The organism is Streptomyces africanus (genome assembly GCF_002150735.1).
GTDB classification, from domain to species: Bacteria; Actinomycetota; Actinomycetes; order Streptomycetales; family Streptomycetaceae; genus Streptomyces; species Streptomyces africanus.
In genome coordinates, this window is the sequence record NZ_MUKA01000069.1 from 1 (window position 1) to 41711 (window position 41711).

General features: G+C 71.4%; 37 protein-coding genes. 20 read left to right on the plus strand and 17 right to left on the minus strand.

Annotation, left to right across the window (positions count from 1 at the left end; all coding sequences use genetic code 11):
• The coding region (locus tag CCL05_RS10430; RefSeq protein ID WP_107400446.1) for an NAD(P)/FAD-dependent oxidoreductase at positions 1-1883 on the minus strand (1883 nt) is incomplete at its 3' end.
• Positions 1884-2046: 163 nt separating this feature from the next.
• Between CCL05_RS10430 and CCL05_RS10435 the strand changes: the two genes are divergently transcribed.
• Entirely contained in the window at positions 2047-3009 is a 963-nt protein-coding gene (locus CCL05_RS10435) for an LLM class F420-dependent oxidoreductase (protein ID WP_086560231.1), read from the plus strand.
• Between the two features lie 18 nt (positions 3010-3027).
• The gene (locus CCL05_RS10440; protein ID WP_086560232.1) at positions 3028-4119 is read left to right on the plus strand and encodes an enolase C-terminal domain-like protein; all 1092 of its coding nucleotides are present in this window, start codon (positions 3028-3030) and stop codon (positions 4117-4119) included.
• Positions 4120-4155: 36 nt separating this feature from the next.
• Here CCL05_RS10440 and CCL05_RS10445 read toward each other — a convergent pair whose 3' ends face one another.
• Together CCL05_RS10445 and CCL05_RS10450 are read right to left on the minus strand one after the other, a co-directional pair.
• Positions 4156-5190, minus strand: a complete 1035-nt coding sequence (locus tag CCL05_RS10445) for an SDR family oxidoreductase (RefSeq protein WP_086560233.1) — start codon at positions 5188-5190, stop codon at positions 4156-4158.
• A 6-nt stretch (positions 5191-5196) separates the two neighbouring features.
• A complete protein-coding gene (locus CCL05_RS10450) occupies positions 5197-5697 on the minus strand; it encodes a phage holin family protein (RefSeq protein ID WP_086560234.1) in 501 nt (166 codons plus the stop codon).
• Positions 5698-5745: 48 nt separating this feature from the next.
• On the opposite strand from CCL05_RS10450, the gene CCL05_RS10455 reads away from it, so the two are divergent.
• Positions 5746-6093: a VOC family protein gene (locus CCL05_RS10455; protein WP_086560235.1), complete on the plus strand. Its 348-nt coding sequence runs from the start codon at positions 5746-5748 to the stop codon at positions 6091-6093.
• An 18-nt stretch (positions 6094-6111) separates the two neighbouring features.
• Here CCL05_RS10455 and CCL05_RS10460 read toward each other — a convergent pair whose 3' ends face one another.
• The 11 genes from CCL05_RS10460 to CCL05_RS10510 all read right to left on the minus strand — a co-directional run bounded on the left by CCL05_RS10460 (position 6112) and on the right by CCL05_RS10510 (position 18728).
• Positions 6112-6672, minus strand: a complete 561-nt coding sequence (locus CCL05_RS10460; RefSeq protein WP_086560236.1) for a GNAT family N-acetyltransferase — start codon at positions 6670-6672, stop codon at positions 6112-6114.
• A 48-nt stretch (positions 6673-6720) separates the two neighbouring features.
• The gene (locus CCL05_RS10465; RefSeq protein ID WP_425275905.1) at positions 6721-8553 is read right to left on the minus strand and encodes a CocE/NonD family hydrolase; all 1833 of its coding nucleotides are present in this window, start codon (positions 8551-8553) and stop codon (positions 6721-6723) included.
• A 115-nt stretch (positions 8554-8668) separates the two neighbouring features.
• Complete coding sequence (locus tag CCL05_RS10470; protein WP_086560238.1) at positions 8669-9601, minus strand: S66 peptidase family protein; 933 nt, start codon at positions 9599-9601, stop codon at positions 8669-8671.
• Positions 9598-11562 (minus strand): prolyl oligopeptidase family serine peptidase, encoded by a 1965-nt coding sequence (locus tag CCL05_RS10475; protein ID WP_086560239.1) that lies wholly within the window; start codon positions 11560-11562, stop codon positions 9598-9600. Before CCL05_RS10475 ends, CCL05_RS10470 begins: the two co-directional genes overlap by 4 nt.
• A gap of 4 nt (positions 11563-11566) precedes the next feature.
• Complete coding sequence (locus tag CCL05_RS10480; protein ID WP_086560240.1) at positions 11567-12880, minus strand: M20/M25/M40 family metallo-hydrolase; 1314 nt, start codon at positions 12878-12880, stop codon at positions 11567-11569.
• A complete protein-coding gene (locus CCL05_RS10485; RefSeq protein WP_086560241.1) occupies positions 12873-13706 on the minus strand; it encodes a M55 family metallopeptidase in 834 nt (277 codons plus the stop codon). The genes CCL05_RS10480 and CCL05_RS10485 overlap by 8 nt, the downstream gene beginning before the upstream one ends.
• A gap of 76 nt (positions 13707-13782) precedes the next feature.
• Positions 13783-14874 (minus strand): SGNH/GDSL hydrolase family protein, encoded by a 1092-nt coding sequence (locus CCL05_RS10490; protein ID WP_244204234.1) that lies wholly within the window; start codon positions 14872-14874, stop codon positions 13783-13785.
• A 95-nt stretch (positions 14875-14969) separates the two neighbouring features.
• Positions 14970-16244: an NAD(P)/FAD-dependent oxidoreductase gene (locus CCL05_RS10495; RefSeq protein ID WP_244204235.1), complete on the minus strand. Its 1275-nt coding sequence runs from the start codon at positions 16242-16244 to the stop codon at positions 14970-14972.
• Entirely contained in the window at positions 16241-17035 is a 795-nt protein-coding gene (locus CCL05_RS10500; RefSeq protein WP_086560243.1) for an amino acid ABC transporter ATP-binding protein, read from the minus strand. Before CCL05_RS10500 ends, CCL05_RS10495 begins: the two co-directional genes overlap by 4 nt.
• The gene (locus tag CCL05_RS10505; RefSeq protein WP_086560244.1) at positions 17032-17787 is read right to left on the minus strand and encodes an amino acid ABC transporter permease; all 756 of its coding nucleotides are present in this window, start codon (positions 17785-17787) and stop codon (positions 17032-17034) included. The genes CCL05_RS10500 and CCL05_RS10505 overlap by 4 nt, the downstream gene beginning before the upstream one ends.
• 11 nt (positions 17788-17798) lie before the next feature.
• Positions 17799-18728 carry a substrate-binding periplasmic protein gene (locus CCL05_RS10510; protein WP_086560245.1) on the minus strand — a complete coding sequence of 310 codons (930 nt, stop codon included), beginning with the start codon at positions 18726-18728 and terminating at the stop codon, positions 17799-17801.
• Positions 18729-18932: 204 nt separating this feature from the next.
• Between CCL05_RS10510 and CCL05_RS10515 the strand changes: the two genes are divergently transcribed.
• Positions 18933-20114 carry a CdaR family transcriptional regulator gene (locus CCL05_RS10515; protein ID WP_086560246.1) on the plus strand — a complete coding sequence of 394 codons (1182 nt, stop codon included), beginning with the start codon at positions 18933-18935 and terminating at the stop codon, positions 20112-20114.
• Between the two features lie 13 nt (positions 20115-20127).
• Here the strand turns inward: CCL05_RS10515 and CCL05_RS10520 are convergent, their stop codons facing one another.
• Both CCL05_RS10520 and CCL05_RS10525 read right to left on the minus strand, forming a co-directional pair.
• Complete coding sequence (locus CCL05_RS10520) at positions 20128-22518, minus strand: MFS transporter (RefSeq protein WP_086560247.1); 2391 nt, start codon at positions 22516-22518, stop codon at positions 20128-20130.
• A gap of 154 nt (positions 22519-22672) precedes the next feature.
• Positions 22673-23116 carry an SRPBCC family protein gene (locus CCL05_RS10525; protein WP_020276619.1) on the minus strand — a complete coding sequence of 148 codons (444 nt, stop codon included), beginning with the start codon at positions 23114-23116 and terminating at the stop codon, positions 22673-22675.
• Positions 23117-23287: 171 nt separating this feature from the next.
• Between CCL05_RS10525 and CCL05_RS10530 the strand changes: the two genes are divergently transcribed.
• The 6 genes from CCL05_RS10530 (at position 23288) to CCL05_RS10555 (ending at position 29330) form a co-directional block, all read left to right on the plus strand.
• Positions 23288-24325 (plus strand): Rv2578c family radical SAM protein, encoded by a 1038-nt coding sequence (locus CCL05_RS10530; protein ID WP_086560248.1) that lies wholly within the window; start codon positions 23288-23290, stop codon positions 24323-24325.
• 134 nt (positions 24326-24459) lie between these two features.
• The gene (locus CCL05_RS10535; RefSeq protein ID WP_086560249.1) at positions 24460-26037 is read left to right on the plus strand and encodes an alpha/beta hydrolase; all 1578 of its coding nucleotides are present in this window, start codon (positions 24460-24462) and stop codon (positions 26035-26037) included.
• Between the two features lie 169 nt (positions 26038-26206).
• Complete coding sequence (locus CCL05_RS10540) at positions 26207-27304, plus strand: 4Fe-4S binding protein (protein ID WP_086560250.1); 1098 nt, start codon at positions 26207-26209, stop codon at positions 27302-27304.
• Positions 27305-27382: 78 nt separating this feature from the next.
• A complete protein-coding gene (locus tag CCL05_RS10545; RefSeq protein WP_086560251.1) occupies positions 27383-27952 on the plus strand; it encodes a TetR/AcrR family transcriptional regulator in 570 nt (189 codons plus the stop codon).
• Positions 27953-28010: 58 nt separating this feature from the next.
• Positions 28011-28739 (plus strand): oxidoreductase, encoded by a 729-nt coding sequence (locus CCL05_RS10550; RefSeq protein WP_086560252.1) that lies wholly within the window; start codon positions 28011-28013, stop codon positions 28737-28739.
• 87 nt (positions 28740-28826) lie between these two features.
• A complete protein-coding gene (locus tag CCL05_RS10555; protein ID WP_086560253.1) occupies positions 28827-29330 on the plus strand; it encodes a GNAT family N-acetyltransferase in 504 nt (167 codons plus the stop codon).
• Position 29331: 1 nt separating this feature from the next.
• Here the strand turns inward: CCL05_RS10555 and CCL05_RS10560 are convergent, their stop codons facing one another.
• Positions 29332-29907 carry an adenylosuccinate lyase gene (locus tag CCL05_RS10560; RefSeq protein WP_086560254.1) on the minus strand — a complete coding sequence of 192 codons (576 nt, stop codon included), beginning with the start codon at positions 29905-29907 and terminating at the stop codon, positions 29332-29334.
• 391 nt (positions 29908-30298) lie between these two features.
• On the opposite strand from CCL05_RS10560, the gene CCL05_RS10565 reads away from it, so the two are divergent.
• From CCL05_RS10565 to CCL05_RS46055, 10 genes are all read left to right on the plus strand, one after another.
• Complete coding sequence (locus CCL05_RS10565; RefSeq protein WP_086560255.1) at positions 30299-32104, plus strand: 3-hydroxyacyl-CoA dehydrogenase family protein; 1806 nt, start codon at positions 30299-30301, stop codon at positions 32102-32104.
• A 115-nt stretch (positions 32105-32219) separates the two neighbouring features.
• A complete protein-coding gene (locus CCL05_RS10570) occupies positions 32220-33029 on the plus strand; it encodes a TetR family transcriptional regulator (RefSeq protein WP_208641447.1) in 810 nt (269 codons plus the stop codon).
• 379 nt (positions 33030-33408) lie between these two features.
• Positions 33409-34752: a crotonyl-CoA carboxylase/reductase gene (gene ccrA / locus CCL05_RS10575; protein ID WP_086560257.1), complete on the plus strand. Its 1344-nt coding sequence runs from the start codon at positions 33409-33411 to the stop codon at positions 34750-34752.
• Between the two features lie 10 nt (positions 34753-34762).
• The gene (locus CCL05_RS10580) at positions 34763-36790 is read left to right on the plus strand and encodes a protein meaA (RefSeq protein WP_086560258.1); all 2028 of its coding nucleotides are present in this window, start codon (positions 34763-34765) and stop codon (positions 36788-36790) included.
• On the plus strand, positions 36787-37749 hold the full coding sequence (locus tag CCL05_RS10585; RefSeq protein ID WP_086560259.1) for an HpcH/HpaI aldolase/citrate lyase family protein: 963 nt from the start codon (positions 36787-36789) through the stop codon (positions 37747-37749). The genes CCL05_RS10580 and CCL05_RS10585 overlap by 4 nt, the downstream gene beginning before the upstream one ends.
• 5 nt (positions 37750-37754) lie before the next feature.
• The gene (locus tag CCL05_RS10590; protein WP_086560262.1) at positions 37755-38267 is read left to right on the plus strand and encodes a MaoC family dehydratase; all 513 of its coding nucleotides are present in this window, start codon (positions 37755-37757) and stop codon (positions 38265-38267) included.
• Positions 38268-38269: 2 nt separating this feature from the next.
• Positions 38270-39475, plus strand: coding sequence for an acyl-CoA dehydrogenase family protein (locus CCL05_RS10595; protein ID WP_086560260.1), 1206 nt, complete (start codon positions 38270-38272; stop codon positions 39473-39475).
• 170 nt (positions 39476-39645) lie between these two features.
• Positions 39646-40302, plus strand: coding sequence for a phosphatidylserine decarboxylase (locus tag CCL05_RS10600; RefSeq protein WP_010038789.1), 657 nt, complete (start codon positions 39646-39648; stop codon positions 40300-40302).
• A gap of 58 nt (positions 40303-40360) precedes the next feature.
• Positions 40361-41143 (plus strand): CDP-diacylglycerol--serine O-phosphatidyltransferase, encoded by a 783-nt coding sequence (pssA, locus tag CCL05_RS10605; protein WP_037832427.1) that lies wholly within the window; start codon positions 40361-40363, stop codon positions 41141-41143.
• A 205-nt stretch (positions 41144-41348) separates the two neighbouring features.
• Positions 41349-41711, plus strand: a 363-nt coding sequence (locus CCL05_RS46055; protein WP_244204237.1) for an alpha/beta hydrolase, incomplete at its 3' end; no start/stop codon positions are given.

A 41711-nucleotide genomic window follows, 5' to 3' on the forward strand; every position in this document is an offset into this window, starting at 1 on the left:
GGCTCACCGCCGGGCTGGCTCTTGGCGGGCTCACCGCCGGGCTGGGCCTTGGCAGGCTCACCGCCGGGCTGGCTCTTGGCAGGCTCACCACCAGACTGGCTCCCGGCAGGCTCACCACCCCGCTGCCCCTTCGTCGGCTCGCCCCCGAGCGGTCCCTTCGCAGGCTCGTCCGCCGGCCAGTTCCCGGACGGCTCACCCCGCGGCTGCCCCTTCACGGGCTCACCCGCGGCCTGGCCCATGGCTGGCTCACCGCCGGGCTGGTTGCCGGCGGATGCGCCGCGCTGCCGCACTTCCGACGGCTCGCCACCCAGCTGCCCCTTCCCTGACCCGCCCCCGAGCGGTCCCTTCGCCGGCTCGTCGGCCGGCCAGTTCCTGGTCGGTTCGGTGCTGGGGCGGCCCTTGGCCAGTTGCTCCTCCGAGCGGCGCTGCGCGGGCCCGGATCCGGGGTGCCCCTTCGCGGGTTCGTCTCCGGCACCGCCCTGCAAGGAGCCGGCGCCGGTCCCCCCGTCGTGCGTGTCGGCCTCGATCGCCGCCCCCGGCCCCGACCGGGCGCTCGCCTCCTGCCGCTGCTCCGGCCCGCCCGGCACCCGGGCCAGCTCCGGCGAGGACGTGTCCAGCGGCACGGACCAGGACCGGACGAGCCCCAACTGCACGGCCTGGCGCGGAAGCGCCGCGTCCAGCAGCCAGTCGGCGGCGACCCGGACGCGGTTGCCGGGCATCGCGGCGAGGTGGTAGCCCCGCGCCACCGCACCGGCCGGCACCCCGGACAGGGGCACGCCGAGCGGATTGGCGGCGGCCTTCGCACCGCCCAGGTCGACGACGAAGCCCAGGTCGCGATGGCGGTAGGGCTTGCGCGAGCCGCCCAGGCCGAGCGAGGCCGCGACGTTCTGAGCCGCGACCTTGCCGTGCCGCCAGGCGTGCTGCGCGGTCATCGTCGTGTAGCTCCCCGGCTTCTCCAGATCCGGCACCGCGGCCACGTCGCCGCAGGCGAACAGCTCGGGCCGGCCCGGCACCTGGAGGTGCGGGTCGACGAGCAGCCGCCCCTTCTCCAACGGCAGCCCGAGGGACTCGACCAGCGGGTCGGGCCGTACGCCCACGCACCACACCAGCGTCCGGCTCTCGACGAACTCGCCGTCGGTCAGCACGACGCCCTCGTGCGTGGCCTCCTTCACGGAGGTGCCCATCCGCACGTCCACGCCCCGCTGCCGCAGCACCCGGTCGGCGGTGGCGGAGAGCCTCTCGTCCATCTCGGGCAGCACCCGCGGCGCCACGTCCAGCAGCATCCAGCGCGGTCGTATGCCCTGCCGCAGCGGGTGCTTGCGGACCTGCGCGTCGGTGAACATCTGCCCGTGCGCGGCGACCTCCGTACCGGTGTATCCGGCGCCGACCACGACGAAGGTGCACCGGGCGGCGCACGTCTTCGGATCGTCGTCGGCGGCTGCCAGCTCCACCTGCCGGGTCACGTGGTCGCGCAGGTACAGCGCCTCCGGCAGCCCCCGGAAGCCGTGCGCGTGCTCGGCGACACCGGGGATCGGCAGCAGCTTGTTGACGCTGCCGGCGGCGAGCACCAGCCGGTCGTAGGCGAGCGTGCCTTCGTCGCCCTCGGGCCCGGTGTAGTGCAGGGTCCGTCCGTCGAGGTCGACCCGGTCGGCCTCGCCCAGCACCAGCCGTACGTCCGGCAGCGTGTCCGAGAGGGAGACCGTGACCCGGCGCGGTTCCAGGACACCGGCGGCGACCTGGGGAAGCAGGGGCAGATACAGGAAGTAGTCGGTCGGGTTCAGCAGGGTGATGTGCGCCCGGCCCCGGGTCTCCCGGGACAGGGTGCGGGCCGTGCGGTACCCGGCGAAACCGGCACCGACGATCACGATGCGGGGTCGACTCACGGTTCGCTCGCCTCCGGCGCTGTCGCGTGGCTCGGGAGCCTTCCGCGTCCCCCTGGCCAGGGCACCCAAACGTCCGCCGGGGTCGGACGCCGCCGGTTTCCGGTCCCGCGCCCGGGTACCCGGTGCGGGATACGGACCGCCGATGTCGCGGAGGCACTCCCCCATGCCCGAGTACGGTTATTTCCTCTCGTGCGAGCAGTACGGACCCGCCGAGCTGATCGAGCAGGCGCGGATGGCCGAGCAGGCCGGATTCCAGGCGCTGTGGATCTCGGACCACTACCACCCGTGGAACGACGAGCAGGGCCAGAGCCCGTTCGTGTGGTCGGTGATCGGCGCGCTGTCGGAGGCGGTGTCCCTGCCGGTCGAGACGGCGGTGACCTGCCCGACCGTGCGGATGCACCCGGCGGTGGTGGCGCAGGCGGCGGCGACCAGCGCGGTGATGACGGAGAACCGCTTCCGGCTGGGTGTCGGCTCCGGCGAGGCGCTCAACGAGCACATCCTGGGTGATCACTGGCCGCCGGCGCACGTCCGGCTGGACATGCTGGAGGAGGCCATCCAGGTGATGCGCCGGCTGTTCACCGGCGAGGAGGTCAATCACCACGGCCCGCACTACACGGTGGAGAACGCCCGCCTGTACACGGTCCCGGACGAGCCGATCCCGATCGACATCTCCGGCTTCGGCCCGGCGGCCACCCAGCTCGCCTCCCGCGTCGGCGACGGCTACATCACCATCGAGCCGGACGAGGCGATGGTGGAGCAGTACCGCAAGGGCGGGGGCGGCGGAAAGCTCGTCAGCGGCGGCACCAAGGTCTGCTACGACACCGACAAGGACGAAGCCGTGCGGACCGTCCACCGGCTCTGGGCGAACGAGCAGCTGCCCGGCGAGCTGGGCCAGGTGCTGCCTTCCCCGAAGCACTTCGAGCAGGCGCAGCAGCTGGTCACCGAGGACATGGTGCGGGAGAACCGGGTGTGCGGCGACGACGTGGACGAGCACGTGGCCGAGCTGAAGCAGTTCGCCGACGCGGGCTTCGACCGGGTCTACGTCAACCAGATCGGCCCGGACCTGCGCGGCTTCTTCGACTTCTATCGCACGAAGGTGCTGCCGCAGCTCCAGCAGGCCGTCTGAGGCAGGCGGGGCGATCCGATGGAACTCCACCGTCCCGCCGTGTCCGTGTACACGGTGCCGACCGACGCTCCCGAGGCGGACGGCACGCTGGCCTGGGACTCGACGACCGTGGTGATCTGCGAGGTGTCGGCGGGCGACGCGACCGGCACGGGCTGGACGTACGGCCCGGCGGCGGTCGGTGACTTCCTCTGCGCCGAACTCGCCCCGCTGGTCGAGGGCAGGAGCGCCCTGGACATCCCCGCGGTGCACGACGCGATGTGCCGGTCGGTGCGCAACGCGGGCCGCCCGGGCATCGCGTCGTGCGCGATCTCGGCCCTGGACATCGCCCTGTGGGACCTCAAGGCCCGGCTGCTGGAACTCCCCCTGGCCCGGCTGCTGGGGGTGCGGCGCGAGCAGGTGCCGGTGTACGGCAGCGGGGGCTTCACGACGTACCACGACACGCATCTGGCCGCGCAGCTGAACGGCTGGGTGCACGGGCAGCACATCCCGCGCGTGAAGATCAAGATCGGTGAGGGGTGGGGCCGCGAGGTGGCCCGCGACCTGCACCGTGTCCGGGCGGCACGCCAGGTCATCGGCCCGGACGCGGAGTTGTACGTCGACGCCAACGGCGCCTACACCCGCAAGCAGGCGGTGCGCGTCGGACACGCCCTCGCCGAGCACGGCGTGGGCTGGTTCGAGGAGCCGGTGTCCTCGGACGACCTGACGGGCCTGAGGCTGGTCCGGGACGCGGTGGTGTGCGACGTGACGGCCGGGGAGTACGGCTTCGACCTGCCCTACTTCGCCCGGATGATCACGGCCGGTGCGGTCGACTGCCTCCAGATCGACGCGACCCGCTGCGGCGGACTGACCGAGTTCCTGCGCGCGGCCGCCCTGGCCCACGCCCACGGCCTGGAGGTCTCCGCGCACTGCGCCCCGCACGTCCACGCGGCGGCAGCCGCCTCGCTCCCCAACTTCCGGCACATCGAGTGGTTCCACGACCACGTCCGCATCGAGGACATGTTCTTCGACGGCGCCCTGGACCCCACGGGCGGCACGGTCCGCCCGACCCAGGGCGTGGGTCACGGACTCACCCTGCGGACGCAGGAGGTCGCGGAGTACCGGGTCGCCTGAAGCCGGTAGGCCGACTGAGGTGTGCCCCCGGGGTGCCTACCGGCCCCGGCCGGCGTGCCCCGTCAGCTTGCGGGCGGCCAGGACACCCGCCGCCCCCACGGTCAGGGCGGCGCCCATCCGCCGCCGGTTCCGCGAGACCCACTGCTGCGGGCTGTCGTGCACGGCCTCGTCGTCGAACCGCCCGTGCGCGCCGAAGTCGTGGCCCTGCCGCCCGTCCGCCGGGGCCCACAGGTTGGCCGGCCCGTCGTGCCGGTCCTCGTCCTGCTGTGACGCGAAGCCCGTGCGCGCCAGATAGCGGTCGAGCAGCCCGGGGGCGACGGCGTTGGCGAGGAGCGTGGCGGCCGTGGAGGCGCCCACCCAGTACTCCCGGCGCCCGGCGTGCGAGGCCGCGTACACGATCGCCCGGGCCGCGACCTCCGGCTGGTACACGGGCGCGACCGGCCGGGCCCGGCCCCGCATGCGGTTCAGCACCCAGTCGAACTGCGGGGTGTTGAGGCCGGGCATCTGCACCATCGTCGTCCGCACCCCACTGCGCTCGTGGAGCAGTTCGCAGCGCAGGGACTCGTTGAACCCCTGGATCGCGTGCTTGGCCCCGCAGTACGCCGACTGGAGCGGGATGCCCCGGTAGGCCAGTGCGGAGCCGACCTGCACGATCGTGCCGCGGTCGCGCGGCAGCATGTGGCGCAGGGCCGCCCGGGTGCCGAACACATAGCCCAGATAGGTCACTTCGGTCACGCGGCGGAACTCGTCGGGGCCGATCTCCGTGAACGGGGCGAAGACCCCGGTGAAGGCGTTGTTGACCCAGACGTCGATGGGGCCGAAGGTGTCGACGACCTGCTGGGCGGCGTCGTCGACGGCCTTGGCGTCGGAGACGTCGGCGCTGATGACGAGGGCCTCACCTCCGGCGCGCCGCACGTCGTCGGCCGCGGCGGCGAGCCCTTCCGTGCCCCGGGCCAGCAGGGCGACCCGGTCGCCTCCGGCGGCGAAGGCGCGGGCCGTGGCCCGTCCCACGCCGCCGCTGGCTCCGGTCACCACGACGACGCGGCCGTTCGGGGTCTGTGTCGTGCGCATGTCGTATCACGCCCTACGGGGAGGCACATCGGGGTCGTCCGCCGGCCGCGGGGGCACCACGCCCGGGGCGGGCCCGCCGGCGGCGCCGGCGACGGGGCCGGCGGCGGGCGGGGCCGGCGGCACGGGCGGCACACCGCCGGGCATCCCGGCGCCCGGGCCGGTGCTCTCGTGTCCCGGCGTCATCCCGGCCGCGTGCGCCGGGCCCGGGCGGGACGCGGACGGGCGGGCCATGCCGCGCAACACGTATGCCAGGGCGCCCAGGATCACGGCGGTGATCAGCGCGGCGGCCCAGTCGGGCAGGCCGAGGGCGAGGGCCAGTCCCACGGCGAGCGCGAGGGCCGCGCCCGCGTACAGGGCGAGGGCGCCGGACGCGGCGTACAGCATCGCCTTGCGGCGCTGCCTGCGCGTCTGCTCCCGCAGTTCGTCCCGGACGGTCTCGCGCGCCACCTGTGCCAGCTCGTCGACCAGATGCTTGTCCAGATGCTCCAGGTGATCCAGCGGCTTCATACCCGGCCGGGTACCCTCGCCCCCTGGTGCGTAACTAGGCTCGTCGTCATGGAGATTCTGGGTGCCACACTGCGCGTCTGCGTCGACGACCTCGAGACCGCGATTCCCTTCTACGAGCGGCTGGCGGGCGGCAGAGCCCAGCGCTTCGAACGGGGCGGTGTCCAGGTGGCGGCGATCGGCTGCTTCCTGCTGATGAGCGCTCCCCCGGCCGAACTGGAGCTGCTGCGCAAGGTGGCCGCGACGATCGCCGTGACGGACGTCGAGGAGACGCACAAGGTGCTGACCGAGCTGGGCGCCCACATCGTCGCGGGCCCCATCGCCTCACCGGCGGGCCGCAACCTGATCGCCCTGCATCCGGACGGGTCGGTCTACGAGTACGTGGACCGCCAGGCGTGATCCCGGCCGGGGCCCGGTTCAACGCCGCCCCGGCTCCTGGATCATCTCGGCGGTGATCGCCCAGCGCTGGTGGTCGCGCCAGGCTCCGTCGACGAAGAGCATGTTCGGCGAGAAGCCCTCCAGGCGGAATCCGCTGCCGCGGGCCAGGGCGATCGACGCGGCGTTCGCGGGCTGGACGTTGATCTCCAGCCGGTGCAGCCGCATCCGCCCGAACGCGTACCGCACCACGAGGTCCAGCCCTTCGCGCATCAGCCCCCGCCCGGCGGCGTGCGCGAAGGCGCCGTAGCCCAGCGCCCCGGACTGGAAGCCGCCCTCGACGATGTTGTTGATGTTGATGAACCCGGCGATGGACCCGTCGCCCTTCTCGCAGACCAGGAAGCCTGCCTTCGACGGGTCCTCGATCAGCCGGGCCGCGTACGCGCGGTACGCCGGTACGCTGTCGGGCGGGAAGAGCCAGGGTTGGTGCAGGTCCTTGCTCTGACGGGCGCGGGCGGTGAACTCGGCACCGTCCGCGTGGGTGAAGGGGCGTATGCCCACCCGGGGGCCTTCGGCGAGGTAGCGGGATGCGTTGTGCGGCACCCCGCCACAGTAACCGCGCCGGCGGTGTCCCTTCAGAACCCGGCGGCCTCAGGACCCGGCGACCGGCAGGTGGAGCACGCCGGGCTCGCGGGGTCCGCTGACCACGGTCACCGGCTTGATCCCCCGGTTGCCGAAGTAGGCGTCGTCGCTCGCCGCGATCACGAACCGCAGCCGGTGCCCGGTCTCGTACCGGTGCACGACCCCGGGGAGGGTGACGGTGAAGCTCTTCGTCACGTCCGGTACCCGGACCGGTGCGACCAGACGGCGCACGAGGGTGCGGGTGCCGTCGGGGGCGACGTCGTAGATCTTGGCGAAGAGGACGAGCTTGTCGGCCGCGTCGCCGGAGTGCTGCGTGCGCTCGGCCTTCGGGGAGTGCACCCTGAGTGTGGCCCGGGGCGCGCCGACGACGTCGAGGGGGCGTTCCAGCGGCTTGCTGGTCCAGTCGAGGTAGGTGCCCTTCGTGTCGTGCGGGGGTGGGTCCTGCAGCCCGATGAGTCCGGCCAGTGAGCTCTCCGAATGGCTCGTGGGGATCAGCCGGTTGGTGTAACCACGAGTGCCGCGGGCCACCTTGTTGCGGTTGTCGACGAGCTTGCCGTCCCCGGAGAGGTACAGCGTGCGGTTGAGCCTGGGGAGGCGGTCGGCGGTGGCGTAGGTGCGGTGCGGGTCGGTCACCCAGTCGCGGTAGTAGGCGAAGGCCGGTCCCGTGTCGACGTGCGTCTGCTTTCGCAGGTGGCGGTCGAACCAGGCGAGGATGCGCCGGCCGACGTAGCTGGTGTCCAGGTTGCCCCGGGACAGGTCGAGTTCTCCGGTGGCCGGGCCGGTGAGGCCGGCGCTGTGGCCCCAGGACTGCCAGATCATCTTCACGGGGGTGCCCTGGGCCCGGAGCGTCCGGTAGGTCGCCGTGGCCTCGTTGAGGTTGAAGAGGGTGTCGGCCTGCCCTTGGACCAGCAGGGTGGGCGCCTTGACGCGGTGCAGGTACGACACCGGGGAGACGCGGCGGGCGAAGGCGAGCAGCTCGGCGGTCCGGTCGGCGGGGTAGCTGCCGGAGTTGAGGGTGTGGATGGTCCGGCAGGCCTGGGTGACGAAGTGCAGGCAGGCCAGGGAATTGACGCGGGAGGGGTCGAGGCTGGGCTGGAGCAGCGGCTGGCCTTCGCCGATGAGGTAGAAGCCGTTGGTCCACTGCCATTTGAAGACGCCGGGGACGCCGGCGCTGCCGACGGCGTTGTTGGGGTCCAGCGCGTAGGCGAGGTCGTGCCAGGTGATCATGGGGACGAGCGCGTCGAGGCGGTGGTCGACGGAGGCCGTGGCGAGCTGGACGGCGCCGCCGTAGGAGCCGCCGATCATGCCGACGCTCGGGTCGCCGGGGGCGTCGAGGGTGACGAAGTCGGCGGTGGTGCCGTCGTCGGCGGCGCGTTTGCCGCCCAGGAAGTCGACGAGCCGTGAGGCGGCGGCGCCGTCGATGTCCGGGTCGTCGAGGGAGACGAGGCAGCCGCTGCGGCCGAAGCCGAGCCCGGAGTAGACGAGGGAGACGTAGCCCCGCCGGGCGAAGGCCTTGCCGATGGCGTCCGTCGAGCCGTCGGACTTGCTGCCGCCGAAGCCGTTCGTGCCGAGCACGGCGGGCGCCGGGTGGTCCCGGTCCACGCCCGCGGGGCGGTACAGGTCGGCGTCGACGGTGCAGGAGCGGCCGCCGGCCTGGACGGTGAACTTCAGCGGGGTGACGCTGTAGGGGTCGGCCGCGAAGGCCGGTGGGGTGAGGACGAGGGGGGCGGCCAGCGCGGCGCCCAGAGCGAGAGCGAGGGGTGCGCGGGATCTGGGCACGCGTCGGGACACACGGACCTCCACGGTGAGGGGTGACGGCAACGACGACAACGGCAACAACATGGACAACCCGGATACCGACCAGTAGGTACTGGTCGGTAGTCATGGTGTGACACGTGTCAAGGGGCGTCAATCACCGAAACGGGGGTTTCTTGACAGGGTTTCAGCAGCGGAACGCTCAGCTCAGGGCCGGCGCGTCGAACGTCAATGTGCCTGCGGTGGCGTCCAGTTCGGCCGGGACGCCGAGCGGCATCGTCAGCGCGCCCTCACCGTGCCCGAACCCGAACTCCTCCACGACCGGGACGCCGAGGCCGCCGAGCCGGTCGGCGAGCACCGCGCGCAGCTCCTCGTACGGGCCGCACGCCGCCCAGGAGCCGAGCACGAGCCCGGCGACCCCGTCCAGCCAGCCGGTGCGCAGGAGTTGGGTCAGATACCGGTCGACGCGGTACGGGCTCTCGCCCACGTCCTCGATGAGCAGCAGCCCGCCCCGGGCGCCGGGGAGGGCGTGCGGGGTGCCGAGGTCGCTCGCGAGCAGGCTGAGGCAGCCGCCCAGGGTGACGCCCCGGGCCCGTCCGGGCACCAGCGCGGTGCCGCCCGGGGACACGGCGGTGACGGTCCGCACGGACTCGGGGTCGAAGAGGGTGGCCCGCAGATGCTCCTGCGCGCGGCCGTGCTTGAGGAAGTCGACGCCGGCCGCCGCCGGGCCGTACAGGGTGACCAGTCCCAGGCGGGTGGCGAACGCCTGGTGCAGGACGGTGATGTCGCTGAACCCGGCGAACACCTTCGGGCCCGCCGCTCGCATCGCCTCCCAGTCGAGCAGGTCCAGCATGCGCTGCGCCCCGTATCCGCCCCGGGCGCACAGCACGGCGGCGACGGCCGGGTCGCACCAGGCGTTCTGGAGGTCGGCGGCCCGCTGGGCATCCGTGGCGGCAAGGTAGTCGAACTCCCTGTGACGGCCGAGCACGTGCGGTGCCACCACGGGGTCGAGGTCCCAGCCGCGCAGGACGTCGAGCCCGGCCTGGAGCCGCTCCTCGGGCACGGGCCCGCTGGGCGCGACGACGGCCACGCGGGCGCCGGGGGCGAGTCGGGGCGGTCGCAACAGAGGTCTCACTTCTTGAGCTCCAGGGTCGGGACGCCGGGCGGGTTCAGTCCGAACACCTGGGCGTACAGGGAGAGTTCGGCCTCCAGGGCGCGCACCATGGTCTCCGCCCGCCGGAACCCGTGCCCCTCCCCCTCGAAGGCGAGGTAGGCGTGCGGCACCGGCCGGTCCCCCAGCTCGGCCAGGAACCGCTCGCACTGGACGGGCGGGCAGATCACGTCGTCCAGGCCCTGGAGCAGCAGGAACGGCACGTTCAGGCGGTCGGCGTGGGTGGCGGGCGAGCGCTCCGTGTAGCGCGCGGGTACGTCGGCGAGCGGCCCGATCAGGCTCTCCAGGTACCGCGACTCGAAGTCGTGGGTCTCACCCGTGCCCCAGCCGGTGAGGTCGAGGATGGGGTACTTGATCGTGCCGCAGGCGTACACGTCGGTCGTGGTGAGCGAGGCGGCCGCGGTCCAGCCGCCCGCGCTGCCGCCCCGGACGGCGAGCCGGTCGCGGTCGGCGGTGCCCTCGTCGGCGAGGGCCAGGGCGACGGCGGCGCAGTCCTCGACGTCGACCACGCCCCACTGCTCGCGCAGCCTCTCGCGGTACGCCCGGCCGTATCCGGTGGAGCCGCCGTAGTCGACCTCGGCGACGCCGATGCCGCGCGAGGTGAAGTAGGCGATCTCCAGGTCGAGCACGAGCGGAGCGCGGGCGGTGGGCCCGCCGTGCGCCCAGACGACGTACGGCGGCAGCTCGTCACCGGGGGCGACGCAGCCGGGGTGGTGCGGCGGGTAGATGTGGGCGTGGATGTCGCGTCCGTCGGGCCCGGTGAAGGTGCGGATCTGCGGCTCGGGGTAGTACGCGGGGTCGACTGCGTCGTCGTGCTCGGCGCCGATGACGCGGGCGTGGCCGGTGCGAGTGTCCAGCTCGACGACCTCGTAGGCGCTGCGCGGGCTGGCCCCGACGGCGACGACCTGCTCACCGTGGGCCGCCAGGGTGGGCGCGAACTCGGTCCAGGGCCCGGCCGCGTCGACGACCTCGCCGGTCTCCGGGTCCAGGATCCCGAGGGCGGTGGCGCCCCGGCCGTGCACGACGGCGATCAGGCCGCTGTCGAGCGGCGCGAACCATCGCATGCCCAGCGTCCACAGGGCCCCGCCGAACTCCTCCTCCCGCCCGCACAGCGGCTCCCCGTCGAGGTGGAGGTTCCACCAGCCGCTGCGGTCGCTCGCGTACAGCAGGCGGCCGTCGTGGGTGAAGTCGGCCTGCGCGATGGACTCGCCGGGCCCGCCGGCGACGGTCCGGGCACCGCGCAGGGTGCCGTCGGGGCCGACGTCGGCGAGGAGCAGTTCGGTGCCGTCCCAGGGCATGCGCGGATGGTCCCAGGCCAGCCAGGCCGCCCGCCGCCCGTCGGGCGACAGCTTCGGCCCGGTGACGAAGCGGTGCCGGTCGTCGGTGAGTTCGCGTACGGCGTCCCGGTCATCGGCGGCGGAGCCGTCCAGCGGTACGGCGGCCAGGACGCGGCGCACATCGGCGGGCCCGGGCCCGGTGAACTCCTCCAGTACGCACCACACCTCGCCCCGCTCGGGCCGCAGTCGCGGCTCGGCCCAGCGCAGGCCCGCGCCCACGTCGGACAGGGGCGTGAGCGGACGCGGCTCGCCGCCGGGCTCGTACCGGTACAGCCGCTGGTCGGCGAAGTGCACGAAGACCACCAGCGGGCCGTTCTCCCCCGGGAGGGCGGCCCAGGGATGTCCGCCGTACTCGATGACCCGGCTGCGCACGTTCCACGGCGCGGGCAGCAGCGACTCCTCCGTGCCCCCGGCGAGCCGCCGCACCAGGGTGCGCCTTCCGCCCTCGGCGGGGCGCGGCTCGGTCCACCACACCTCGTCGCCGACGAACTCCACGTACTCGGGGTGCCCGTCGTGCGCGGCGGCCAGGGCCGCGTCGATGGGCGAGGGCCACGCCCCGTACGGCAGCGTCCGCACCGTCTCCCCCACCCCCCTAGGCCGTGCGCAGGAACCGGTCGAGCACGCGGACGCCGAAGTGCAGTGCCTCGACGGGCACCTTCTCGTCGACGCCGTGGAACATGGCGTTGTAGTCGTAGCCCTCCGGCAGCTTCAGCGGTGTGAAGCCGTAGCCGGTGATGCCGAGGCGGGAGAACTGTTTGGCGTCCGTGCCGCCGGACATGCAGTACGGCACCACGTGCCCCTCCGGGGCGAACTCCTCGACGGCGGCGCGCATCCGGGCGAACGTCGCCGAGTCCACCGGCGCCTGGAGGGCCACCTCGTGGTGGTGGAACTCCCAGTCCACGTCCGGCCCGGTGAGCAGGTCGAGGGTGTCGCGGAACTCGTCCTCACCGCCGGGCAGATACCGGCCGTCCACATGCGCCACGGCCTCCCCGGGAATCACGTTGATCTTGTAACCGGCGTCCAGCATGGTCGGATTGGCGCTGTTGCGGAGGGTCGACTCGACCAGCCGGGCGGCCGGTCCGAGCTTGTCGAGCAGCCGGTCCACGTCGGTCAGGTCGGGCTCGATGCCGTACAGCGCGGCGAGTTCGGTGAGCGCGGCGCGCACGGTCGGGGTCAGCCGCAGCGGCCACTCGTGCTCGCCGATCCGGGTGATCGCGGCGGCGAGGCGGGTGACCGCGTTGTCCTTGTTCACCTTGGAGCCGTGTCCGGCCCGGCCGCGTGCGGTGAGCTTCAGCCAGGCGGTGCCCCGCTCACCGGCCGAGAGGGGGTAGATCTGCCGTCCGGCGCCGTCGTGGAAGGTGAAGGCCCCCGACTCGCTGATGCCCTCGGTGCAGCCCTCGAACAGCGCGGCGTGTTCGTCGGCGAGGAACCCGGAGCCGTCCTCGGCGCTGGCCTCCTCGTCGGCGGTGAACGCGACGACGATGTCCCGCCGGGGGCGGACGCCCTGGCGTGCCCAGCCGCGGAGCACGGCGAGGATCATCGCGTCCATGTTCTTCATGTCGACGGCGCCGCGTCCCCAGACGACCCCGTCGCGGATCTCCCCGGAGAACGGGTGCACGCTCCAGTCGGCGGCCTCGGCGGGTACGACGTCCAGATGGCCGTGGAGCAGCAGCGCGTCGGCCGAGGGGTCGGTGCCCTCGACGCGGGCGACGACGTTGGTGCGGCCCTGGGTGCGCTCCAGGAGCGTCGGCTCGATTCCGGCCTCGGCGAGCCGAGCGGCGGCGTACTCGGCGGCGGGCCGCTCCTGGCAGTCGCCCCCGCCCCGGTTGGTGGTGTCGATCCGGATCAGGTCGGACGTGAACGTCACGACCTCCTCCAGCGCCTGCCCGTCCGCCTGCTCAGCCATACTGCTCCTCCACCGCGGCCGAGACGATCGTGGTGACCGCCTTGAAGGCCCGGATGCCCTCGTACATGGTCTCGCTCGTGTACGCCACCTTCCGCTGCCCGATCCTCTCCACACCCGGCACGACGGTGGCGGCCATGGCCAGGTGCTCGGCGTCGAACTCGACGGCGACGGTGAACGGCCCGCCGTGCACGGGTTCGTGACGCACCGCCAGTGAAGCCGCCTCCTTGGCCGCCGCCCGGATGTCGGCAGCGGTCCTGGCGGGCGTACGGCACACGGCCGCGTACCGCGAGACGTGGTCCTTCACGGCGACCTTCAGCGCCTCGGGCGCGTACCCGAGCGCGTCCTCGCAGGCGACGTCGTCCCCGGTGACCAGCACCACCGGCACCCCGAACTCGGCGACGACCCGGGCGTTGAGCAGCCCCTCGCTCGCGGGGACGTCGTTCAGCCACACGCCGGTGATCTGGTTCGCGAGGTAGGTGTGCGCGAGGACGCCCTCCATGCCGGCGCCCGCGTGGTAGCCGACGAACGCGATGCCGTCCACGTCGCCGTGCTGCACACCCTCCACCATGGACAGCGCCTTGTGCCGCCCGGTGAGCAGCTGGGCCCGCTCGTCCAGCTGCTCCAGCAGCAGATTGCGCATGGTCCAGTGCGCCTCGTTGACGATCACCTCGTCGGCGCCGCCGTCGTAGAAGCCGAGGACGGCGGCGTTGACGTCGGAGGTGAAGAGCGAGCGGCAGCGTTCCCACTGCGAGGCACCCGGCAGCACGTCATCGGGCCAGGTGACGCCGGTGGCGCCCTCCATGTCGGCGCTGATGAGGATTCTCATGACGAGCCGTCCCCCCGGATGGAGATCTTCATGGTTCGTCACGTTACGCGCTGCGGGCGGAACCGGCTACGACATGTCACCACCGTATGGGCAGGTCGGTGATGAACGAGGTGAGCCGGTCGGCGATCAGGCGGTCGTCATGGGCCGAGTAGTGCCAGTGGCAGCCCGTGTAGTCCAGGCCGGTGTCGTCCAGGCGCCAGTAGCGGACCCGGCGGTCGCCCGCGCCCGTGCGTTCCTCGACCACCTGCTGGACGTGTCCGGCGAACGGGCCGGCGCCGACGGCCAGGATGGTCGTCCCGGGCCCGTAGCGCGTGCGCAGCTTCTGGAGGAAGCCGCTGTAGGCGCTCCGGTAGGCGGCGGCGAGGCTCTCCTCGGTCCAGGGCTCGCCCGGGCCCACGGGGGTCGAGAAGTCGTTGGTGCCGAGGTGGACCACCACCAACTGCGGCCGCCAGGTGCCCGGGTTGTGCCAGACGTCGCCGGGCACGTTCAGCAGCGCGCGGTCGTAGAAGGTGCGGTAGTTCACCTCCGGCGTGCCGCCGTTGTAGTTGCGGACCATCCCCAGGCCCGAGTACGCGTTGATCTGGTAGTCGGCGCGCAGCCGCCGGGCGGTGAGGGCGCCGTAGCTGACGTCGGTGTTCGTGGTGCGCGCGACCTGCTCGCCGGTGCAGTCGCGGGAGGTCGAGAGGTTGCCGTAGCCCACCGTGAGGGAGTCGCCGACGAACTCGATCTGGCGGCTGCGCGCGGCCGGCCGGGTGAGGACGGCGCCGCCGGGCGCGGCGACGAAGCCGCCGAACGAGCTGGTGCTCCAGGGGGTGTCGTTGCGCTTGACGAGCCGGACGGTGTGCACCCCGTCGCGCAGGCCGTTGATCCAGTGGGTGGTCCGGCCCGGCGTGACGAGCGTCGCGACGGTGGCTCCGTCGATCTGGACGTCGTAGTCGGCGGCCGGGTCGTCGAGCACGACGCCCACGCCGGTGCCGCGGAAGCGGCCCTCGAAGTACACGCCGGGCCAGCTGTACTGGAGCACGTCCCCGGCGTCCTTGACCCGCCCGGCGGTGTGCACGCTCGCGCGCACGCCGTCCTTGTCCGGCGGGGCGGCGGTGGCGACCGCGGGCGGGCCGGCCAGCACCAGCGCGGCCGTCGACGCGACCAGCATCCGTAACCAGGGCATCGGCATGACTGTCCTCCGGGGGACGAGGCAGGTGCACGGACCGGGCGGCATGACCGTACACCGACAAAAACCCCGTTCACCAGACCGCGTCGCGCTCAGCTCCGCAGCCGGTCGAAACCGAAGGGCACGAGGGCCTCGGGCCGCCGCCCGGTGACGACGTACTCGGCGAGCCGGTGCCCGGTGACCGGGCCCAGGGTGACCCCGAGCATGCCGTGGCCGGTCGCCGCGAAGGCGTTGTCGTGGCCCGGGACGCGGTCGATCACCGGCAGCCCGTCGGGGAGGAACGGCCGCCCGCCGACCCAGGGGTCCCGGATCAGGCCGACCAGGTCGTCCGGGTCGTCGAACCAGCGGCCCAGATAGTGCCGGCTCGCGAGGGCGACCGCGACGATACGGCGCCAGTCGAGGCGGTTGTTGTTGCCGCTGAGCTCCATCGTGCCGCCGATCCGCGTGGTGCCGCCGATCGGGGAGGCGACGGCCCGGCGCTCGCCGAAGTACAGCGTGTGCCGGGGCGCCGGATCCAGGTCCACGGAGAAGCTGTAGCCCTTGCCGGCCTGGAGCGGCAGACGGTGCCCCAGGAGCCCGAGCAGATCCGGCGAGCGCATGCCGGCGGCGACGACGACCGCCGCGCAGGGCAGTTCGCTGTCGGCGGTGCGCAGGGCGGTGACCCGGCCGCCCGCCGACCGGAACCCGGTGACCTCGGCGTTCTCGTGGATCTTCACACCCGCGGCGGCCAGCGCCTCGCCCAGGGCACGCGCGAACGCCTCCGGGTCGACCACCCCCTCCCCCGCCACGAGGTAGGCCGCGCGCACGGCCGGGGACAGCGCCTCGTCCAGCAGGTGGGCCTCGGCGCCCGTGACGACGTCGTCGGGCACGGGGTAGTGCCCGTGCGACATCTCCCGCTGGAGCGCGAGGTGGTGCCGGGCCTCGGCCGGCGACAGGAAGGCGTGCACCATCCCGGGCCGGGTCAGCGTCGTGTCCACCCCGGAATCGCGCAGCCCGTCGAACAGGCCGAAGGTCTCGCGGTTCAGCTCGGCGATCGCCGAGTAGCCGCGCCGGAAGACGGCCGGGGTGCTGCTGCGCCAGAACCGCCACAGCCACCGCACGAACGCCGGGTCCGGAAGCGGCCGCAGGTACAGCGGGGAGTCGGGACGGCCGAGTGAGCGCAGGGCGTAGCGCACCACGCCCGGGGCCGGCACCGGCGTCGAATGGCTGAGGCAGACCCAGCCGGCGTTGCCCCTCGACGCCCCGGACCCCAGCCGGCGCCGCTCGACCACCTCCACCGGCAGCCCCGCGGCGGCCAGGTAGTAGGCCGTGCACAGCCCGACCACGCCGCCGCCCACCACGACGACGGGACCCGCCACGGCGCTCACGACGCGTTCCCGTACGACGCGAGGAACTCCCTGGTGCGGGCCTCGGCGGGGGCGTCCAGGACGTCCTCGGGCCGGCCCTCCTCCACGATCCGGCCGCCGTCGACGAACACGACGTGGTCGGACACCTCCCGGGCGAAGGGCAGTTCGTGGGTGACGAGCAGCATCGTCATCCCGTCGGCGGCCAGTTCGCGCATCACGCTCAGCACCTCGCGGGTCGCCTCGGGGTCCAGGGAGGAGGTGGGCTCGTCGAAGAGCAGCACCTCGGGCCTGAGGGCGAGGGCCCGCGCGATGGCGACGCGCTGCTGTTCGCCGCCGGAGAGCTGCTCGGGCCGGGCGAGGGCGCGGTGGGCCACCCCGACGCGCCGCAGCAGCGCCACGGCCCGCTCCAGGGCCTGCGGCTCGGGCACGCCCGCCTTGCGCTGCGCGAGCACCACGTTCTCCACGGCGGTCAGGTGCGGGAACAGATGGAACCGCTGGAAGACCATGCCGACCGTGCGGCGCAGCCGGGGCAGGTCGCGGCAGACCATGCGGCCCCCCTGGTGGACGGTCTCCCCGGCGACCTCGACCATGCCTTGGTCCGGGCGTTCCAGCAGGTTCACGCAGCGCATCAAGGTCGTCTTCCCGCCCCCGCTCTGCCCGATGACGCTGACGATGCTGCCCCGGCCGACCTCCAGGTTCACCCGGTCGAGGACGAGCCGGCCGTCGAAGGACTTGCACAGCCCCTCGATCCGTATGACGGCCTGGGAGGAGGCCGGGGCGGCGGGCGTCGCCGCGGCCACTGACTCGGTCATGCGGACATCTCCTTCACGGGAACGGCGGCGGCCGGCTCGGCGGCGAGCAGGGCACGGGCCGCCCGCAGGCGCCGCCGGCGCCACGGCGACAGGGGGACTCCCGACCGGACCTTCCGCTCCAGGAGCAGCAGCAGTTGGGACAGCGGGTAGCACAGGGCGAAGTAGATCGCCGCGATGACCAGGTACACCTCCAGGGCCCGGAAGGTCGCCGAGGTGATGAGCCGCCCCTCGGACATCAGCTCGGCGGCGGAGACGGTGACCAGCAGCGAGGTGGACTTGAGCAGGTCGACGAGCATGGTGTTGGTGCCGGGCAGCGCCAGCCGGAGGGCCTGCGGGAGCACGATGTGGCCGAAGATACCGGTCCTGCCGATCCCCAGCGCCTCGCCGGCCTCGGTCTGCCCGGTGTGCACGCCGCTGATCGCGGCACGGAAGATCTCGGACAGATAGGCGGCGTAGAAGACGATCAGGCTGAGGCAGCCGGCCGTGAACACGTCCAGCCGGATCCCGGCCGAGGCGAGGCCGAAGTAGGTAAGGAAGATGATGGCGAGCAGCGGGACATTCTTGAACACCTCGGTGTAGACGGCGGCGAGGGCGCGCGCCGGCCAGGCCCTGCTGAGCCGGAGCAGCGCCACGGCGAGGCCCAGGAACACCGCTCCCGAGAAGCTGACGACCGTGTAGGACACGGTGCGCCCGAGCGCGGAGATGAGATCGGGCCGGTAGTCGGACCAGGGGACCTCGAAGAGACCGGACATGGCGGCTGCTTTCACTGGGCGAGGGACGGGGGCGTCCAGTTCTTGGGACGGTCCACGCCGCGGCGGGCCGTGGCGACATCGGCTGCGGGCACGAGGAACTGCTTCGGGTCGCCGCCGTACTTGCGGACGAGCTTGTCCAGCTCGCCGTTCCTGTACATGGCGTCGATCTGCGCGGAGATCGCCCGCTCCAGCTTGGTGGCCTTCTTCGGCAGGTAGAAGCCGGTCTGGTACGGCTGGAAGTACGCGTAGGCGGGCTTGGCCTCGACCTGCGCGGCGGTCGGCGGCGTCAGGTACTGGGTGTCGATCTTCAGCTCCGGACGCTGCTTCTGCGCCGCGATGATGATCAGCGGGTCGAGGAAGCCGACGTCGACCCGGCCCGCGCCCAGGTCGTCGAAGACACCGTTGGCGTCGGGGTAGGCGTGCAGCTTGGCTCCGGGCACGGCCTGGATGGACTTGACCCAGACGTAGCCCTCGACCGTGCCCAGGTTCAGGCCCTCCAGGTCCCCGACCGTCTTGTACGTCTTGCCGCTGCGGACGGCCATCGCCGGGGGCGAGTAGTAGGGCGGATCGGTGAACAGCCCCTGTTTCTGCCGGTCGGCGGACCAGGCGACGCCGCCGACGGTGATGTCGACCCGGCGGGACTGCACCCCGGCGAGCATGCCGGCGAAGTCCGTCACCTCCGGCTCGACCTTCAGGCCCAGCTTCTTGGCCGCGTAGGCGAGGATGTCGCCGTCGAGTCCGACGATTCTCCCGCCCTGGACGCTGGTGTACGGGGCGTAGGGCTGGACGGCGACCTTGAGGACGCCGGGCGTGAGGGTGCCGAGCGCGGCGGTCTCGGCGGACACGTTCTTCGGGGCGTCGTCCCCGCCCGAGCCGCAGGCGGCGGTGGACATCAGGAGCATCGCGGACAAAGCGAGAGCGAGCGAGCGCGCACGGATCATCGGCTCGGGCCTTCCGTCTCGGTGCTGAAGGATCCCGCCGATTCACCGGACACTGTGCTCCCGGCGGGGAGGTGATGAGGCCCATACGCTAGGCACAGGCCCGCCACGCGTCACCGTTCACTTCGTACGAACTTGTCGCCGCGATCCCTGCCTCCCCTGTACGGTGCGTCCAACCCGGACCGCCCCTGGCGGGAGGAATCGCCCATGCTGAGCCCGTCACTCGCGCAGGAGATCGCCGGGGACACCTCCGCGGTCATCGGCTTCAACGTGCTGATCACCGACGCGGAGGGCATGGTCATCGGCAGCGGCGACAGCAGCCGCGTGGGCACCTTCCACGAGGCGTCCGTCGAGGTCGTCCGCACCAAGGAACCCGCCACGCACAACGCCTCTCAGGCCCAGTCGCTGCGCGGGGTCCGGCCCGGGATCACCCTGCCCCTGGTCACGGACGGACGGGCGGTGGGGACCGTCGGGATCACCGGCACCCCGGCGCAGGTGGGCCGCTTCGGACTGCTGGTGAAGCGGCAGACGGAGATCCTGATCCGGGAGTCGGTGATGCTGCGCTCGCGGCTGCTCGCCGAGCGGGCGGCCGAGAAACTGCTCACCGACATCGCCGCGTACGACCCGCTGGTCGTGGAGGGGGACCTGCTGCTGTTCCGGGCCGCCGACCTCGGCTTCGACCTGCGGCTGCGCCGGGTCGCGGTGGCCTTCGAGGTGACCGTGCCCGACCCGGGCGCCCGTCGGGGCGGCCGGGCCCGGGACGTGGCGCTGGTCCGCTCGGAGCTGCTGCGGACGGTCCGCGACGTCTTCGCCGACCCGCAGGACATCGTCGCCGGCACGGCTCCCGGCTGGATCGGCGTCCTGCACCGGCTCCCGGCCCGGGCCCCGGCGGACGCCCCGGCCGCCGACTGCCGCCGCGTCACGGACGTCATCGCCGCCCAGGACGGGCTCACCGCCCGCGCGGGCATCGGCGAACCGGCCACGTCGGTCGGCGCTCTGCACGACTCCTACCAGGACGCCTGCGACGCGCTGCGCCTGGGCGTCCGGGTGGACGGCGGCTCCACCGTCCACGCGATCGGCGATCTGCGGGTCCACCAGCTCCTGGCGGCGGTGAGCCAGTCCGCCCGCACCCGGCTGCTCGACCTGACCGCAGCGCGGCTGCGGGAGCAGCCGGACTGGCCGGTCCTGCGCGACACGATCACCGCCTGGTGCGAGAGCGGCTTCAACCTCGTACGGGCGTCGACGGCGCTGCACATCCACCGCAACACCGTCGTCTACCGCATGAACAAGATCGAGCAGCTCACCGGCCGCCCGTTGCGCGAGCACCGGACGGCCATGGCCCTGTACCTGGCGTGCCTGGCCGACCGGCTGGGCGGCCCGGACCGCTGACCGTCCGGCCGGTTCAGTCCTCGTGCCCGAGCTGGAGGTCCCGTTCGCTGCGACCGCCTCCGGCCACCTGGAGCACGGTGGCGACGGGCGGGTAACCGGCGGCGATGACGGTGTACTCGCCGGAGGACAGGTCGATGAAGCGGAATCTGCCGTCGGGGCCGGTGGTGAGGGTGTCGACGACGTTGCCGGCGACGTCCAGCAGGGTCACGCGCGCGTCCTCCACGGGCCGGCCGCCGCCCGCCCGGACGGTGCCGCGCAGGACGGCGCCGCCGGCCAGTTCGATGTCCCGGCGGGTCTCGCGGGCGGCCTGCACGGTGACGGGCAGCGCGGCCGGGCGGAAGGCGGGGGCGCTGGCGGCGAGGGTGTACTCGCCGGCCACCAGGTCGGTGATGACGTAGCCGCCGTCGCGGCCGCTGCGGGTGGTGGCCACGACCTCGCCGTGCACATTGGTGAGGGTGACGCCGGCGTCCCGTACGGGGGTGCCGTCGGCCGTGACCACGCTGCCCACGAGGTTCCCCGCGCCGCCGAGGACGATGTCCAGTTCGACGGGGCGTTCGCCGACGGTCACGGAGACCGCCTGCGGCTGGTGGCCGCCCGCGGCGGCGATCAGCACGTACGAGCCGGGACCCGGGGTGGCCAGCGCGTAGCGCCCGTCCTCGCCGCTCGCGCCGCGTCCGGTCTGCTGCCCGGTGACGTCGATGAGCGTGAGGGCCGCGCGGGGCACGACGGTCCCGTCGTGGTGCTGCACCGAGCCGCAGACGGGGACCCCGGCGGTGTGCGGAGCGCGGGCCTGCGGAATGGAGGTGCTCCCCGGCTCCGTGTCCGGGTCGGTGACGGATGCGTGGTGGGACACCAGGGGTTTCTCCTTGAGGAAGAGGGCGATGACCAGCCCGAGGGCCAGCACCGGCACCAGGTGGAGGAAGATCCGCGGCATGGCGTCGGCGTACGCCCCGATGTAGCCGTCGCGCAGCCCCGGGGGCAGGGCGTGCACGAGCTGCGGGGTGAGGGACTCGGGGTCGGGGAGCCGGTCGCCCGCGCGCCTGGGCAGGTGGTGGGCCGGGGCGTCGGTGAGCCGGCCGGCGAGGAACGTGCCGAAGAGGGCGGCCGAGACGCTGCCGCCGATCTGCCGGAAGTAGTTGTTGGCGCTGGTGGCGGTGGACAGGTCGCCGGGACGGACGGAGTTCTGCACGGCGAGGATCAGCACCGGCATCACCATGCCGATGCCGGCGCCGAGGACGGCCGTCCAGATGCCGTAGTGCAGCCGGGGCGTGTCGGTGTCGAGGCGGGAGAGCAGCCACATGCCGATGGCGGAGAGGGCGCAGCCGAGGATCGGGTAGGCCTTGTAGCGGCCGGTGCGGCTGATGAGCTGTCCGGCGATGACCGAGGCGCCGACGATGCCGGCCGTCATGGGCAGCATGAGCAGGCCCGACTCGGTGGCGGAGACCCCGTCGACCATCTGGAGGTAGGTCGGCAGATAGCTGGCGGCGCCGAACAGCCCGGCTCCGGTCACCAGGCCGACCAGGCCGGTGACGTTGAAGACGGAGTCCCTGAACAGCCGCAGCGGGATGAGGGGTTCGGCGGCGAAGTGTTCGGCGACGAGGAAGAGGACGGTCGCCACGGCCGCTCCCGCGCCGAGGCCGAGGATCACGCGCGAGTCCCAGGCGTACTCCGTGCCGCCCCAACTGGTCAGCAGGACCAGGCAGGTGGAGGCGGCGGTCAGCAACAGCGCGCCGAGGAGGTCCAGCCGGGCCTTGCCCGCCGGTTTCGGCAGCTTCAGCGCGACGCCGACGACGGCCAGGGTGACCAGGCCGAAGGGCACGTTGACGTAGAAGCACCAGCGCCAGGAGAGATGGTCGGTGACGTAACCGCCGAGCAGGGGGCCGGCCACGGAGGCGAGTCCGAAGGCGGCGCCGATCAGGCCCAGGTAGCGGCCCCGCTGCCGGGCGGGCACGATGTCCGCGATGATCGCCTGGACACCGATCATGAGGCCGCCGGCACCGGCGCCCTGGAGGGCACGGAACGCGATCAGCTGGTCCATGGTCTGCGCCCGGCCCGCGAGCGCGGAGCCGGCGACGAAGACGACGATCGCGAACTGGAAGACGCCCTTGCGGCCGAGCAGGTCACCGAGCTTGCCGTAGACCGGCAGTCCGACGGTCGCGGTGAGCAGGTAGGCGGTGATCGCCCAGGACATCCGGTCCAGGCCATGCAGCTCACCGACGATCTTCGGGAGCGCGGTGGCGACGATCATCTGCTCCAGGGCGGCGAGGAGCAGGGCCGGCATGAGCGCGAGGAAGACCAACCGCACTCTGCGCGGGCTCAGTTCGGCGGCCGGTGCCGGTGGCGGGGAGGGGGGTTCGGGAGGTGCCACCGCCGGTTCGTCCTGCGCCAGAGTGATCCCGCCCACCTACCGCTCCCCTCGTCGCGCTGCCGCACCATTCCCGCGTAAAAGCGACAACTACGAGCAAGCGCGACGAGTTACGGCACAGGAGCGAACCGTACGGAGATCACCCGAACCGGTGAGGGGCACAACGGCCCCTGGATGTTTGGACCTTGGGGGGCTACTTCTCGACCTCGGCGGCGAGCCGGGCGAGCAGCGCGTCGTAGATCCGGCCGAGACCCTTGGGCGCGAAGGTCTTCTCGAAGAAGCCGCCGATGCCGCCGGCGCCGGTCCAGGTGGTGGTCACGACGACCCGGGACTTGCCGTCGCCGGCCGGGGTGACCCGCCAGGTGGTGACCATGGAGGAGTTGCGGTCCTTCTCCACCAGCTCGCCGTCGGTGGGCTCGCTGACCTCCAGGAGGCAGTCGCGCACGCGCTTGCTGGTGGCCTGGAGCTTCCAGTGGACGAGGGTGCCCTCGCCGTCACCGCCCTCGCGGACCTCGTACTCGCTGAACTGCTCGGGCAGCAGCTTCGCGCGCGTGCCGCTGTAGTCGGCGAGGGCGTCGAACACCGTCTCCGCGTCCGCCGCGACGATCCGCTCCGTAGTGGCCTCGACCTGCGCCATCGCTTTCCTCCAGGACATGGTTTCTCGGGGGTCGGGGGCAAGCCAACCACCCCGCTGCCCGGCCCCCCAAATCGGGGTCGCCCAACCCGGTCGCACCCGTTCGGAAAACACCCTCGCACGATCAAGGGAACATGTGTTCTATTCTGTGGTCAGTGCTACCGAGGAGGCGTCATGCGCTGGGACAACCTCACCGAGGACTCCGAACACGGCCGGGCCGACACCGCGCTGTTCGGCGCGGACGCCGTGACCACCCGTACCTTCGACACGCCGGAGTTCCGCGGGATCACCTTCCACGAGATCCGGGCCCGGTCGATCATCAACCGGGTGCCGGCGGTCTCCCGGATGTCGTTCCAGTGGACGGTCAACCCCTATCGCGGCTGCTCGCACGCGTGTGTGTACTGCTTCGCGCGCAAGACGCACAGCTACCTCGACCTCGACACGGGCCTGGGCTTCGACTCCCAGATCGTGGTCAAGACCAACGCGCCGGAGCTGCTGCGCCGGCAGCTCGGCTCGCGCCGCTGGCAGGGCGAGCACATCGCGATGGGCACGAACGTCGACTGCTACCAGCGCGCCGAGGGCCGCTACCGCCTGATGCCGGGCATCATCTCGGCCCTGCGCGACCACGCGAACCCCTTCTCGATCCTGACCAAGGGCACACTCATCCTGCGCGACCTGGATCTGATCGAGCAGGCCGCGGAGGTGACCGACGTCGGCATCTCCGTCTCGGTCGGCTTCACCGACCAGGAGCTGTGGCGCACCGTCGAACCGGGCACGCCCGCGCCCGAGCGGCGCCTGGAGGTCGTACGGACCTTCGGCGAGCACGGCATCGGCTGCGGGGTGCTGATGGCGCCGGTGATCCCGTTCCTGAGCGACCAGCCGGCCCAACTGCGGGATACCGTGCGGGCGATCGCGGCCTCCGGCGCCACGTCCGTCACCCCGCTGGTGCTGCATCTGCGGCCCGGCGCCCGCGAGTGGTTCATGGCCTGGCTGGAGCAGCACCACCCGCACCTGGTGCCCCGCTACCGGCGGCTGTACGCGGAGGGCTCCTACGCCCCGAAGTGGTACCAGCGCCGGATCACCCGTCAGGTGCACGAACTGGCCGAGGAGTACGGCATCGGGCCCACGCGCGCACAGACGCCGCGCCGGATCCGGCCGCCCGAGCCGACCGGGCCGCCGGCGTCCGAACCGACCCAACTGTCGCTCATATAGGAGCGTTCGAGCGCATCCAGCGGCCCAATCGGGTCAAGTCTTGACGGAACACGTTCTTCCAGAGCCGCTTGCCGGGACGAATCGGCGAGGACCGTGAACCCCGCGGCCCGCGCCCTCCGTCCTGGAAGGACTCCATGAGAACACGCGCAGCCGTGCTGTGCGGCGCCGCCGTCGCGCTGGCCGGGAGCCTTACGGCCGTGCCCGCCGAGGCGAGCGCACCGCACTCCGCAGAAACCTTTCGCGCTGCCAAACCCAGCTGGAAGAAGTGCGGCACCACCGACTATCCGAGGCTCCAGTGCGCGTCCCTCAAGGTGCCGCTGGACCACGCGAACCCGCACGGCCGGCAGATCACCCTCGCGCTCTCCCGCGTCCCGCACACCGCCGCGACGTTCCAGGGCCCGCTGCTGGTCAACCCCGGCGGTCCCGGCGGCGACGGTCTGACGCTCGCCGGTTTTGTCGCGCACTCGCTGCCCAAGGAGGTCGCGGCCCAGTACGACATCATCGGCTTCGACCCGCGCGGAGTGGGCGCGAGCAAGCCCGCCCTCGACTGCAAGCCCGGCCACTTCGGCCCGGTGCGCCCGGACTCCGTACCGGCCACGCCCGAGGTCGAGCGGGCCAACCTCGCCCGCGCCAAGTCCTTCGCCGCCGCCTGCAACAGGAAGTACGGTCATCTGCTGCCGTACATCAACACGGTCAGCGCCGCGCACGACATCGAATCGATCCGGCAGGCACTGGGCGCCTCGAAGGTCAACTATTTCGGTTACTCGTACGGCACCTACCTGGGCGCGGTCTACGCCAAGCTGTACCCGCAGCGGGTCCGGCGCCTGGTCCTGGACTCGATCGCCGACCCCACCGACGTGTGGTACACCGCCAACCTCAACCAGGACCACGCCTTCAACGACCGCCACCGCGCCTTCATGGCCTGGGTCGCCAAGTACGACGCGAGGTACGGGCTCGGCACCGATCCGGAGAAGATCGAAGCCACGTGGTACGCGATGCGGGCGGCCCTCGCCAAGGATCCGGCGGGCGGCAAGGTGGGTGCCGCGGAGCTGGAGGACACCTTCGTCCCGGGCAGTTACTACAACGGCTACTGGCCCTACCTGGCGGAGGCGTTCGCGGCGTACGTGAACCACAAGAACACCGGCCCGCTGGTCGAGGTGTACAAGCACTTCGGCGCGGTCGACGCCGCCGACGACAACAGCTACAGCATCTACACCTCGGTGCAGTGCCGGGACGCCTTCTGGCCGCGCGACTGGCACCAGTGGCGCAAGGACAACTGGGCGGCGTACGAGAAGGCACCGTTCATGACCTGGAACAACGCCTGGTACAACGCACCGTGCGCGTTCTGGCCGACCGACTCGGCGCAGCCGGTGGGCATCGCCAACGCCGAGCTGCCGCCGGCCCTGCTGTTCCAGGCGACGAACGACGCGGCCACCCCGTACGAGGGCGGTGTCACCGTCCACGACCTGCTGGCGCGCTCCAGCCTGGTGGTCGAGCAGGGCGGCGGCAACCACGGCATCACGCTGAGCGGGAACGCCTGCCTGGACAAGTACCTGGCGACCTACCTGTCCGACGGCACCGTGCCGCGCGGCGTCGGCACGCGGGACGCGGTGTGCGACGCCCTGCCGGACCCCAAGCCGCTGACCTCGAAGGCGGCGTCGATGTCCGCCCGCGGCTCGACCCTGCACCGCCTGCTCGGCTTCCGCGGCTGAGAGCTGCGGGCCCGGCACCTCGTACCGGCATGCACCCGGGAGGCGCTCCTGGCGGCCGTGCCGCCGACGCGACCTTGCGCGCGAAAACTGATCGGTTTACGGTGAGGCCGAAACCGATCGGCTTCTCGCCCTCGCGGGCGAGCCGGGACGAGATCAGCAGGAGTGTCGGATGACTACCGCGCGCGGCGCCGAGGGAGAGCCGGACCTCAGGCTTCCGGCGAAACTGGCCGACCATCCATCCGTGCGGGCCGTGATCGCCCGGCGCGCGGCAGGTGACGTCGCGAGCCCGCCGGCGGTGATCGACGCGGACTGGCTGCGCGACCTGTGCCTGACGGCCGGTGCGGACGACGCCGCCGCGGTCAGCCTGGACCACCCCGACCTGGCCGGCGAGCGCGAGCACGCACAGTCCGCGCTGCCCGGCACCCGCACGCTGATCGCGCTGGCGGTCCGGATGAACCGCGACAACTGCCGCTCCCCCGCCCGCAGCGTGGCCAACCAGGAGTTCCACCAGACCGACGAACTGGCCAACCACGCCGCCCGCAGCGTCACCCGGGCACTGCAGGACGCCGGCTACCGCGCACTCAATCCGTCGGTCGGCTTCCCGCAGGAGATGGACCACTTCCCCAGCGAGCGGATCTGGGTGGTGGCGCACAAGACGGTCGCCGTGGCCGCGGGGCTCGGCGTGATGGGCCTGCACCGCAACGTCATCCACCCGAAGTTCGGCAACTTCATCCTGCTGGCCACCGTCCTCGTGGACGCCGAGGTGAGCGAGTACGGGCAGGCGCTGGACTACAACCCGTGCATCGACTGCAAGCTGTGCGTCGCCGCCTGCCCGGTCGGCGCCATCAGCAAGGACGGGGCGTTCGACGCGCTGGCCTGCACCACGCACAACTACCGCGAGTTCATGAGCGGGTTCACCGACTGGGCACAGACCGTGGCCGACAGCGAGGACGCCGCCGACTACCGCTCCCGGGTCACCGACTCCGAGAGCGCCTCGATGTGGCAGAGCCTTTCCTCGCCCCCCGGCTACAAGTCCGGCTACTGCATGGCCGTCTGCCCCGGCGGCGAGGACGTCCTGGGCCCCTACCTGGAGGACCGCAAGACGTTCATGGACACCGTGCTGCGACCGCTGCAGGACAAGAAGGAGACCCTCTACGTCCTGCCGGGCTCACACGCGCAGGAGTACGCCGAGCGCCGTTTCCCCCACAAACCCGTCAAGGAAGTCACCGGCGGCTGGCAGCCCCCGGCACCCGCCGTCACGGCGTAGCGGAGACCGGCCACTCCCGGCACGCCCTGAAAAAACCGATCAGTTTTCATTTCTCGCACACGGGGTTAACCTCGCGGTATGACCACCGAAGTGAAGCCAAGCACCAGAGAGCGGCTGCTGGAGGCGGCGGCCACGCTCACCTACCGGGACGGTGTCGGTATCGGCGTCGAGGCGCTGTGCAAGGCGGCGGGGGTGTCGAAGCGCTCCCTGTACCAGCTGTTCGAGAGCAAGGACGAACTGCTGGCGGTCAGCCTGGAGGAGCGCGCCTCCGCCTTCGTGGCGAGCCTCCTGCCGCCGGCGGACGACGGCCGGTCACCCCGCGAGCGGATCCTGCACGTCTTCGAGCAGGTGGAGTCACAGGCGGGTGCGCCCGAGTTCCGGGGCTGCCGGTACCTGGCCGTGCAGATCGAACTGAAGGATCAGAGCCACCCCGCGAGCCGGGTGGCCCACCGGATCAAGGCGAACCTGACGGGGTTCTTCCGTTCCGAGGCCGAACAGGGCGGGGCGAGCGACCCCGACCTGCTGGCCCGGCAGCTCAGCCTGGTCTTCGACGGCGCCAGCGCCCGTGCGGGGATCGGAGCCGACAAGCTCACGGGACTCATCGCACCCACAGTGACCACCCTGCTCGACGCGGCCGGCGTGCGCTGACGCAGCGCCCTTCCGGCCGGTGGCCCTGCGTGCGGAAACCGATCGGTTTACGGTGGAAGTGGCCGCAACAGGTTTCGACGTGATCGGCACGAGCCGCGACACCTCGCGCGTCGCCCCGCTCGGCGGTGTGACGTTCCTCGACCTCGACGTGGCCGGTGACGCCTCGGCAGCCGCCGCGGTCCAGCAGGTGATCAAGCGGTTCGGGCGGATCGACGTCCTGGTCGACAACGCCGGCGTCGGCTCGATGGGCGCGGCCGAGGAAACCTCCGTCGCGCAGGCCCAGGGCGTCTTCGGGGTCATGCGCATGGTGAAGGAGGTCCTGCCGCACATGCGCGCCCAGGGACGCGGGCGCATCATCAACCTCTCGTCCGTGGTCGGGCTCATCCCCTCGCCCTACATGGCCGTCTACGCCGCCTCCAAGCACGCGATCGAGGGCTACACCGAGTCCCTGGACCACGAGGTCCGTGAGTACGGCGTCCGGGCGCTTCTCGTCGAACCCGCCTACACCAGGACGGGATTCGAGGCCGACAGCGCGCGGCCCGACACGCCCCTGCAGGTCTACGCGAAGCAGCGGCACACCTTCGACCGCCTGATGGCAGAGGCGATCAAGGGCGGCGACGCCCCCGCCGTCGTCGCCAAGGTGATCGTCGCGGCAGCGACCGACGCGCGGCCGAAACTGCGCTACACCGCCGGCCCCGTGGCCGGACGCGCGAGCACACTGCGCCGCTTCGTTCCCGCCCGGGCCTTCGACAAGCAGATCCGCAAGCTGAACAAGCCGGCCGGCTGAGACCCGCCCGAGAACCGAGTCCCGGACGTGGTCCACCATGGGCTCGTGAATGAGTCGACCAGGACACACAGGCTCCGGATACGGGAGATGACGCTCGCCGACTGCGACCGCGTCGCCGAGATCCGCGTCCGCGGCTGGCAGAGCGCGTACCGGGGGCTGATACCGCAGTCGTACCTGGACGGGCTCAGTGTCGCGGAGGACGCCGAGCGCCGCCGCGGGCACCTGGCCCAGGCCGGCGCCGGCGTGGTGAACCTGGTCGCCGAGGTCGTCGGCGGCGAGGTCGTCGGCTGGGCCTGCCACGGCCCGTACCGGGACGGTGAACTCCTCACCCACGACGCGGAGTTGTACGCCGTCTACGTCCATCCGGAACACCTGGGGCAGGGCACGGGGCAGGCCCTGCTCGCCGAGTCCGTCGCGCGCTGCGCCGCCGCGGGTCACGGCCGTCTGCTCCTGTGGGTCCTCAAGGGCAACGGCCGGGCCCGCCGCTTCTACGAACGGGCCGGCTTCGAGGCGGACGGCGCGGAGGAGCCCTTCGAGGTGGACGGTGTCACGGTCCCGGAAGTGCGGTACGCACGCGCACTCCCCGGCTGACTCACCTCTGCTTCGGAATCCGCCCCAGCGCCCGCACCGCCGCCTCCGCCAGCACCGGATGCGCGAGGGCCTCGTTCAGCACGGGCCTGGCCCGGGCGTCGCCCAGCCTGCCCAGCCCGTCCACGCAGGCGAGGGCCACCCGGCGGTACGGGTCGTGCGGGCGCAGCCGTCGCTGGAGGGTGGTGATCAGGGCGGGCACGGCCTCCGGGGCGCGCAGGTCGACCAGGAGCCGGACGGGGTGCAGGGCGTAGGCGACGCGCAGTTCGTTGGTGGCGAGGGCGGCGGCCGCGCGGGCGGTGCGCGGGTCACCGAGGCGGGCGAGGGCGTGGGCGGCACAGGCGCAGCGCGGCGGGTCACGGTGGTTGAGCAGCAGCACCAGGGACTCGAAGGCCCGCCGGTCACCGGCGAGTCCCAGCCGGAAGGCGGCCAGCTCCCGCGCCCACAGGGGCTGCCCGGGCTCGGTCAGCACCGCGGCCAGGGCGTCGAGGTCGTCGGTCGCCACGAGCCGCTCGAAGACGGGCGACGCCCCCGACTCCTGCCGTAAGCGCTCCGTGAGTGATCGCAACTCTTCGTCCATGCCTGAGAGATTAGAGGTGGCGTGAGCTGCGCGGGACGCACATCACAAACACGAGGGCTGGCGCGCTCGTTACCCGCCAGTTAAGCTCAGACGAGCGAGTTACCCACTCGCATCTCCTCGCGGCGGTCTGGTGACGCGGCCACCGTGAGAGCAGTCGGTTCGGTACCTCGGTACCGCAGTACGGCTCGGCCCCGGGACAGGGCCGGTCGGAACCGCCGTTCACCGGGCGTGTGCACGCCCGGCCCGACGGCACCGGGCGTGTGCGCTCAGCAGCCCGGCCAGCACCCGCACTTCTCACGCACCCGGTGCGCCCGAGACCCGGCTCCTGCCGGGCCGTACTCGGCGCACCCGGGCGTGTTTCCCGTCGTCACCCTCATCCTGGAGTCCCGCGATGGCCACTCCCCTGTCCGACCCGTCCCTGTCCCCGCTGCGCACCATCGCCGTCGTCGGCCTCGGCACGATGGGCACCGGCATCGCCGAGGTCCTCGCCCAGGCCGGCCGCGAGGTCGTCGGCATCGACATCAGTGAGGCCCAGGCCGCGAAGTGCGTCGCCGCCCTGGAGTCCTCCACCGCCCGTGGCGTCGAGCGCGGCCGGCTGACCGAGCAGGACCGCGCGCAGATCCTGGAGCGCGTCCGTACCTCCACCGACCTGCGGGCCGCGGCCGATGCCGACCTGGTCATCGAGGTGGTGCCGGAGTCGTACGAGATCAAGCAGCAGATCTTCCGGGAACTGGACGGGATCGTGCGCCCCGAGACGATCGTGGCGACGGGCACCAACGCCCTGTCGGTCACCCGGCTCGCCGCCGACTCGGCCCGTCCGGAGCGGGTGCTCGGCCTGCACTTCTTCAACCCGGCCCCGGCGATGCGGCTGGTCGAGGTCGTCTCCTCGGTGCTGACCGCGCCGGCCGCCGTCACGGCGGTCACCGATCTCGCCCTCGACCTGGGCAAGGAACCCGTCGCGGTCGGCGACCGCCCCGGGTTCGTCGCCGACGGCCTGCTGTTCGGCTACCTCAACCAGGCGGCCGCGATGTACGAGGCGAAGTACGCCTCCCGTGAGGACATCGACGCCGCGATGCGGCTGGGCTGCGGCCTGCCGATGGGCCCGCTGGCGCTGCTCGACCTCATCGGTGTCGACACAGCGCGCACGGTCCTGGAGGCGATGTACGCCGCGTCCCGCGACCGGCTGCACGCCCCGGCGCCGATCCTCAAGCAGCTGAGCGAGGCGGGCCTGACCGGCCGCAAGGCGGGGCGCGGGTTCTACACGTACGAGGCGCCGGGCAGCGGCACCGTCGTGCGGGACGCGCTGACCCCGCTGGAGGGCGGCAGCCTGGCCCCGGGCCGGGAGGTCCGCTCGGTCGGTGTCGCGGGCTCGGGCACCATGGCCTCCGGTATCGCCGAGGTGTTCGCCAAGGCCGGGTACGAGGTCGTCCTCGCCGCTCGCAGCGAGGAGAAGGCCCAGGCCGCGAAGGCCCGCATCGGCACGTCCCTGTCCCGCTCGGTCGACAAGGGCCGGATGACCGCCGAGGCCGCCGCGCGGACCCTGGACCTCATCACACCGACGGGCACCTACGACGACTTCGCCGGCGTCGACCTGGCCGTGGAGGCGGTCGCCGAGGACCTGGAGGTCAAGCGGCAGCTGTTCGCCGCGCTGGACAAGGTCTGCAAGCCGGGCGCGGTCCTGGCCACTACCACCTCGTCCCTGCCGGTCGTCGCCTGCGCCCGGGCCACGTCACGGCCGCAGGACGTGATCGGCATGCACTTCTTCAACCCGGCGCCGGCCATGAAGCTGGTCGAGGTCGTCCGTACGGTGCTCACGGCCGACGACGTCCACGCCACGGTCCGCGAGGTCTGCGGCCGGATCAGGAAGCACCCGGTCGACTGCGGGGACCGCGCGGGCTTCATCGTGAACGCGCTGCTCTTCCCGTACCTGAACAACGCGATCAAGATGGTGCAGGAGCACTACGCGTCGCTCGACGACATCGACGCGGCGATGAAGCTGGGCGGCGGTTACCCGATGGGCCCGTTCGAGCTGCTGGACGTCGTCGGGCTCGACGTCTCGCTCGCCATCGAGAAGGTCCTGCACCGCGAGTTCCGCGACCCGGGGCTCGCCCCGGCACCGCTCCTGGAGCACCTGGTGGCCGCGGGCTGCCTCGGCCGCAAGACCGGCCGTGGCTTCCGCGAATATGCCAAGCGCTGAGGGTCCCGGCGACTGGTTCCGGTCCGGCGCGGAGTGGGGCGGCCTGCTCGGCCCGGACCGGTTCCACGAACCAGGCCATGCGCAGCGAGCTGCGCACATGCAGTACGTTCAGGGCATGTCCCAGCCCGCCAAGTCCTCACGTACACCAGCTACGACCGACGCGCCGGAAAGTGCCGCAGGCTCTCGTGCCGCCGCCCAGCGGCTCAAGATGCGCCGGGAACTCGCGGCCGCCGCGATGGAGCTGTTCGCGACCAAGGGGTACGAGGCGACCACCGTCGACGAGATCGCGGCCCAGGCCGGCGTCGCCCGCCGCACCTTCTTCCGCCACTTCCGTTCCAAGGAAGAGGCGATCTTCCCCGACCACGACGACACCCTGGTCCGGGCCGAGGCGGTGCTCAACGCCGCGCCCGCGCACGAGCATCCGCTCGACACGGTGTGCCGCGGCATCAAGGAAGTCATGAAGATGTACGCGGCCCGGCCGGAGATCTCGGTCGCCCGCTACAAGCTGACGCGCGAGGTGCCGACGCTGCGCGAGGCGGAGATCGCGTCGGTGGCCCGCTACGAGCGCCTGTTCACCCGCTATCTCCTCGGCCACTTCGACGAGCGCGCGCACGCCGACGACGCCAACGACGACCCGCTGCTCGCGGAGGTCGCCGCGTCCGCCGTGGTCACCGCCCACAACCACGTCCTGCGGCGCTGGCTGCGGGCGGGCGGCCAGGGGGACGTGGAGGCGCAGCTGGACCACGCCTTCGCGATCGTGCGCAAGACGTTCGGCACGGGGATCGGGGCCGGGCGCTCCACGGAGACGCAGCCGGCCGCGGCCACGGCCTCGGCACAGGGCGAGGTGCTGGTCACGGTCGCCCGCACCGACGCCCCGCTCGACGAGGTCATGCGGACGATCGAGCAGGCGCTCAAGGAGCGCTGAGCGACTCCCGCTCCTGTGATGACGGCCACCCCACGGGGTGGCCGTTTTGGCATGTCAGGGGCCGTTTTGCAGGCCCTTGACGAGGCCGTTCGATCGATCATCGCTCATGTGTTACGTAAAGATTTCATCTGAGAGCAAGTTCTGGCACTCAGTGCCTTGCGAGGTGACACGCGGTGTCATACGTTGAAGAGGTCCGGGCGACGTCCCAGCAAGCCCAGCGCCTGCCCGCCCGGACGCCTGCGTCACAGGCAACCTCCCGCGCCACCAGCGCTGCCGAACAGCACCACCGCCGAACCGACGGCACACCCTCAACCCTCAGCAGCACCGACGTACCCATCGGCGCCCCTCCCTCAGGGCGCTCACCGCCGGAGGCAACACCGTGACCGTTAAGGACATCCTGGCCGCGATCCAGTCGCCCGACTCCACGTCGGAGGACTTCGCCGCCCTCCCGCTCCCCGAGTCGTACCGCGCGATCACCGTGCACAAGGACGAGACGGAGATGTTCGCCGGGCTCACCACGCGCGACAAGGACCCCCGCAAGTCGATCCACCTGGACGAGGTGCCGCTGCCCGAGCTGGGCCCGGGCGAGGCACTGGTGGCCGTCATGGCCTCCTCGGTCAACTACAACTCGGTGTGGACGTCGATCTTCGAGCCGCTGTCGACGTTCGGCTTCCTGGAGCGCTACGGCCGCACCAGCGAGCTGGCCAAGCGCCACGACCTGCCGTACCACATCATCGGCTCCGACCTCGCCGGCGTCGTCCTGCGCACCGGACCCGGCGTCAACGCCTGGCACCCCGGCGACGAGGTCGTCGCGCACTGCCTCTCCGTCGAGCTGGAGTCCAGCGACGGCCACAACGACACGATGCTCGACCCCGAGCAGCGCATCTGGGGCTTCGAGACCAACTTCGGCGGCCTCGCCGAGATCGCGCTGGTCAAGTCCAACCAGCTGATGCCCAAGCCGGACCACCTCAGCTGGGAGGAGGCCGCCGCCCCGGGCCTGGTCAACTCCACCGCCTACCGGCAGCTGGTCTCCCGCAACGGCGCCGGCATGAAGCAGGGCGACAACGTGCTCATCTGGGGCGCGAGCGGCGGACTCGGCAGTTACGCCACGCAGTTCGCGCTGGCCGGCGGTGCCAACCCCATCTGCGTCGTCAGCAGCGAGCAGAAGGCGGAGATCTGCCGGTCCATGGGCGCCGAGGCGATCATCGACCGCACCGCCGAGGACTACAAGTTCTGGAAGGACGAGCACACGCAGGACCCGAAGGAGTGGAAGCGCTTCGGCAAGCGCATCCGCGAGCTCACCGGCGGGGAGGACATCGACATCGTCTTCGAGCACCCCGGCCGCGAGACCTTCGGCGCGAGCGTCTTCGTCACCCGCAAGGGAGGCACCATCACCACCTGCGCCTCCACCTCGGGTTACATGCACGAGTACGACAACCGCTACCTGTGGATGTCACTGAAGCGCATCATCGGCTCGCACTTCGCCAACTACCGCGAGGCCTGGGAGGCCAACCGGCTCATCGCGAAGGGCAAGATCCACCCCACCCTGTCGAAGGTGTACTCCCTTCAGGACACCGGCCAGGCCGCCTACGACGTCCACCGCAACCTCCACCAGGGCAAGGTCGGTGTGCTGTGCATGGCCCCCGAGGAGGGCCTGGGCGTGCGCGACCAGGAGAAGCGCGCCCGGCACATCGACGCCATCAACCGCTTCCGGAACATCTGAGGGCTGCTGGATGACAGAGCGTCAGAAGGACCGTCCGTGGCTCATGCGGACCTACGCCGGTCACTCCACGGCCGAGGCGTCCAACGAGCTGTACCGGCGCAACCTCGCCAAGGGCCAGACGGGTCTGTCGGTGGCGTTCGACCTGCCGACACAGACCGGCTACGACTCCGACCACATCCTCGCCCGCGGCGAGGTCGGCCGGGTCGGCGTGCCGATCGCCCACGTCGGTGACATGCGCCGGCTGTTCCAGGACATCCCCCTGGAGCAGATGAACACCTCGATGACCATCAACGCCACGGCCATGTGGCTGCTGGCGCTCTACCAGGTCGTCGCCGAGGAGCAGGGCGCGGACATCACCAAGCTCCAGGGCACGACCCAGAACGACATCGTCAAGGAGTACCTGTCCCGGGGGACGCACGTCTTCCCCCCGGGCCCCTCCCTCCGCCTGACGACGGACATGATCGCGTACACGGTCTCCCACCTCCCGAAGTGGAACCCGATCAACATCTGCAGCTACCACCTGCAGGAGGCGGGCGCCACACCGGTCCAGGAGATCGCGTACGCGATGTCCACCGCGATCGCCGTGCTGGACGCGGTCCGTGACTCCGGCCAGGTGCCGCAGGAGCGCATGGGCGACGTCGTCGGCCGGATCTCCTTCTTCGTGAACGCGGGCGTCCGCTTCATCGAGGAGATGTGCAAGATGCGGGCGTTCGGCCGCATCTGGGACCGGATCACCCGTGAGCGCTACGGGATCGAGAACCCCAAGCACCGCCGCTTCCGCTACGGCGTCCAGGTCAACTCCCTGGGCCTGACGGAGGCGCAGCCGGAGAACAACGTCCAGCGGATCGTGCTCGAGATGCTGGCCGTGACGCTGTCCAAGGACGCCCGCGCGCGTGCCGTGCAGCTCCCCGCCTGGAACGAGGCGCTCGGCCTGCCCCGCCCCTGGGACCAGCAGTGGTCGCTGCGCATCCAGCAGGTGCTGGCGTACGAGAGCGATCTGCTGGAGTACGACGACATCTTCGAGGGCTCGAAGGTCATCGAGGCGAAGGTGGACGAACTGGTCGAGGCCTCGCTCGCGGAGATCGACCGCATCCAGGAGATGGGCGGCGCGATGGCGGCCGTCGAGTCCGGCTACCTCAAGTCGCAGCTGGTCGCCTCGCACGCGGAGCGCCGGGGCCGGATCGAGTCCGGCCAGGAGAAGATCATCGGTGTCAACGCCTTCGAGGGCACCGAGCCGAACCCGCTGACCGCCGACCTGGACACCGCGATCCAGACGGTCGACCCGGAGGTCGAGGCCCGCGTCATCGCCTCGCTCCAGCAGTGGCGCGACAGCCGCTACCAGCCGCCCTTCAACCACCCGCGGCCCTGCAAGGCCCTGGAGCGGCTGAAGGAGGCCGCCCGGGGCACCGAGAACCTCATGGAGGCCACCCTGGAGTGCGCCCGCGCCGGGGTCACGACCGGCGAGTGGGCCGGGGCCCTGCGCGAGGTGTTCGGCGAGTTCAGGGCGCCCACGGGCGTCTCCTCGGCGCCGGTCGCCGTCCCCGCCGAGGAGGGCAGCACGCTGGCCCTGGTCCGCCGCAAGGTGGATCTGACGGCCAAGGACCTGGGCGTGGGCAAGCTGCGCTTCCTGGTCGGCAAGCCGGGCCTGGACGGCCACTCCAACGGCGCCGAGCAGATCGCCGTGCGCGCGCGGGACGCCGGCTTCGAGGTGGTCTACCAGGGCATCCGGCTCACCCCCGAGCAGATCGTGGACGCGGCCCTCGCCGAGGACGTGCACGCGGTCGGCCTGTCCATCCTGTCCGGCTCGCACGCCCAGCTGGTGCCGGACGTGCTCGAACGGCTGCGTGTGGCCGGTGCCACAGACATCCCGGTGATCGCCGGTGGCATCATCCCGAACGGGGATGCCGAGCAGCTCAGGGCAGCCGGAGTGGCCGCGGTCTTCACCCCGAAGGACTTCGACATCACCGGAATCATCGGCCGCATCGTCGACGAGATCCGGAAAGCGAACACGCTCGACCCCCTGGAGGTCTCCGCATGACCACGGTCAACCGCCTTCGCCCCCGGCGTTCCTGCCTGGCGGTACCGGGCTCGAACCCCCGCTTCCTGGAGAAGGCGCAGGGCCTCCCCGCCGACCAGGTCTTCCTCGACCTGGAGGACGCGTGCGCCCCGCTCGCCAAGCCCGAGGCGCGGCACACCATCGTCAAGTTCCTCAACGAGGGCGACTGGACGGGCAAGACGCGCGTCGTGCGCGTCAACGACTGGACGACCGAATGGACGTACCGGGACGTCGTCACGGTCGTCGAGGGCGCCGGCCCCAACCTCGACTGCATCATGCTGCCGAAGGTGCAGGACGCCCAGCAGATCGTCGCCCTCGACCTGCTGCTGACGCAGATCGAGAAGACGATGGGCTTCGAGGTCGGCCGGATCGGCATCGAGGCGCAGATCGAGAACGCGCAGGGTCTGAACAACGTCAACGAGATCGCGCAGGCCTCCCCGCGCGTCGAGACGATCATCTTCGGCCCGGCCGACTTCATGGCCTCGATCAACATGAAGTCGCTGGTCGTGGGCGAGCAGCCGCCCGGCTACCCGGCGGACGCCTACCACTACATCCTGATGAAGATCCTGATGGCCGCCCGCGCCAACAACCTCCAGGCGATCGACGGCCCCTACCTGCAGATCCGCAACATCGACGGCTACCGCGAGGTCGCCCAGCGCGCCGCAGCGCTCGGCTTCGACGGCAAGTGGGTGCTGCACCCGGGCCAGGTCGAGGCGTCCAACGAGATCTTCTCGCCGTCCCAGGAGGACTACGACCACGCCGAGCTGATCCTGGACGCGTACGACTACTACACGTCCGAGGCGGGCGGCAAGAAGGGCTCCGCGATGCTCGGCGACGAGATGATCGACGAGGCCAGCCGCAAGATGGCCCTGGTCATCTCCGGCAAGGGACGCGTCGCCGGCATGCAGCGCACCAGCAAGTTCGAGATCCCGGAGGCGTGACGGCGATGCAGTTCGGACGCACGTACGAGGAGTTCGAGGTCGGCGCGACGTACAAGCACTGGCCGGGAAAGACGGTCACGGAGTACGACGACCACCTGTTCTGTCTCCTCACGATGAACCACCACCCGCTCCACATGGACACGAACTACGCGGAGAAGACGACTGACTTCGGCAGGAACGTCGTCGTCGGGAACTACATCTACTCGCTGCTGCTCGGCATGTCCGTGCCGGACATCTCCGGCAAGGCGATCGCCAACCTGGAGATCGAGTCGCTCAAGCACGTGGCGCCGACCTTCCACGGCGACACGGTCTACGGCCAGACGACCGTGCTCGACAAGTGGCCGTCGAAGTCGAAGAACGACCGCGGCATCGTGCACGTCGAGACCAAGGGCTACAAGCAGGACGGCACGCTGGTCTGCGTGTTCCGCCGCAAGGTGATGGTGCCGACCGAGACGTACATCAAGGAGCGCGGCGGCGAGCAGCCGGGCCGCCCCGAGCTCAAGGAGCAGGAGAAGTAGCCATGGCGCGACTCGCCCAGACCGCCGGTCTGACGGACATCCAGCAGGAGATCCTCTCCACCGTCCGGGACTTCGTGGACAAGGAGATCATCCCGGTCGCGACCGAGCTGGAGCACCGCGACGAATACCCGCAAGCGATCGTCGACGGGCTGAAGGAGCTGGGCCTGTTCGGCCTGATGATCCCCGAGGAGTACGGGGGTCTGGGCGAGTCGCTCCTGACGTACGCGCTGTGCGTGGAGGAGATCGCCCGCGGGTGGATGTCGGTGTCCGGCATCATCAACACGCACTTCATCGTGGCGTACATGCTCAAGCAGCACGGCACGCAGGAGCAGAAGGACCACTTCCTGCCCAGGATGGCGGCCGGCGACATCCGCGGCGCGTTCTCGATGTCGGAGCCGGCCCTCGGCTCGGACGTGTCGGCGATCACGTCGAAGGCGGTGAAGGACGGCGACGAGTACGTCCTGAACGGCCAGAAGATGTGGCTGACCAACGGCGGGACGTCGTCTCTCGTGGCCGTTCTGGTACGAAGTGACGAAGGTCACCCCGAGGGCACCGCGCCCCACAAGTCGATGACGACCTTCCTGGTCGAGAAGGAGCCGGGTTTCGGCGAGGTCCGGCCCGGCCTCACCATCCCCGGCAAGATCGACAAGATGGGGTACAAGGGCGTCGACACCACCGAACTCATCATGGACGGCCTGCGGATTCCTGCCGATCGTGTGCTCGGCGGGGTCACCGGCCGTGGTTTCTACCAGATGATGGACGGCGTCGAGGTCGGCCGCGTCAACGTGGCGGCGCGTGGCTGTGGCGTCGCTCAGCGTGCGTTCGAGCTGGGCGTCGCGTACGCGCAGCAGCGTCACACGTTCGGGAAGCCGATCGCCCAGCATCAGGCCATCCAGTTCAAGCTGGCGGAGATGGCTACCAAGGTCGAGGCCGCGCATGCGATGATGGTGAACGCGGCACGCAAAAAGGACTCCGGTGAGCGAAACGACCTTGAGGCTGGGATGGCGAAGTACCTCGCCTCCGAGTACTGCAAAGAGGTCGTGGAAGACGCCTTCCGGATCCACGGCGGCTACGGCTTCTCCAAGGAGTACGAGATCGAGCGCCTCTACCGTGAGGCTCCGATGCTGCTCATCGGTGAAGGTACCGCCGAGATCCAGAAAATGATCATCGGCAGGCGGCTGCTCGAGGAGTATCGATTCCAGGGCTAGATGTCCGGATACGGGGTGTTTTCTTGGAGAAGAAGATCACACCCCGTCAGCACTCTTCGGCCGCCGACTCGGCTGCCTGGCTTACCCAGTTAGGGCCCCGAGCCGCTACGATCGCCGGAAAGCCGCCGTCCCCCGTCAGAGTGCGGCATCATCCGCTACGAAGGTCATCCATGCCCCACAGCCAAACCTCTGCACCTCGCGACAGCCGGGCCGGCGTACGCCTCGCGCGCGGAGCATCGCCGTGGCTCCTTCCTACCGTCGCCACCGCAGCCCTCAGCCTGGCCCGCGCTCGCCGCTCCGGCGCCGCGAAGGCCGTCGCCGTTCCCGCCACCGCGCTCGCGGCGGGGATGCTGTGGTTCTTCCGCGACCCCGAGCGCGAGATCACCCAGGGCCGGGTCATCTCGCCCGCAGACGGTGTGGTGCAGAGCATCATGCCGTGGAAGGACGGCCGCACCCGCGTCGCGATCTTCATGAGCCCGCTCAACGTCCACGTCAACCGCGCGCCGCTGGCCGGCACGGTGACGTCGGTCGAGCACGTGCCCGGTGGCTTCGTTCCCGCCTTCAACAAGGAGAGCGAGAACAACGAGCGTGTCGTCTGGCACTTCGACACCGAGCTCGGCGACATCGAGATGATCCAGATCGCCGGCGCGGTCGCCCGCCGCATCGTTCCCTACGTGCCCCAGGGCACCAAGGTCGAGCAGGGCGAGCGGATCGGCCTGATCCGCTTCGGCTCGCGGGTCGACCTCTACCTGCCCGAGGGTGTGGAGGTCGCGGTCGAGGTGGGACAGAAGACCGTGGCTGGGGTGACTCGCATTGACCGTGATTGATCCTGACACCAAGGCCGGCTGGGTCCCGGAGGCCGACGAGGTCGACGAAGAAGAGGAGATGCCCCTCTCTCTGCGCCTCTCGATAGCGGACACCCTGACGCTCGGCAACGCCACGTGCGGCTTCATGGCGGTGTACTTCACCACCACCGGCATCCTGATCCCGGACCTCATGGGCAGCCAGGAGTCCGGCATGGCGCGCAACAGCGCGGCCACGGCGGTCATCCTGATGCTGTGCGCGGCGGTCTTCGACCTGTTCGACGGCTTGGTGGCGCGCAAGCTGCGCTCCTCCCCCATGGGCGCCGAGCTGGACAACCTCTCCGACCTGATCAGCTTCGGCCTGGCGCCGGCGTACTTCGTCCTCGTCTACGGCATGGTGGCGGAGGGCGCGTACCAGCGGGTCGCGGCGGTCGGGGCGATCGTGGTGCTGCTGGCGGTGGTGCTGCGGCTTGCGCGGTTCTCGTGCGTCACGGTGAAGGACGGCACGTTCCAGGGCATGCCATCACCGTTCGGCGCGCTGACGGTCGTGTCGATCGTGCTGCTGGAGCTGCCGTTCGTGGCGACGCTGCTGGCGATCCTGGGGACGGCGTGGCTGATGGTGAGCCGCGTGGAGTACCCGAAGCCGCGGGGGCGGCTCGCGGTGGCGATGCTGTCGTGGATCGTGGTGGGCATGGGCATGATGGCGGCCTGGGCCTTCGACGCCCCGAGCGGCCAGCTGCTGCTCCAGACGGGTTGTGCGCTCCAGCTGGTCATGGGGGCGGTGATCCCGCTGTTCGCGACGGCCCGGCGGGTGAACAACTTCCGTGGCAACCGGCGGGAGGCGCGGGCGGCGCAGCTGCCCTGACCTTCTCCCACCACTGACGGGTGTGGCCCGAGCCTCGAAGGCTCGGGCCACACCCGTTTTCGCGTTCAAGGGAATTTCCCTTTTGCCCTTGACTGGTCAACTACCCCTGTTCAAGGCCGATTTGCGGGACATATGCAGGAAGAGGAGGGTGGGTCAGGGGGGTTGTCAGAAAGTTCCTCCCCCTTCCCGCCACCGGGAGACGGCCATGTCCGCACCCACGCTGACAGAACACCACGTCACGCTCCAATCCCAGATCCCCGCGAATCTCAATACCACGGTGACCCTGCCCGTACGGGAGTACGACGGCACCAAGGCGAACCAAGCGCACAAGCCGGTGCTGATGCTGCACGGCAGAAGCGTGCCGGCGCTGGCGGCGTTCGACCTCGCCCCGGTGCCCGGCGGCTCCGCCACCCGGTACAGCTGGGCACAGGAACTCGCGGACGACGGCTACGACGTCTTCCTCATGGACCTGCAGGGCTCCGGACGGTCGCCACGCCCCAGGATGGACGAGCCGTGCAACGCCAACCCGGCCCAGCAGCAGGCCCTCGTCCCCAACCCCCTCCAGGCG

Excerpts from the sequence above, each read along its gene's own strand:
- CCL05_RS10490 (WP_244204234.1), bottom strand. The coding sequence starts at position 14,874 with ATGCCCTGGTTACGGATGCTGGTCGCGTCGACGGCCGCGCTGGTGCTG.
- CCL05_RS10570 (WP_208641447.1), top strand. The coding sequence starts at position 32,220 with ATGTCCCAGCCCGCCAAGTCCTCACGTACACCAGCTACGACCGACGCG.
- CCL05_RS10560 (WP_086560254.1), bottom strand. The coding sequence starts at position 29,907 with ATGGACGAAGAGTTGCGATCACTCACGGAGCGCTTACGGCAGGAGTCG.
- CCL05_RS10530 (WP_086560248.1), top strand. The coding sequence starts at position 23,288 with ATGCGCTGGGACAACCTCACCGAGGACTCCGAACACGGCCGGGCCGAC.
- CCL05_RS10465 (WP_425275905.1), bottom strand. The coding sequence starts at position 8,553 with ATGTTGTTGCCGTTGTCGTCGTTGCCGTCACCCCTCACCGTGGAGGTC.
- CCL05_RS10590 (WP_086560262.1), top strand. The coding sequence starts at position 37,755 with ATGCAGTTCGGACGCACGTACGAGGAGTTCGAGGTCGGCGCGACGTAC.
- CCL05_RS10485 (WP_086560241.1), bottom strand. The coding sequence starts at position 13,706 with ATGAGAATCCTCATCAGCGCCGACATGGAGGGCGCCACCGGCGTCACC.
- CCL05_RS10500 (WP_086560243.1), bottom strand. The coding sequence starts at position 17,035 with ATGACCGAGTCAGTGGCCGCGGCGACGCCCGCCGCCCCGGCCTCCTCC.
- CCL05_RS10480 (WP_086560240.1), bottom strand. The coding sequence starts at position 12,880 with ATGGCTGAGCAGGCGGACGGGCAGGCGCTGGAGGAGGTCGTGACGTTC.
- CCL05_RS10540 (WP_086560250.1), top strand. The coding sequence starts at position 26,207 with ATGACTACCGCGCGCGGCGCCGAGGGAGAGCCGGACCTCAGGCTTCCG.
- CCL05_RS10435 (WP_086560231.1), top strand. The coding sequence starts at position 2,047 with ATGCCCGAGTACGGTTATTTCCTCTCGTGCGAGCAGTACGGACCCGCC.
- CCL05_RS10440 (WP_086560232.1), top strand. The coding sequence starts at position 3,028 with ATGGAACTCCACCGTCCCGCCGTGTCCGTGTACACGGTGCCGACCGAC.
- CCL05_RS10595 (WP_086560260.1), top strand. The coding sequence starts at position 38,270 with ATGGCGCGACTCGCCCAGACCGCCGGTCTGACGGACATCCAGCAGGAG.
- CCL05_RS10600 (WP_010038789.1), top strand. The coding sequence starts at position 39,646 with ATGCCCCACAGCCAAACCTCTGCACCTCGCGACAGCCGGGCCGGCGTA.
- CCL05_RS10585 (WP_086560259.1), top strand. The coding sequence starts at position 36,787 with ATGACCACGGTCAACCGCCTTCGCCCCCGGCGTTCCTGCCTGGCGGTA.
- CCL05_RS10515 (WP_086560246.1), top strand. The coding sequence starts at position 18,933 with ATGCTGAGCCCGTCACTCGCGCAGGAGATCGCCGGGGACACCTCCGCG.
- CCL05_RS10525 (WP_020276619.1), bottom strand. The coding sequence starts at position 23,116 with ATGGCGCAGGTCGAGGCCACTACGGAGCGGATCGTCGCGGCGGACGCG.
- CCL05_RS10535 (WP_086560249.1), top strand. The coding sequence starts at position 24,460 with ATGAGAACACGCGCAGCCGTGCTGTGCGGCGCCGCCGTCGCGCTGGCC.
- CCL05_RS10545 (WP_086560251.1), top strand. The coding sequence starts at position 27,383 with ATGACCACCGAAGTGAAGCCAAGCACCAGAGAGCGGCTGCTGGAGGCG.
- CCL05_RS10565 (WP_086560255.1), top strand. The coding sequence starts at position 30,299 with ATGGCCACTCCCCTGTCCGACCCGTCCCTGTCCCCGCTGCGCACCATC.
- CCL05_RS10510 (WP_086560245.1), bottom strand. The coding sequence starts at position 18,728 with ATGATCCGTGCGCGCTCGCTCGCTCTCGCTTTGTCCGCGATGCTCCTG.
- CCL05_RS10445 (WP_086560233.1), bottom strand. The coding sequence starts at position 5,190 with ATGCGCACGACACAGACCCCGAACGGCCGCGTCGTCGTGGTGACCGGA.
- CCL05_RS10580 (WP_086560258.1), top strand. The coding sequence starts at position 34,763 with ATGACAGAGCGTCAGAAGGACCGTCCGTGGCTCATGCGGACCTACGCC.
- pssA (WP_037832427.1), top strand. The coding sequence starts at position 40,361 with ATGCCCCTCTCTCTGCGCCTCTCGATAGCGGACACCCTGACGCTCGGC.
- CCL05_RS10555 (WP_086560253.1), top strand. The coding sequence starts at position 28,827 with ATGACGCTCGCCGACTGCGACCGCGTCGCCGAGATCCGCGTCCGCGGC.
- CCL05_RS10455 (WP_086560235.1), top strand. The coding sequence starts at position 5,746 with ATGGAGATTCTGGGTGCCACACTGCGCGTCTGCGTCGACGACCTCGAG.
- CCL05_RS10505 (WP_086560244.1), bottom strand. The coding sequence starts at position 17,787 with ATGTCCGGTCTCTTCGAGGTCCCCTGGTCCGACTACCGGCCCGATCTC.
- CCL05_RS10450 (WP_086560234.1), bottom strand. The coding sequence starts at position 5,697 with ATGAAGCCGCTGGATCACCTGGAGCATCTGGACAAGCATCTGGTCGAC.